Genomic DNA, 56,877 nt, shown 5'->3' on the forward strand with positions numbered 1-56,877 from the left:
TTACAGCGCAAGCACCCACACGAATTGCTTGATTCAGTTGTTAAAGAGCGGTGGGTTGATTCTTTCGTCTCAACCGAGGCGCGCATTCTACAGCGCCCTCTGTATCTGTCAAGCGGTTATTTTAAGAAGTTTTCAAAGTTTCCTTTGCAACTTCAACCACTTGCGCTTCGTTTGACTTGGCGTCTCACGTTAGCGGGAGGCGAATTCTACAGCGTTACAATCTGCTGTCAACCACCTTTTTCACCGCTTCCGAATCCACCTTGAAAACCGAAACCCTTCCTCACTGCTTACTTCGGTTAACTGCTTGATTATCAAGAAGTTTTCCGTTTCGTCTGCGCCGGAAGTGGGGCGAATTATAGATAGATTCTGAGGGGCGTCAAGAGGTTATTTCAGAAAGCTTCAAAAAGTTGCGAGCTGCAAGCTACGAACTGCAAGAAAGGCCGGGAACACCTGCTTGCAGCTGCTTCTATAACACCCCTGCCTCACGCAACCTCATGACATCCCCTTCCTCCAACCCCAGTACCCGCTGCAGCACCCCCTGGGTATGCTCCCCTAATAGAGGAGGAGCCATACGGTACTCGACGGGGGTCTCGGAAAGACGAATAGGGCTCGCCACCTGCGGCAAGCTCCCGGCTAGTGAATGAGGCATGGTCACGGCCAGGCCCCGCGCCAACACCTGTGGATCGGCGAATACCTGGGCCAGGTCATTGATCGGCCCGCAAGGCACACCGGCGCCCTCAAGCTCAGTGACCCACTGCGCCGTGGTCTTGAACACAGTCGCCTGGCGAATCAGCGGGATCAGCTGCGCACGATTGGCTACTCGCAGCTTATTAGTAAGGAAGCGCGGATCATCCGCCCACTGCGGCTGGCCGGCCACTTCGGCAAACCGCCTGAACTGGCTGTCGTTGCCCACCGTCAGGATGAAATCGCCATCTGCGGTCGGAAAGTCCTGATACGGCACTATATTAGGATGGGCATTACCCAAGCGACGCGGCGCCACACCCGTAGTGAGGTAGTTCATCGCCTGGTTGGCCAGGCAGGCCACCTGCACATCCAGCAATGCCATATCGATATGCTGCCCGGAGCCGCCTTGCTCGCGATGAGCCAGTGCGGCAAGAATGGCCGTGGTCGAATACAGCCCGGTAAGAATATCGGTCAGCGCCACGCCCACTTTCACCGGCCCCGCACCCTCTTCACCCTCCGGGCGACCGGTCAGGCTCATCAGCCCGCCCAGCCCCTGAATCATGAAGTCATAACCGGCGCGCTTGGCATAAGGCCCGAACTGGCCGAAGCCGGTGATCGAACAATATATAAGCTGCGGATTGATCGCCTTCAGTGACTCGTAGTCCAGGCCATAAGCCGCCAGCCCGCCAACCTTGAAGTTTTCTATAAGAATGTCGGACTTGGCCGCCAACTCCCGCACCAGCCTTTGCCCTTCAGGCTGAGTGAAGTCGATGGTCACCGATTGCTTGTTGCGATTGGCCGACAGGTAATAAGCCGCCTCGTTGGTGTCCTTGAGGAAGGGCGGCCCCCAGGCACGGGTGTCGTCACCATTACCCGGGCGCTCGATCTTGATCACGTCGGCGCCAAGGTCAGCAAGGATTTGCCCCGACCAAGGACCGGCCAGTACCCGGGACAAGTCCAGCACCCGTAGATGAGAAAGCGCGCCCATGACTCTCTCCTTAATAGAAGGCCTGAATACCGGTCTGCGCACGCCCAAGGATCAAGGCATGAACATCGTGGGTACCTTCATAGGTATTGACCACTTCAAGGTTGACCAGATGGCGGGCGATACCGAACTCGTCAGAGATGCCGTTACCCCCGAGCATGTCGCGGGCCATACGGGCGATATCCAGAGACTTACCGCAGGAATTGCGCTTCATGATCGAAGTGATCTCCACTGCCGCCGTGCCTTCATCCTTCATCCGCCCCAGACGCAGGCAACCTTGCAGGGCCAGGGTGATCTCGGTCTGCATATCGGCCAGCTTCTTCTGGATCAGCTGGTTGGCGGCCAGGGGGCGACCGAACTGCTGACGATCCAGGGTGTATTGCCGCGCGGTGTGCCAACAGAATTCCGCCGCACCCAGGGCGCCCCAGGAGATGCCATAGCGCGCCGAGTTCAGGCAGGTGAACGGGCCTTTCAGACCACGCACATCCGGGAATATGTTCTCTTCCGGCACAAAGACGTTATCCATGACGATCTCGCCGGTGATCGATGCCCGCAGGCCGACCTTGCCGTGGATAGCCGGAGCACTCAGACCCGCCCAGCCCTTTTCCAGAACGAAGCCGCGAATATCACCCGCATCATCCTTGCCCCAGACCACGAAGACGTCAGCGATCGGGCTGTTGGTGATCCACATCTTGCTGCCCGACAGGCGATAGCCGCCTTCGACTTTCTTCGCCCGAGTGATCATCGCGCCCGGATCGGAGCCGTGGTTAGGCTCAGTCAGGCCGAAACAGCCGATCCATTCACCGGAGGCCAGTTTGGGCAGGTACTTCTGCTTCTGCGCTTCAGTACCGAATTCGTTGATCGGCACCATGACCAGCGAGGACTGCACGCTCATCATGGAGCGATAGCCGGAGTCGACACGCTCGACCTCACGGGCGATCAGGCCATAGCAGACGTAGTTCAGGCCGCTGCCACCGTAGATTTCAGGAATGGTCGCGCCCAATAGGCCGATTTCACCCATCTCGCGGAAGATTGCCGGGTCGGTGCGCTCATGACGGAAGGCTTCAAGCACGCGCGGAGCCAGCTTGTCCTGGGCGAACTGTTCGGCGCTGTCGCGAACCATGCGCTCTTCTTCAGTGAGCTGTTGATCGAGCAACAGCGGGTCGATCCAGTTGAAGCTTGCCTTGGCAGCCATGAGTCACTCCTTGGTCAGGGAACGCAGTAAGGAAAAGTTGAGTGCCTTGATCCTAGACCCGCCATGTACCTTCGACAAACGAGGATTTCGCATAGTCTTGTGCTAATTTCTCACTCCGTGGACCTGTAATGACCCAAATGGCCACGTATTAGTGAGGTCCGCGTACATGCGCCGCAAAATCCCCAGTACCGCCGCCCTGATCAGCTTCGAAGCCGCCGCCCGCCACGAGAGTTTTACCAAGGCCGCCCAAGAGCTTTCCCTGACCCAGAGCGCCATTTGCCGGCAGATCGGCAGCCTTGAGGAGTTCCTCAATGTAGAACTGTTCCGACGCTCCAAGCGCGGGGTGAAGCTGACCGAAGCAGGGCTTTCCTACAGCCGCCGCGTGGCACAGCAGCTTGACGCCGTAGAACGCGACACCCTGTCAGTGATGGGCCAGCAGGGCGCCAATGTCATCGAACTCGCCCTGGTGCCGACCTTCGGCACGCAATGGCTACTGCCCCGGCTCAAGGACTTCCAACAGCGCCATCCGGAGGTGACGGTCAATCTGACTAACCGCACTCGCCCCTTCCTGTTCGCCGATACCAACTTTGATGCCGCCATTTACTTTGGCGATGCCGATTGGTCCGGTACAGCAGCCCATCGCCTGATGAGCGAGAACCCGCTGCCGGTATGCAGCCCGGCGCTGATCGGCAATCAACAACAATTGAGCGCCGAACAGATCGCCGAACTACCGTTGCTGCAACAGACCACCCGCCCTTATGCGTGGCGCCAGTGGTTCAACGACAGGAACTTGAACGTACCCAGGGACATGACCGGCCCGCGCTATGAGTTGTTCTCGATGCTGGCCCAGGCCGCCATGCACGAAATGGGCATCGCCCTGATCCCGCCCTTCCTGATTCAGCGCGAGCTGGCGGAGAAGCGCCTGGTGGTCGCCAACCCCCATGCCCTTTCCAGCCCCAAGGCTTACTACCTGATGATTCCGGAGCGCAAGGTCGAGTCCGCGTCGCTGCGGGCGTTTCGCGACTGGCTGATCGAGCAATCCCACGCCTACGAACTGCCGTCGCGCTAAAGACCCACGAATGTAGTGGATATAGCAAAACGCCTACAGATATAACTATTTGTCGCCTGTAGGACACTGTATAGACAAGCGTAAAAACCACTGGAAATCCCGCTGCAAGCCATATGATTCGACGCCTTCAGGATTCACGTGGCTTATTCGGCGCAGAAATTACAAAAAAACATGTTTCGCCTACCTATTCGCTGCAAGCCTTGAATATAAAGGCCTGTAGCGAACATGGGCGACAATCGGTCGCAGGGAAATATGTAGTTAAATTAAAACCTCCTTACAGAACCTATTGAAGCCCCCTGTTATCGCCTGCAAAATGCCGCGCCCCGCCCTGAATACGCGGGGTCGTGCTGATCGGCCGCCACGGACGCCCACTGCTTCGTGGCCATGGTCTATTCAATAAAGACAAGAAGATCGCGCAGGAGATTCAACGTGCACATCGGTGTCCCTCTCGAAACCCACATAGGTGAGTCGCGGGTTGCTGCAACCCCGGAAACCATTAAGAAACTGGTCGGCCAAGGCCATCGGGTCACGGTACAGAGCGGAGCCGGCATCGGCGCAAGCATTACCGATAGTGCCTATGAAGCCGCGGGCGCCAGTATCGGTGATGCGTTTCGCGCCGAGCTGATCCTCAAGGTCGCAGCCCCCAGCGACACCGAACTGGCACAGATCAACAACGGCACAGTTGTGATCGGCATGCTCAATCCATTCAATAACGAGGGGCTGGCAAAGATGGCCGAGCGCGGCATAACCGCATTCGCCCTTGAAGCCGCACCGCGCACATCCCGCGCGCAGAGCCTCGATGTACTGTCCTCGCAAGCCAACATCGCCGGATACAAGGCGGTCTTGCTGGGCGCTCATCATTACCCACGCTTCATGCCCATGCTGATGACCGCTGCCGGTACCGTTAAGGCTGCCCGCGTACTGGTACTCGGCGCCGGCGTTGCCGGTTTGCAGGCCATTGCCACAGCCAAGCGCCTGGGCGCCGTGGTCGAGGCGTCCGACGTCCGCCCGGCGGTCAAGGAGCAGATCGAGTCCCTCGGCGCCAAGTTCATCGACGTGCCTTACGAGACCGACGAAGAACGTGAATGCGCAGTGGGTGTCGGCGGCTATGCCCGGCCAATGCCTGCCAGCTGGATGCAGCGCCAGGCAGTGGCCGTACACGAGCGCGCCAAACAGTCGGACATCATCATCACCACCGCCCTGATTCCAGGCCGCAAGGCGCCGGTACTGCTGAGTGCCGAGACCGTTGCGCAGATGAAACCCGGCTCCGTGGTCATCGACCTGGCCGCCGCCCAAGGCGGCAACTGCCCGCTGACCGTGGCTGATCAGGTAGTGGTCGAGAATGGCGTGACCATCGTCGGACATACCAACCTGCCGGCAATGGTCGCGGCCGATGCTTCGGCGCTGTACGCCCGCAACCTGCTGGACTTCCTGAAGCTGGTCTTCACCAAGGAAGGCCAGTTCGAGATCAACCTCGAGGACGACATCGTCGCCGCGTGCCTGATGTGCCGCGACGGCCAAGTCATCCGCAAGAACGGCTGAGGATAAAAATAATGGAAGAGCTCATCTCCCCCGGGGTCTATAACCTGATCATCTTCGTGTTGGCCATTTATGTCGGCTACCACGTGGTCTGGAACGTTACGCCCGCCTTGCACACCCCACTGATGGCCGTGACCAACGCGATCTCCGCCATTGTCATCGTCGGCGCCATGCTGGCTGCGGCCCTGACCGTTACGCCTCTGGGCAAGACCATGGGCACCCTGGCCGTGGCCTTGGCAGCCGTTAACGTGTTCGGTGGCTTTTTGGTCACCCGGCGCATGTTGGAAATGTTCAAGAAGAAAGCCCCCAAAGCAAAAGAAGAGGCGGCCAAATAATGAGCATGAACCTCGTCACCCTGTTGTACCTGGTTTCGGCTATCTGCTTTATCCAGGCACTCAAGGGCCTGTCGCACCCGACGACGTCGCGGCGCGGCAACCTGTTCGGCATGCTCGGCATGGGCCTGGCCGTGGTCACCACCATCGGTCTGGTGTTCAAGCTGGCAGCGCTGTCGACTGTGGAAGGCACCAGTGCCGGCATCGGCTACATCCTCATCGGCTTGTTGGTCGGTGGTACGGCTGGCTCGATCATGGCCAAGCGTGTGGAAATGACCAAGATGCCGGAACTGGTCGCCTTCATGCACAGCATGATCGGTCTGGCAGCGGTGTTCATTGCCATTGCTGCCGTGGTCGAGCCGCAGTCGCTGAATATCGTCAAGAACCTCGGCGATGCCATTCCGGCCGGTAACCGTCTGGAATTGTTCCTTGGCGCGGCGATTGGCGCAGTGACCTTCTCCGGCTCCGTGATCGCATTCGGCAAACTGTCGGGCAAGTACAAATTCCGCCTGTTCCAGGGCGCACCAGTACAGTTCGCAGGGCAACACAAACTGAACCTGATCCTTGGTCTGGCTACCTTGTTTTTCGGCCTGACCTTCATGTTCACAGGCAGCCTCAACGCCTTCGCCATCATGCTGGCCCTGGCCTTCGTCATCGGTGTACTGCTGATCATCCCGATCGGCGGGGCCGACATGCCGGTGGTGGTGTCGATGCTCAACAGTTATTCGGGCTGGGCGGCGGCGGGTATCGGCTTCTCGCTGAACAACTCGATGCTGATCATCGCCGGTTCCCTGGTGGGCTCTTCGGGCGCGATCCTGTCCTACATCATGTGCAAGGCGATGAACCGCTCGTTCTTCAACGTGATCGGCGGCGGCTTTGGCGGTGCGACGGACGCGGCAGGGCCGGCTGGCTCGCAAGAAGCCCGCCCGGTCAAATCCGGTTCCGCTGACGACGCGACCTTCCTGCTGACCAACGCCGATACCGTGATCATCGTGCCGGGTTATGGCCTGGCGGTAGCACGGGCGCAGCATGCGCTTAAAGAGCTGACCGAGAAGCTGACCCATCACGGCGTCACCGTGAAGTACGCCATTCACCCGGTCGCCGGGCGTATGCCGGGGCACATGAACGTGCTGCTGGCCGAGGCCGAAGTACCCTACGACCAGGTGTTCGAGATGGAGGATATCAACTCCGAATTCGGTCAGGCCGACGTGGTGCTGGTATTGGGCGCCAACGACGTGGTCAACCCGGCGGCGAAGAACGATCCCAAGTCGCCGATTGCCGGGATGCCGATCCTCGAAGCCTTCAAGGCGAAGACCATCATCGTCAACAAGCGCTCCATGGCCAGTGGTTATGCCGGCCTGGATAACGAACTGTTCTACCTCGACAAGACCATGATGGTGTTCGGAGACGCCAAAAAGGTGATCGAGGACATGGTGAAGGCGGTCGATAACGCATAGTCTCCACACGCTTTGAAAGAAGCCCCAGCGCGGTGATCCGGCTGGGGCTTTTTACATTCCGCGCAATAGTGTTTTGCTCTGAAAGCCGCTAATTAGAGCCTCCAAATGCGACCTTGGTAGCGGGACGAAATAAATCCAAAACTCTAGACTGAGCCCTCGCTTTCACCTTCCGAGATATCCCCATGTACCGTGATCGTATTCGCTTGCCTTCGCTCATGAGCAAGATCATGAGTGCGGCCGACGCCGCCGCCCTGATCGAAGACGGCATGACCGTCGGCATGAGCGGCTTCACCCGCGCTGGCGAAGCCAAAGCAGTACCCCATGCATTGGCCGAAAGAGCCAGGCTGCATCCTCTGAAAATCAGCCTGATGACCGGCGCCAGCCTGGGCAACGACCTGGACAAGCAACTGACCGAATCGGGCGTACTGTCCCGGCGCATGCCGTTCCAGGTCGACAGCACCCTGCGCAAGGCCATCAACGATGGCAGCGTGATGTTCATTGACCAGCATCTGTCCGATACCGTTGAGCAGCTGCGCAATCGTCAGATCAAGGCTGTCGACCTGGCCGTGATCGAGTGCGTGGCGATCACGGACGAAGGCCATCTGGTACTGAGTACCTCGGTCGGTAACTCAGCCAGCTTCGCCATCCTCGCCAAGCAGGTGATTGTCGAGATCAACCTTGCACAGCCACTGGAGCTGGAAGGCCTGCACGACATCTATATCCCCAGCTACCGCCCGACCCGCCTGCCGATTCCGGTACTCAAGGCCGACTCGCGCATCGGCAGCACAGCGGTGAAGATCGACCCGGCAAAAATCGTCGGTATCGTCATCAGCAACCAACCGGACTCCAATTCGACGATCCTGCCGCCGGACGATGAAACCCAGGCCATTGCCAATCACCTGGTGGAGTTCTTCAAAAAGGAAGTGCGCGAGGATCGCCTGACCAACCAGTTGATGCCGCTGCAGGCCGGCATCGGCACCATCGCCAACGCGGTGATGCATGGCTTGCTCGACTCGCCGTTCCACGACATGACCATGTATTCGGAAGTGTTGCAGGACTCGACCTTCGACCTGTTCGACGCAGGCAAACTGAGCTTCGCCTCCGGCAGCTCCATGACCCTGTCGGCCGCCAAGCACGACGAGGTGTTCGCTGACTTCGGCCGCTACAAGTCGCGCCTGGTGCTGCGCCCGCAGGAAATCTCCAACCACCCGGAAGTGATCCGCCGTCTGGGTATCATCGGCATCAACACCGCGCTGGAATTCGACCTGTACGGCAACGTCAACTCTACTCACGTTTGCGGCACGCGGATGATGAATGGCATCGGCGGCTCCGGCGACTTCGCGCGCAACGCGCATCTGGCGATCTTCGTCACCAAGTCCATCGCCAAGGGCGGCGCCATCTCCAGCGTCGTGCCCATGGTCAGCCACGTGGACCATACCGAGCATGATGTCGACATCCTCGTCACCGAACAGGGCCTGGCCGACCTGCGCGGCCTGGCGCCCCGTGAGCGCGCCCGGGTGATTATCGACAACTGTGTGCACCCGGATTACCGCGAGGCGCTCAACGCCTACTTCACTGCTGCCTGCGCCAAGGGTGGACACACTCCGCACGTACTGCGCGACGCACTCAGTTGGCACTTCAACCTGGAAGAAACCGGCCAGATGCTGCCACGCTAAAAGCAACAGTTGGCTAAGGGCCACGATTTTCGTGGCCCTTTTTTTAATTGTGTTCTGGCTACTGGAGAAAACTGTACTTCTGTACCGGTGGTTTTTGGGGTCTAAATCGGAGTTTTCACTGTTTTCGAGCACAAAATGCACCAATTCAGTGCCTACCAGTACAGTTGCCCCATTTCCGAACAAAACAGTGCCGTTATACAGTTAACTGAACCCTCACAATACAGTTGAACTGTGTCTGTAGAGACTAGGCAAAGAGGAGGAATATGGGCACCAGTTAAATCACTATCTAATCCCGCCACAAGCGGAAGGAAGAAGCACCATGGAACGCACAATCAGTTCCGACATGTTCTACGACAACACCGCTCCACAAGCCCAGGCTGCATGGCCTCTGCGCGCTTTCGCTAACCTGATGCTCTGGCAGCGTCGTCTCTCCAGCCGCCATCAACTGGCTCGTCTGGATGCACGTCTGCTGGCTGACGCCGGTATCAGCGAATCGCAGCGTTACGAAGAGCTGAGCAAGCCGTTCTGGCGCTGATTTAGCGCTCGCTGGTTCTGACCCAAGGGTCACTCACCAGCAACCCGAATTGTGCAAACAAAACCCGTCGCAGGTGACTGCTGACGGGTTTTGTCGTTTTGGGAGCGGTTTTTTGCGGGATGGAGGCAACTGCGAGAAAACAGTACAGATCATTCAATTTGAATATATCGTAAGAACTGTTTTAACCGTGGGAGCGAGGCTTGCCCGCGAAGAACGACAACGCGGCATGAGCGAAAAACCCTGAAGTCCAATTCGCGGGCAAGCCTCGCTCCCACTGGCCCGTGTTAGGCTTGCAGCCGATCTGCCTATGCAATCTGTACAGATCGCCATTTTGTTCAACTGTACCTATCCTCATCTGATGGAGTTCACCCATGAACCGCCTCCGCCTGCTGGGCGCTGCAACCCTTCTGGTTCTCGCCACCAGCGCGAACGCCACCAGCTTCCTGGCCACCACCGATGCCCTGGTCGGCGCCTTTGACGCTTCGACCAACGCCACCTCTGACGTGTCCTCCTCGTTCCACGACGACAAGATCGTGCGCGCCGCCCGCGACGATGCCGCCAGCTTCGTTGCCAGCGCCGGTGAGATCCGTGGCGTACAGCTGGAAAATGCCTTCCAGCACATCCGCGCAACCCTGCCTCAGCTGCAAGCCAGCGATGCCCAACTGGCCCAGGCGATCCTGACGATCTGACGCCAGATGACAATTTGTGTCCGGGCTGGCTCTGGCCCGGGCATTGCGCTAGCCTTGCGGCTCGTTTCGCAGCGTTAGAAAGCCCATGCGTTTATTGCCTCTCTCGTTTCTCGCAAGCACCGCCGGCCTGCTGTTCAGCGCCCAGGCCTGGGCATTCGATGCAACGACACAAGGGCTGGTCATCATCGGCTATGCCACCAGCCAGGTGACGACCGGGCCTTTCGACAAGAAGCTCATACTTGCCGCCCAGGATGATGCAGCAGCGTTCGTCGCCACTGATGGCCAACTGCGAGGAGCACAGCTGGAGTCAGCCCTGACTCAGCTACGCCAAAGATTGCAAAATCTTCATGCCAGCGACCTTGAACTGGCGCAGGCAATCCTCGTCCAATAGTCACTTTTTGTATCTCGTGCATCCTGGAGACGTTTCATGCGCATTCCGTTGATCGCTGCCACCACCCTTGGCCTGCTGTTGCTGGCTGGCGTGGCAGAGGCCCAGACCGTCAAAGCCACCAGTAATATTGTTGTCAGGGCCTTTGGCCGCAGCATTGATTTCACCTCGGACACCACGACCTCGGTGCGCGACTCCAAGGTCGTCCTGCAGGCCAAGGACGATGCCGCCAGCTACGTCGCCAGTGGTGGTGATATCCATGGCGCACAACTGGATGCCGCCTTCGACACCTTGCGCACCCGCCTGCCGGAAGCCCGCACTGCCAGCGATCAGGATCTCGCAGAAGCCATCCTCGCTCTGTGAAGTATCTCGGCGTCTGGCTACTGGCTGCGGCCTTGTCGCTCTTTGGCGGCCAGGCCTGGGCCAGCCTGAGTCTGTCGCTCATGAGCGACGGGCTCAGCGTCGAAGAACAAAAAGCCAGCCAGATACTGCTCGACCAGGCGCTGCTCGCCCTGCCCCCCAGCTTCGTACAACAGCTGGACCGCAAGGTCGAGGTACGCTGGGACGCCGATATGCAGGCCAACGCCTATGGCGAGGCCGTCGGCCCTTACCGCCTGCAATTGAATCGTCGCCTGCTGCCCTCCCTGGTTGACGGCAGCGCGGCAACCACCCAGACCCATCGTCCCCACGGCACCGTGCGCGAAGAGTTGCTGGCCACCGTATTGCACGAGCTGACTCACATCTATGACCGCTCGCGCCTGTGGTCCGACGACGAGCGCTCGCTGATCCTGAAATGCCAGCGCCAGGGCAACACGCTAGGCAAGATCGGCCTGCCCCAGGATTGCCGGGGCCAGACCGATCGCCGCTTCACCCTCAGTGACGACCCGCGCCTGCTGGATCTGGCTGGCTGGCCGCAATACGTCGGCCGCCGCGGCGAGCGCGAGGAATTCAATCATCAGGTCGCCCGCAGCCCGGATATCTACGAAACCACCAGCCCGCTGGAGTTCGTCGCGGTCAATATGGAGTACTTCCTCCTCGACCCGGCCTACGCCTGCCGGCGCCCTGCTCTTTACGGCTATTACAAGGCGCACTTCGGCTGGGCTCCAGCGAAAAAGGACGAATGCCCGTCGTTCCTGCCTTACCTGAACGCCGGTAGCGACTTCGGCCGACAGCCCTTGGGCAAGCTTGATCCGGAACGCGTCTATGCCATCGACTACCTGCTGGCCGAAGCCAATCAGAACTGGGTCAGCCGCTGGGGCCACAGCATGCTGCGCCTGGTGATCTGCAAGCCGGGGCGACCGCGCGGCCCGGACTGCCGCCTGGATCTGGATCAGCATCTGGTGCTGTCCTACCGCGCCTTCGTCGGCGATGTGCAGCTATCCAGTTGGGATGGCCTGATGGGCGCTTATCCGTCACGGCTGTTCGTGCTGCCTCTGGCGCAAGTGATCGATGAATACACCAAGACCGAATTGCGCAGCCTGGCTTCGGTGCCGCTGAAGCTGTCGCGCACTGAAATCGAGGGGCTGGTCCAGCACGCGGCGGAGATGCACTGGAGCTACGACGGCAACTACTACTTCCTGTCGAACAACTGCGCGGTGGAAAACCTCAAGCTGCTGCGCAGCGGCACCCACAACCCGAAACTGGCCGATCTGGACAGCATCCTGCCCAACGGCCTGCTGGAAGTGCTCAAGGGCCGCGGCATGGCCGACACCAGCGTGTTGGACGACCCGCGCGAGGCGCTGCGCCTGGGTTACCGTTTCGACTCGTATCGCGACCGCTATCAGGCGATGTTCGAGGTCTTGAAGAAGTACATGCCGGTCAAGCAGACCACCGTCGAAGACTGGCTGTCGCTACCGGCCAGCGAGCGGGCGCCATGGTTTGCCAAGGCCGATCTGCGCACCAGTGCGGCGATGCTGCTGTTGGAACAGGCAGGCCTGCGCAGGCAGCTGTTGCTGGCTCAGGATGAGGTCAAACAGCGTTATCTCAGCGCCCGGGAACAGAAGGATGGCAGCGTTTCCAAGGCCACCGGCACGCTGCAACAGATTCTTGCCAGCAGCGGCTTTCTCAGTCGCCCGGCAGAACTGCTCGACAGCGGTGGCTACGGCCTGCCCCAGGCCGGGGAATGGCAACGCCTGGAACAGGAAAGCAGTCAGCGCCAGCAACAGCTGCAACGCTTGAGTGGCGACCTGGACAAGGAAGTGCGCGCCCTGCTTGAGCCTCAGCGCGCAGCGGAAATTGCCGCCAGTGAAGCCAACCTCAAGCAGATCGGCGAACACTTGCGGGCGCTGCATAAGGCTTCCGGGGGCTTGCAGCTTTAAGCCTCAGCTGGCCTTTTTCGGCTTGCGCGGCTTGAGGTACTTGGTCAGGCCCTGGAACCAGATCACCAGACCGGGGTTGCCCTTGATCTGGATATCCTTGTCCTGAATGCCCTGCATGAACGCCAGTTGCTTGTTTTTCGCCTGCAGGGTGGCAAAGCCGTAAGCGGCGTCTTTGAAGGCAATGGCAAAGCCCGGCTCCGCCACGACGCCCGCTGCGCTGCGAATACGCTGGCCACTGACGATGAAATGCCGCGCTACCTTGCCGTCGAGGGTCTGCAACTGAAAGGTCAGTTCCTTGCCAGCCAGCTGTTGCTGAAACGCCGGATTGTTGCGGCTGGCGCGCGCCATCAACAGGCCAAGCATCCAGAGTAAAAAACGAAACTTCATGCGTACGGCCTCAACGGGGATCATTATTTCGACGGCATCGAACTGCCCGGCAGTGTAGCGATTCAAGATTGAGGTTTCAGCAACAAAGTGGACATTTTCGCTGCAAATACCTGCATTTTAATGACTGATCAGTCACTAAAATGCGAAGACGCAACGAGTGTAAATCCTTTTTGAGCAAGGGTTTTCGTAATCCTTCCCCGTCCAATACGCTGCATTACCCAGGCCAACAAGAAGACCCAGAACGCGCTCAACGCTACGAGAAAATCTGGCGAATTCTGGCCAACTATTCCTACGCCAACCCCACCGCCCCCGAAATCAACGACATCGTCCCTCTCCCGCCCGCTCCACTGCCCGAATGGGACGGCAAGCTGCAATGGCTGGAAGCCCGGCTGGCCAATATCCCACCGGAAAAACTCGGCGAAGCGCTGATCAACCAGTTGGCCAAGGCGAAGGTGCTCGACCCAGCCACCGGCAAACCCATGCCCGGCTCGCCAGGGTTCAATCAGGCCCATCTCTCCACCCCTTACACTTACAGCGGCCAGGCCTGTCCGCAGACCGGTTACTGGACGGTCGTGCTGTATGGCTGGGAGTGCTCGATGGATCAGCAGAACGTTGTCCGCCATTTCAACCAGGGCGATATCCTGCCCACTCACTGCATAAGCCGCAGCCTGTCACGCATTTGGCCACTGCCCAAAAAAGTGACTCAGGGCGAGCAACACGTAACGTGGAGGCTGGCGTGATGACTCGTCATCCTGGCTTGGCATTAATGAGTGTGGCGAAACCGGATCCACCATGAATCGACTGTCGGGAATCCATTCAGGTGGCGGTTCAAGGAGGGTAAGCAGTACGTGTTGATGATAGTGCTGCAAGACAGTGAGGAAGATGCGAGGTTGTATTCAAACCTGCTCATTGAGGCAGGCGGCCCGAGAAAACACCGCCTCAATAAGAGGCGGTGCCCAAACCATTATCAGCGAATGCTGGTAATGCTGCCTTTGTTACCGGTAACTTTGACGTCGACTTTCTTGAAGATGAAATAGTTGTCAACGGTCACTTCATAACGCGGCGCCACGATCAGATCAGCGCCGGAGGACTTGACCGCCTTGTAAGCCGCTGCGGCCTTGGTGGTGGAAATCGGATCAGGCAAAAAAGCACCAAGACCGCCCGTTGCGCCACCGCTGTAGGCAACGCCGTCAGCGAACTGGTTATCACCACCAAAGGTCAGGAAGTTGAACAGGATATTGGTAGACGACTGCCCGGAGATGGCCTCACCGACCTTCACATCCGCTTTCAAATCGCTTTTGACGACGCCTTCCAGTGGTGCGGTCGGCTGGCTTACGTTGTAGCTGACGCAGCCGGTGGTGCTCGCAATCAAGGCGATAAGGGCAGCAGACATCCATAGTTTTTTCATTGGTCATTCCTAGAGTTCAAGTTCACTGGGGTAAAACAGCGACGGCACTCTAAGGAAATCGACCAAGTAATTCGTTAGGAAAGGTCCTACTTGGCGCGGGTATTTTCTTATTGTTCTGTATGAAATTTCCCAACTATCTGCAAACGCTAACAACATTTCCCCAGGCATAAAAAAACGGGCACCCAACCTTGTTGGTGTGCCCGTCGTTGTTGGCCATCCGCCCTCCGCAAGGCGTCCGGCAACGGTGTTACGGGTTAACGCTGTCTTTGAGTGACTTGCCTGGCTTGAATGCCACGGTGTTGCTTGCCTTGATCTTCACTGGCTCACCCGTTTGCGGGTTTTTGCCGGTGCGGGCACCGCGATGACGTTGCAGGAAAGTACCGAAGCCGACCAGCGTAACGCTGTCTTTGCGATGCAATGCGCCGGTGATCTCTTCGAGAACGGCATTGAGGACGCGATTGGCTTGTTCTTTAGTGAGGTCCGCCTTTTCAGCGATTGCAGCTGCGAGTTCTGGTTTACGCATATGAAGCCTCTTTACGGTTTTTTGTTGTTATGGTCGTACTGCTCGTCGCGAGCAGCGACTAATGTGCCGCAACAGCTCTACGTTGCGGCAGACGGGGATGAGGATGGCATGCCGCAAAGGCCCGCGCCAGTGCGTGCCGCGTGTTTGTGAGAACAAAAACGCGACTTATCCGACAGAATGACCCGTATTCACGCCAGCAAGGGCGGCAGGCTCTTGTTCAGGGCCAGCTTTTCCATGACAGCCGCACCGGTCAGGGCGTAACCGAGCAGATTGCCACCGGCATCGTGGCAAAGAGCCTTGATATCGGCGCCCTCTCCCTCGACGCTCCACACGCCCTCAGTCCCACGGGGCGGCGGCGATACCACCAACGGACAGACCGGGGTCTTCACGGTGATCGGCATCGGCCCGTATTTGACCGCCGTCGGCGTACCGGCCAACGTCTGCGCCAGCGCCCGGGCACTGCTCATCAGAGGCATCACGTACAGCAGGTTCAAGCCATCGACTTCGGCACAGTCGCCCAGGGCGTAGATGTGCGCGTGGGTGGTTTTCAGCTCCCGGTCGACAATCACCCCGCGACCGGTCTGCAGGCCCGCAGCCGCAGCCAGATCGACCCGTGGGCGCAGGCCAATGGCCGATACCACGACATCGCAGGCAATCACCTGGCCATCAGACAAGTGTGCTTCCAGGCCCTCGCCGTTGCGCAACAGGCGCGTCAACACCGGGCCGAGATGGAAACGTGCACCCAAGCCTTCAAGCCCGGCCTTCACCGCAGCGGCAGCCGCCGGATGCAGCAGGGTCGGCATGACTTGCTCGCACGGCGCCACCAGCTCGACCTCGTAACCGCCAAGGATCAGGTCATTGGCGAATTCACAGCCAATCAGGCCCGCACCGAGGATCAGTACACGCTTTTTACCCGCCGCTGCAGCGCGAAAGCGTGCGTAGTCTTCCAAATCATTGATCGGGAAGATCGCCTCAGGGGCGTCGCCTTCCACCGGCACCCGCACCGTCTCGGCGCCCCAGGCCAGCACCAGATCGCGGTAGTAGATCGCTTCTTCACCGATCCACAGGCGCTGGTGGCCCGGATCGATACCGCTGATACGCGTGTGCGTGCGGATCTCGGCCTTGAGCTGGTCGGCCATGGCGCCCGGTTCGGCCATAGTCAGGCCATCAGCCTCTTTGTTTTTGCCGAAGCCCGTCGAAAGCATCGGCTTGGAGTAGGAGCGACCATCGTCGGCGGTGATCAGCAACAGCGGCGTCTCGCTGTCGAGCTTGCGAAACTCGCGAGCCAGGTTATAGCCCGCCAGGCCGGTGCCGATGATGACGACAGGTGCACTCATGAAACTCTCCAGAATTGTTCAGTAAATCAGGCGATTTCGATCATTTCGAAATCCATCTTGCCGACGCCGCAGTCCGGGCACAGCCAGTCTTCGGGGACGTCTTCCCAGCGCGTACCGGGGACGATGCCGTCATCCGGCCAGCCGTCAGCTTCGTTGTAAATCAGGCCACAGACAATGCACTGCCACTTCTTCATCGCTCAATTCTCTCGGTTCAGGCTGTATGTTGTCCCGGCGGTCGATGGTGCTGCAATTGCCGCCAGGCTCAGGGGTCTTGTACTGACCGACACGCGCGGATGCAAGTGTGTTTGTCACAATAGGCAGGTCTGACCTGATAAGCTCGCCGCCTCAATGATCAGCCCTATTGCCTAACGTAATGCAGCCCACCTCCGCTCTCATTGCTCCTGACTGGCTCGACCGCGCCCAGATGCCCGCGACCTGCGAGCCAGCGATCCTGCACTGGTTGTTCCATCAGGATTCCCTGACCCGCCGCCTTAGCCGCCTGTCGGCCGACCACTTCAGCATCACCGTATTGTTCGAAGGCTGGCAGTTGCTGCGTGATGACGAATGCGTGGCGTTGAGCTTGCCCGCAGGCGCCGAAGGCTGGGTGCGTGAAGTGCATTTGCATGGCCACGGCCAGAACTGGGTGTTCGCCCGCAGCGTCGCCTCCCGGGATGCCCTGCTGGCCAGCGGCCTGAACATGGGTGAACTGGGTACGCGCTCCCTGGGCCTGTTGCTGTTCAGCGACCCGGCCTTCGATCGCGGCGAACTCCAGGCCTGTCGCTACCCCGCGCAATGGCTGCCCGCTGAGGATCGCGCCGAAGGCCTGTGGGGACGTCGCTCGTGCTTCAGTCGCGGCGGCCTCGGCGTGTTGGTAGCGGAAATCTTCCTGCCGGACCTGTTACGTGCAATCAAGAATGCGGAGCCCTTCTGATGTACCTGACCCTGCTCAAATCCCTCAACCGCCTGAGCCCAAGGGCCTGGGACTTCGTGCAACTGACGCGCATCGACAAGCCTATCGGTATTTACCTGTTGCTGTGGCCGACCCTGTGGGCGCTGTGGATCGCCGGTAAAGGCGCGCCGTCCCTGGGCAATTTCCTGATCTTTGTGCTGGGCGTATTCCTGATGCGCGCGGCAGGCTGCGTGATCAACGACTTCGCCGACCGCAAGGTGGACGGCCACGTCAAACGCACCGAGCAACGGCCACTGGCCAGCGGCAAAATCCGCTCCAAGGAAGCTCTGGTGTTGTTCGCCATTCTCGTCGGCCTGAGCTTCCTGTTGGTGCTGTTGACCAACAAGACCACCATCTGGCTGTCGTTCGGTGGCGTGGCCCTGGCGGCCTGCTACCCCTTCATGAAGCGCTACACCAATTATCCACAGGTAGTGCTGGGCGCTGCTTTCGCCTGGGGCATTCCAATGGCCTTCACGGCCGAGACCGGTTCGCTGCCTGCTGCTGCATGGCTGCTGTATGTCGCCAACCTGTTGTGGACCGTGGGCTATGACACCTACTACGCCATGGTCGACCGTGACGATGACCGGCGCATCGGGGTGAAATCCACCGCCATCGCCTTCGGCAACCATGACCGTCAGATCATCCTCGGCTTGCAGGTGCTGGCATTGGTGCTGCTGTTGCTGGCGGGCTGGAGCTTCGAACTGGGCGGGTATTTCAAACTGGGGCTGCTGGCCGCTGGTGCGTGCTTTGTCTGGCAGTACCAGACCACCTACAAGCGCGACCGCGACGCCTGTTTTAAGGCGTTCCTGCATAACCATTGGGCGGGTTTGGCGATTTTCGCCGGGATAGCCGTGGATTACGCGATGCGCTGACCGTCAGCAGTGCACTGACGGCCAGCCACAGGGTTACGGCTTGACGGTGTGCCAGACGTCGCCCTTGCCTTCGCCGGTCTTGTCGCCAGCGGCCTTGTCATTCTTGAAGAAGTACAGCGGCTTGCCTTTATAGACCCACTGCGAAGCACCGTCGTCACGCTTGATGATGGTCCAGTCGCCCGAAGCCTTGTCGGCGGCCGTGGCCGTCAATGGCGGCCAGTTGGTAGCGCAGGCGTCATTGCACACGGATTTGCCGGCAGAGGTGTCCTTGTCGAAGGTGTAGAGGGTCATGCCCTTGTGGTCCACCAGCACGCCGTCCTTGGTCATGGCAGGCTCGGCAGCGAAGGCCAGGCCCGAGGATGCCAACGCGGCAGCGGCCAGCAGGCCTATCAGCGTCGAAGAAAACTTAAGCATCGGATGAATCCTCTTGTTATGAAATTTCTTGTAGGACAAGCCACCAAGCTTAGACCGTTCTCGGCTATAACTGCCAGCACCCTCGCAAGTTGTCACACGACTGCAATAATTCCGTTATCTAATGCGCCCCAAGACAGTTAAATGACAAGAGGTTCAAGCATGGCCGGCAGGAGCATCCTGATCGTTGACGACGAAGCGCCCATCCGCGAAATGATCGCCGTCGCGCTGGAAATGGCCGGCTATGACTGCATGGAAGCCGAAAACTCCCAGCAGGCACATGCCATCATCGTCGACCGCAAACCCGACCTGATCCTGCTCGACTGGATGCTGCCCGGCACCTCTGGCATCGAGCTGGCCCGTCGTCTCAAGCGTGACGAGCTGACCGGAGACATCCCGATCATCATGCTCACCGCCAAGGGCGAAGAGGACAACAAGATCCAGGGCCTGGAAGTCGGTGCCGACGACTACATCACCAAGCCGTTCTCGCCTCGCGAACTGGTCGCCCGCCTCAAGGCCGTACTGCGCCGTGCCGGGCCGACTGATGGCGAATCTCCGATCGAAGTTGGCGGCCTGCTGCTCGACCCGATCAGCCACCGCGTGACCATCGATGGCAAGCCTGCGGAAATGGGCCCCACCGAATACCGCCTGTTGCAGTTCTTCATGACCCACCAAGAACGCGCCTATACCCGTGGCCAGTTGCTGGATCAGGTCTGGGGCGGCAACGTCTACGTCGAAGAGCGCACCGTGGACGTACACATCCGCCGTCTGCGCAAAGCCCTCGGCGACGCCTACGAAAATCTGGTACAAACCGTTCGCGGCACGGGCTATCGCTTTTCCACAAAAAGCTGACAGCCCCGCGTGAACAGACAGCGTGTACGGCTCGCCGGACACCGGACAAGGATGCGTTCCTAATTGAATCAGAACTGGCATGGCACCCTGATCCGCCATATGTTGCTGCTGATCACTGGCTGCCTCGTGGTCGGGCTGATCAGCGGCCACTATGGCTGGAGCCTGGCCATCGGCCTCGGTCTGTATCTGGCCTGGACCCTCAAGCAGTTGCTGCGCCTTCATGCCTGGCTGAGCAAGCACAAAGCCGACGAGCCGCCTCCGGATGGTTATGGCCTGTGGGGCGAAGTCTTCGACAGCATCTATCACTTGCAACGCCGTGACCAACGAGTGCGTGGGCGTCTGCAAGCCGTTATCGACCGTGTACAGGAATCCACCGCCGCCCTGCGCGACGCGGTGATCATGCTCGATAGCGAAGGCAACCTGGAGTGGTGGAACCGCGCCGCCGAGACCCTCATGGGCCTCAAGACGCCCCAGGACAGCGGCCAGCCGGTGACCAACCTGGTTCGTCACCCGCGCTTCAAGGAATACTTCGCCCAGGAAAACTATCAGGAACCCCTGGAAATTCCGTCGCCGACCAACGACCGCATGCGCATCCAGATGCTCATCACCCGCTACGGCAACAACGAGCACTTGATGCTGGTTCGGGATGTCACGCGCATCCATCAGCTGGAACAGATGCGTAAAGACTTCGTCGCCAACGTTTCTCACGAACTGCGCACGCCGCTGACGGTGATTTTCGGCTACCTGGAAACCCTGCTCGACAATGTCGAAGAGGTCAATCCACGCTGGGTGCGGGCACTGCAACAGATGCATCAGCAGGGCGGACGCATGCAGACGCTGCTCAATGACCTGTTATTGCTGGCCAAACTCGAGGCCACCGACTATCCATCGGACAATCAGCCGGTGGTCGTCAGCACTTTGTTGCAAACCATTACCAGCGACGCCCAGGCCCTGTCTGGCAACAAGAATCAGCAAATCAACCTGGATATCGAAGGTAGTGCACGCCTCAAAGGCAGTGAAACCGAGCTGCGCAGTGCCTTCTCCAACCTGATCTTCAACGCCGTGAAATACACCCCGGCCGAAGGCAAGATCCATATCCGCTGGTGGACCGACGCCAAGGGCGCGCACCTGAGCGTGAAGGATTCCGGGATCGGCATCGAGACCAAGCACCTGCCTCGCCTGACCGAGCGCTTCTACCGCGTAGACTCCAGTCGCGCCTCGAACACCGGTGGCACCGGCCTTGGCCTGGCCATCGTCAAGCACGTACTGCTGCGTCATCGCGGCACGCTGGAGATCAGCAGCGTAATGGGCAAAGGCAGCGTTTTTACCTGCCATTTCGCCGCTGTTCAGTTGAGTAACGTTTAAAGCGCGACCCTTGCGCCTCTAGGCAAGCTGGCTTTCAGCCGCTACATTGGCCCACTTGTGCCCTGGAATTTGGGCGCCTCATTCGACTCCTTGATCAAAACGGAACCTGTAAAACCCCACCATGGACCCTTCCCCTAGTCTTAGTATCGCCGCTATTTTCGCCGACTTCGGCATGATTCTTTTTGCACTTGTCCTGGTCCTGCTCAACGGTTTCTTCGTTGCCGCAGAGTTCGCCATGGTTAAGCTGCGCTCTACCCGTGTTGAAGCCATCGCCGAGAAAAACGGCTGGCGCGGACACATCCTGCGCACCGTACACAGCCAGCTGGACGCCTATCTGTCGGCCTGCCAGTTGGGTATCACCCTCGCCTCTCTCGGCCTTGGCTGGGTCGGTGAGCCGGCCTTCGCCCACCTGCTTGAGCCCGTGCTCGCCGCCGTGGGTGTGACTTCGCCGGAAATCATCAAAGGCGCGTCGTTCTTCACTGCCTTCTTCGTGATCTCCTACCTGCACATCGTGGTTGGCGAACTGGCACCGAAATCCTGGGCCATCCGTAAACCCGAACTGCTGTCCCTGTGGACGGCCGTGCCGCTGTACCTGTTCTACTGGGCCATGTACCCGGCCATTTACCTGCTCAACGCCAGCGCCAACGGCATCCTGCGTATCGCTGGCCAGGGCGAACCCGGCCCCCATCACGAGCACAGCTACAGCCGTGAAGAACTGAAACTGATCCTGCACTCCAGCCGCGGCCAGGACCCCAGCGACCAGGGCATGCGTGTACTGGCTTCGGCCGTGGAAATGGGCGAGCTGGAAGTGGTCGACTGGGCCAACTCCCGCGAAGACCTGATCACCCTGGACTGCAACGCGCCGCTCAAGGAAATCCTCGCCTTGTTCCGTCGCCACAAGTACAGCCGCTACCCGGTGTACGACGCGCAAAAGAACGAGTTCATCGGCCTGCTGCACATCAAGGATCTGTTGCTGGAACTGGCGGCGCTGGATCACATCCCCGAGTCGTTCAACCTGCTGGAGCTGATCCGCCCGCTGGAGCGCGTCTCCAAGCACATGCCGCTGTCGCGTCTGCTGGAGCAATTCCGCCAGGGCGCCGCGCACTTTGCTGTGGTCGAAGAAGCCGACGGCAAGGTCGTGGGCTACCTGACCATGGAAGACGTACTGGAAGTGCTGGTCGGCGACATTCAGGACGAACACCGCAAGGCCGAACGCGGCATCCTCGCCTATCAGCCGGGCAAGCTGCTGGTACGTGGCGACACGCCGCTGTTCAAGATCGAACGCCTGTTGGGCATCGATCTGGACCACGTCGAAGCCGAGACACTGGCAGGCCTGATCTACGAAACCCTCAAGCGGGTACCGGAAGAAGAGGAAGTCATGGAAGTCGAAGGCCTGCGCATCATCATCAAGAAGATGAAAGGGCCGAAAATCGTGTTGGCCAAGGTGCTTAAGATCGATTGATCGCCAGAGCGATCCGTGGGAGCGAGGCTTGCCCGCGAAAGCGATCTTCTTGGCTAAGAGTCTGTATCGGCTGTACCGGCCCCTTCGCGGGCAAGCCGCGCTCCCACAGGAGCAATGTTTGCCGCGCGATCACAAACCGTTCAATTCCCGCCCACGGCAAAATTGGGCAGGCTCTGCACCGGCTGGTTGAATTCGTAGGGAATCGATTCCAGCGCCAGGCCAGTGTTGCGCTGCACGACAAAGTGCAGGTGCGGTCCGCTGCTGTTGCCAGTGTTGCCTGACAGCGCCAGGGCGCTGCCCACGCCCACACGGTCGCCCTCCTTGACCTTCACCGAGCCTTGCTTGAGGTGCAGGTAGACACCCATGGTGCCGTCGTCATGCAGGATGCGCACAAAATTGCCTGACGGTTCAGAGCCGCGCCCGCTCTGGCCATTCTCGATCTTCATCACCACCCCGCCCCGCGCGGCAATGATCGGCGTGCCCTCGGGCATGGCGATATCCATGGCATAGCGACTCTTGACCCCAAAATGGCTGTAGCGGCCATTAGGCCCCTGGCTCAGGCGGAACGGGCCGCCCACCCAGGGCAGCGGGTAGCGATAGGCCAGGGAAGAGCCATGGGGGTCGCCAGGCACGTAGGTCAGGTTGGACTTGTAGCTCATCGCCTTGCCCGGCACCTTGGGGCTGAGCACCATCAGCCGCTCGTTGCTGCGTGCAGGCAGGACACGACGCAGGGTGCCCTCGGTGGCGCCCAGCACGTTCTGCAGGCCGGACAGCTTCAGCTCGACCTCAACCGGCGCATACAGATCGTTGCGCACGTACAGGCTGTCGATGCCGTTGGCCTTCTTTACATCCAGATGCACCTGACGCTCGAAGTGCTCGACCATGCGATCGCGAAACACCACCACGGCAGAACCGGGCGTTGGACGATCAGTGAAGGAAACCACGCCATTGGCGTCGGTGAACTTGTAGATGGTCAGCGCCGCAGCGGATTGCGCAGTCAGCAGCAAAACACAGAGGGTTGTCAGGCGCTGGAGCATAGGGAGACTGGCCTGTAAGAGAAGTGAGGCAAGCCTACCAGTGATCTGTAAGGATTGGGATGCAGCGGTTTCAATCGGCAACAGAAGGAGCGTCAAGGAAACCGCGTCAGCTGATCACCGCAGGGCGAATTGTGGGAGCCGGCTTGCTGGCGATTGCGGCGGATCAATCACTGCTGCTATTGCGAGCGCTCCGCACTCGATCGCCACCAAGGCGGCTCCCACACCCTGCAAACGCACTACAGAATCGATCAGGCCCCAGGCACGAAGTGCTTCTGCGCCGTACCACGGGCGATCAGGCGCGACAGGTAGTCGAGCTTCTGCGCATCCTGGTCGACAAAGCGGAAGGTGATCTGCAGCCAGTCGCTGTCCGGTTTCTGCTCGAAGGCAACGATGCCATGCAAGTAACCGTTCAGGCGGGCAATCTCGGCGTTGTCACCCTGCTCCAGATCGAGCACGGCGCTTTCGAGGATCTGCGGCAGCTTGTCGTTGCGCTTGACCAACAGCGACGCCTCTTTGAGGGTCAGTGCCTTGATGATGCACGGCTGATTGCCGCTTGGCAGGCGCAACTGGCCCTGGCCACGTCCGGCAGGGGCGGCAGTCTTGACCTCAGGGCTTGGCACCGGCGGCGGGTTGGCAATGCCACCACCGGCCGGCTTGAGCACTTCGGCCTTGCCACCGGTCAGGGCGTTGAGCGAATCGTTCAATGGCGAACTCATGCGCTGCGGCGCGGTGCTCATCACGGCATCGAGCTTGCCGACCTTGGCCAGGGCTTTCTTGACCTTGGTCAGCAGTTGTTCGTTGGTGAACGGTTTGCCCACGAAATCGCTGACGCCGGCCTGGATGGCCTGCACCACGTTCTCTTTATCGCCACGGCTGGTGACCATGATGAAGGGTACGGTCTTGAGGTGGTTGTCTTGCTGGCGGCACCAGGTCAACAACTCCATACCGGACATCTCCGGCATTTCCCAGTCGCACAGAATCAGGTCGTAGACCTCGCGGGTCAGCAGAACCTGAGCCTTGCGGCCGTTGACGGCGTCATCGGTATGAATACCGGGGAAATAATTACGCAGACCTTTTTTGACCAGATCGCGAATGAAAGTCGCGTCATCCACAATCAATACACTGACTTTACTCATCGACGCTCCTGCGGGCGTGTTAACCACAACTTGGTTGATACGACGCACGCCCTTTAATTCGGCAAGCATAACGCTGGCGCAAAGCCAGCGTCCAAACTGAATGAGCCGCCGACGCATTTAAATGCCCGGCGACTGAAATTAGGGGACCTTTATAACGAAAAAAGCCCAGCAATGCGCTGGGCTTTTTTGTGCAAAAGGCCGCAGGCAATATTACTTATCGTCAGCGTCGCCCGGAACATTAGCGCTTTCGTCGCTGCTGATACCGTGCACTTCTTCCTTCATGCGCTTGAGGCCCAGGTGACGCACGTCGGTGCCGCGTACCAGGTAGATGACCAGCGCCGAGATGTTGCGGGCGTGGTCGCCGATACGCTCCAGCGAACGCAGGACCCAGATCACGTTGAGTACGCGGGAGATCGAACGCGGATCTTCCATCATGTAGGTCGCCAGCTCACGCAGGGCGGTCTTGTACTCGCGGTCGATGACCTTGTCGTACTGAGCGACCGACAGCGCCAGCTCGGCGTCAAAGCGGGCGAACGAGTCCAGCGCATCACGAACCATGTTGCGCACCTGATCGCCGATATGACGCACTTCCACGTAACCACGCGGCGACTCGCCTTCTTCGCACAGCTGGATGGCACGACGGGCGATCTTGGTGGACTCGTCACCGATGCGCTCCAGGTCGATCACCGACTTGGAAATGCTGATGATCAAACGCAGGTCCGAAGCCGCAGGCTGACGGCGGGCGAGAATGCGCAGGCACTCTTCGTCGATGTTGCGCTCCATCTGGTTGATGCGGTCGTCGACTTCACGAACCCGCTGGGCCAGGCCCGAGTCGGCTTCGATCAACGCCGTCACGGCATCGTTGACCTGCTTCTCGACCAAACCACCCATTTCGAGCAGATGGCTGCGAACGTCTTCGAGCTCGGCGTTGAATTGTTGAGAGATGTGATGGGTATGGCTGTCTTTATGGATCATGCTCGGTGTCCTTGGAACGTCCGGTTAAGTGCGAAAACGCCGCGGTGGTTCAGGGCTGACGAAGCACGTCCTAGCCGTAACGACCGGTAATGTAGTCTTCAGTCTGTTTTTTCGCCGGGTTGGTGAACAACGTATCCGTGTCACCGAACTCGACCAACTTGCCCATGTACATGAAAGCTGTGTAATCAGAGACCCGTGCCGCCTGCTGCATGTTGTGGGTAACGATCACAATGGTGTATTTGGATTTCAGTTCGTAGATCAGCTCTTCGACTTTTAGCGTCGAAATCGGATCAAGAGCCGAACAGGGTTCGTCGAGCAGCAGGACTTCCGGCTCCACGGCGATAGTCCGGGCGATCACCAGACGCTGCTGCTGGCCACCGGACAAACCCAGCGCCGACTCGTGCAGGCGGTCCTTGACCTCCTCCCACAAGGCCGCGCCCTTCAAAGCCCACTCGACAGCCTCATCGAGTACGCGCTTTTTGTTGATGCCCTGGATGCGCAAGCCGTAGACCACGTTTTCGTAGATGGTCTTGGGGAACGGGTTGGGCTTCTGGAACACCATGCCGACGCGACGCCGCAATTCAGCGACGTCCTCGCCCTTGCGATAGATATTGTGGCCGTAGAGGTTGATGGCACCCTCTACGCGGCAGCCGTCGACCAGATCGTTCATACGATTGAAGGTGCGCAGCAGAGTAGATTTGCCACAGCCGGACGGGCCGATGAACGACGTCACCCGCTGCTTGGGAATATTCAGGCCGATATCGAACAATGCCTGCTTGCCACCGTAGAACAGGTTCAGGCCGGGCACTTCAATGGCGATGGTTTCCTCGGCCATGCCCAGCTCTGCCTTGTGGCGCCCCAGGGCCGACATATTGATGCCTGGGGTGTGAGTGTCTTGCGGCATCGAGTCCTCCCTCTGCCAAACCTTCATTGGGTTTGACCGCGCAGCCGCGGCCACTACGATCAGCTGTCCAGCGCCTTGTACTTCTCACGCAAATGATTGCGGATCGCTACGGCCGACAGGTTAAGCAGGGCAATCACCAGCACCAGCAACAGCGCGGTGGCGTACACCAGCGGCCGTGCGGCTTCGACGTTGGGACTCTGGAAGCCGACGTCATAAATATGGAACCCCAGGTGCATGATCTTCTGATCCAGATGCAGATAAGGGTAGTTGCCATCCACCGGCAGCGATGGCGCCAGCTTAACCACCCCCACCAGCATCAGCGGCGCCACTTCACCGGCAGCGCGGGCCACGGCGAGGATCAGCCCCGTCATCATCGCCGGGGTAGCCATGGGCAGGACGATCTTCCACAGCGTTTCGGCCTTGGTGGCGCCCAGGGCCAGCGAACCTTCGCGGATGGTCAGGGGGATACGCGCCAGGCCTTCCTCAGTGGCAACGATGACCACCGGCACGGCGAGCAGCGCCAAAGTCAGCGAGGCCCATAAGAGGCCCGGCGTACCGAAAGTCGGCGCGGGCAAGGACTCGGCAAAGAACAACCGGTCAATCGAGCCGCCCAGCACATAGACGAAAAACCCCAGGCCGAACACGCCGTAGACAATGGCCGGAACCCCGGCCAAGTTGTTCACGGCAATGCGGATCAAGCGGGTCACCGGGCCTTGCCGGGCGTACTCACGCAGGTAGATCGCGGCCAGTACACCAAATGGCGTGACGATGATCGCCATGATCAGCGTCATCATCACCGTGCCGAAAATCGCCGGGAAGATGCCGCCTTCGGTGTTGGCCTCACGGGGGTCTTCACTGAGGAATTCCCACAGCTTGCTGAAGTAGAAACCCGTCTTGGCCGCCGTGCCCATGGCATTGGGCTGATAAGCGTGCACCACCTTGCCCAGATTGATCTCGACTTCCCGGCCATCGGCTTCACGGGCGGTCAGGCTGTCGCGGTTGACCGCTTCATGCAGGCCGCCCAGTTGCGCCTCGATGACTTTGTAGCGGGCATCCAGCTCGCCACGCTCGGCGTCCAGGTCCGCCTGTGCGGCGGCGTCGAGCGTACCTTTCAACTCCAGTTTGCGCCGCTCAAGACGCAGCTGTTCGATGCTGTGGTTGATGGCACCTATGTCTTTCTTTTCCAGCTTGTTCAACTGCTCGGCCAGATCAGCCACGCGCTTGATCCGCTCTTGCAGGATCGGCCATGCGGCCTGCCCTTCGGCGATGACTTTGCCACCTTCCTTGATATTCACCAGATAGCCGTAGAAGTTGCCCCACTCGCGGCGCTCAAGGGTCATCAACTCGGCAGGATGTTGCTGATCGCTCAGCCACTCGCCCACCGCCCAGGTGAAGTCGCTGGGATTGCTGTCGCGATTGCCGACCTTCAGTAGCTCACGGGTCATCAACTCCGGGCCCTGCTCGGACACCGGCATGCCCGCCGCCTTGAGCCGCGCCCGCGGCACCAGTTCCTGCTGCACCACTTCGCCGATCACCGGCTGCGCCTGCAGGCCCGGCACCGTGTATTGCGCAGACAGCAGATCAGCCGGCCAGAAGTGCCCCAGGCCGCGCACGGCAATGATCAGCAGCAGGCCCAGGGTCATGATCACGGCGATGGAAACAGCGCCCGCACTCATCCACACGCCAGGGGCGCCGCTTTTGATCCAGCTCTTGAGGGAGTCCTGTTTCACTGACGCTTAGCTTCCTTAGAGAGACGAGTATTTTTTGCGCAGGCGCTGACGAATCAGCTCTGCCAGGGTGTTCATCACAAAGGTGAAGACCAGCAACACCAACGCGGCGAGGAACAGCACGCGATAGTGGCTGCCACCCACTTCCGATTCCGGCATTTCCACGGCGACGTTGGCGGCCAGGGTACGCATGCCTTCGAACAGGTTCATATCCATGATCGGCGTATTGCCCGTAGCCATGAGCACGATCATGGTTTCGCCGACGGCACGGCCCATGCCGATCATCAGCGCCGAGAAGATGCCAGGGCTGGCGGTGAGGATCACCACCCGGGTCAGGGTCTGCCACGGTGTGGCACCCAGAGCCAGGGAGCCCAGTGTCAGGCCGCGCGGCACACTGAAAATGGCGTCTTCGGCAATGGAATAGATATTCGGGATTACCGCAAAGCCCATGGCCAGGCCCACTACCAGGGCGTTGCGCTGGTCGTAGGTGATGCGCAGGTCATCGGTGATCCACTGACGCATGTCGCCGCCGAAGAACCAGTTCTCCAGATGCGAGCTCATGCCCAGTGACACCCAGCCCACCAGCAGCACCACTGGAATCAGAATCGCGCTCTCCCAGCCATCAGGCACTCGCAGGCGAATGGAGTCCGGCAGGCGGCTCCAGGCAAAGCCCGCCAGCAGAATGCCCAGCGGCGTAAACAACAGCAGGCTGAAGACACCCGGCAGGTGCGCTTCCAGGTAAGGCGCCAGGAACAGCCCGGCAAAGAAGCCAAGGATGACCGTAGGCATGGCTTCCATCAGCTCGATCACCGGCTTGACCTTGCGGCGCATGCCGGGCGCCATGAAGTAGGCGGTGTAAATCGCAGCGGCAATCGCCAGGGGCGCGGCGAGGAACATGGCGTAGAACGCAGCTTTCAACGTGCCGTAAGTCAGGGGCGCCAGGCTCAGCTTGGGTTCGAAATCACTGTTGGAAGCCGTCGACTGCCAGACGTACTGCGGCGAGTCGTAGTTTTCGTACCAGACCTTGCCCCACAGCGCGCTCCAGGACACTTCCGGGTGCGGATTCTTCAACGTCATCGGCTGCAACTTGCCTGCAGCTTCGAGGACAACCCGGTCGGCACGCGGCGACATGGCCAGCACGCCAGCACCGTTCGCCACCTGCTCGGTCAGCAGGGTGCGGTGGGCGGTACTGTGGAACACACCGAGCGCACCGCTGACATCCAGAGCAATAAAGCCCTTGCGTCGCTGCTCGGCGGTAATCTGCGCGATGGGCGTGGTACCCAGCTGGAAGTCACGGATATGCATCAGGCGCTGTTCGCCGTCGGTATCGCGGGCCATGAACCACTGGGCCAGGCCACCCCGGGAGTTACCCAGCAGCAACGAAACGCCGCCGACCAGTTGAGCACTGGCGGTGATTTCCGTATTGGCATCCTCGACCAGCTTGTAACGGCCATTGAGAGTGCGGTCGCGCAGATTGAAGACATCGGCCTGGGCACGACCATTGATCACGTAGAGCCATTGCTGACGCGGGTCGATATAGACAGCTTTGACGATGGCCGAGACTTGCGGCAAGTCGATGCTGACCTGCTGGACCGCCGTATCACCGGTCAGCAGGTTTTCTTTCTGTTCCAGCGCCAGCACATGCAGCTGCGAACCGGTGGTGCCCGCCAACAGCAAGGAATTCACTCCCGCGTTGAGACTGATGTGCTCCACGGGCCGACCTTCGTCATCCAGCACCAAAGGCGCAAGGCCATAGGGCCAGGCGATGGTCGGCGTGATGGTTTTCTTGTTGTCCGGGTAGGAAATCGGATAGGTGTGCTTGAGCACCAGCACCTGGCCATTGGACAAACCCAGCGCGACCAGCGGCGAGCCGGGCTGATCCTGGGCGATGGAGCTGACGTAGGTGCCTGCGGGCAGCGGCAGGCTGACGCGTTTGAGCAGCGCACCATCGTCCAGATTGAAGAAAATCGCCTCGCCCTTGTCGGAGATGCGCATGCCAACCTGATTCTGCTCCTCAAGGGAGAGCATCAGCGGTTTGCCACTGTCCTGCAGCCAACCGGGGGTGAGTTCGTTGGCGCTGCTGAGCCTGGCGCCCTGGAACAGCGGTGCCACCACGTAGGCCAGATAGAAGAAAATCAGAGTAATTGCGGCGAGCACAGCAAGGCCACCGATGGCGACATACCAACGGGTCAGGCGATCTTTCAAGGCACGAACACGACGCTTGCGTTTTAGCTCCGGGGTATTGAAGTCGATGCGCTGCGGTGACGAATCCTGAGTCATTGTGGAGTTGGCCAGCTCATTCATCCGCACACCCTAGAGATCCCTTGTTACAAAAACATTACTGGTTGATGACATCAAAGGCTTCGGTGGGAGCGAGGCTTGCCCGCGAATGGCTCGACGCGATATGCCTGACACTATGCGCTGCCAATTTCGCGGGCAAGCCGCGCTCCCACAGATAATGTGTTTGCTGCGACATCGCAGCGCGTTCTACAACCCCAGATCAGCCAGCGCCTTGCTGACAACCTTGGCTGGTAGCGGAATATAACCGTCTTTGGTCACCACTTCCTGACCCTGGCGCGACAACACCAGTTTGACGAACTCCGCTTCCAGTGGCGCCAGGGGCTTGTTCGGCGCCTTGTTCACGTAGAGATAAAGGAAACGCGCCAGTGGATAGCTGCCATTGAGCGCGTTGACCTCGTTGTCCTCGATAAACTCCCCGCCTTCCTGCCGGGCCAGAGGCACCGTGCGCACGCTGGAGGTCTTGTAACCGATGCCGGAATAACCGATACCGTTGAGCGAACTGCTGATGGAGCTCACCACCGAGGCCGATCCTGGCTGTTCATTGACATTGGCTTTGAAGTCACCCTTGCACAGCGCTTCTTCCTTGAAATAACCGTAGGTGCCCGATACCGAATTGCGCCCGAACAGCTGCACCGGTTTGATCGCCAAGGCGCCGGTCACACCCAGATCGCCCCAGGTCTTGACCTCGTTCCTGGCACCGCACAGACGGGTCGCGGAAAAGATCGCGTCGACCTGGCGCATGGTCAGGCCCTTGATGGGGTTGTCCTTGTGCACGAAGATCGCCAGGGCATCAACCGCCACCGGAATCGCCGTCGGTTTGTACCCGTGCTTCTGCTCGAATGCCGACAGCTCGCCGTCTTTCATCTTGCGGCTCATCGGGCCGAGGTTGGCAGTGCCTTCGGTCAGTGCCGGGGGCGCAGTAGAAGAACCGGCCGCCTGAATCTGAATGTTGACGCTCGGGTATTCCTTTTTATAGGCCTCGGCCCACAGGGTCATGAGATTGGCGAGCGTATCCGAACCAACGCTGGACAGGTTGCCCGAGACACCCGGCGTTTTCACGTAGGACGCAATGGCAGGGTCGACAGCAGCGACTGCGTTGGTGGCGATAACCCCGGCAATGCTGAAAGCCAGTGCGGTTATCAAACTCTTGAGTGTCATGCCAATCTCCTGGCAACAAAAATGAATAGTCCGGCCGCGGGTCTTGGTTTGCCGGATGAACACTCTATGAATAGTTTGTGACAGTTAAATGAAAGGCCATCCAACGATGGGCGCTGGATGGCCTTATTTTGCAGCGAGAGTGAAACGCGATGTGTCAGCGACGCTCTTTCGCCAGCAGATACAGGCCGATTCCTACACCCATACCGCACAGAATCGCGACATACCAGGCAGGGCCCATAGGGCTGGTCTTGAGCATCAGCGTCACTACCATCGGCGTCAGCCCGCCGAAAATCGCGTAGGCCAGGTTGTAGGAGAACGACAGCCCGGTGAAGCGCACCTTCGGCGGGAACGCCTTGACCATCACGTAAGGCACTGCACCGATGGTGCCGACAAACAGACCGGTCACGGCATACAGCGGGAACAGCAGATCAGGGCTGGCTGCGACGGTGTGATAGAAGGTCCAGGAGCTGAGCAGCAGCCCCAGACCACCGAACAGGAACACCCGTCCGGCGCCGAAACGGTCCGCCAGGGCTCCGGCACCGATGCAACCCAGGCTCAGGAACACGATGGCCAGGCTGTTGGCCTTGAGGGCCGTGGCCGCCGAGAAGCCGTATACCGGCGTCTGCAGCAGGGTCGGGGTCATCAGGATCACCACCACCACACCCGCCGACAGCAGCCAGGTCAGCAGCATCGAGAGCACCACCGCACCGCGATGGTCACGCAACACGGCCTTGAGCGGCACTTCTTCAGCCAGTTGCTTGCGCAGCTGCAGTTCGGCGAATACCGGGGTCTCGTGCAGCCAGCGGCGCAGGTAAACCGACAGCAGGCCAAACACACCGCCAAGCAGGAAAGGAATCCGCCAGGCGTAGTCCGATACTTCGGCCGGGCTGTAGAGGCTGTTGATCAGGGTCGCGACCAGCGAACCAAGGAGGATCCCCGCCGTCAGGCCACTGGTCAGGGTGCCGCAGGCGTAGCCGATGTGCCGCGCCGGAACGTGCTCGGAGACGAACACCCAGGCGCCCGGCACTTCGCCACCGATGGCCGCGCCCTGGATGATGCGCATCAACAGCAGCAACACCGGAGCCCACAGGCCGATCTGCGCGTAGGTCGGCAGCAGGCCCATGATCAGCGTCGGCACGGCCATGAGGAAAATGCTCAGGGTGAACATTTTCTTGCGGCCCAGCAGGTCGCCGAAGTGCGCCATGACAATGCCGCCCAGGGGACGGGCCAGGTAGCCGGCGGCGAAGATGCCGAAGGTCTGCATCATGCGCAGCCAATCGGGCATATCCACCGGGAAGAACAGCTTGCCGACCACTGCCGCGAAGAACACGAAAATGATGAAGTCGTAGAACTCAAGGGCGCCGCCCAGCGCGGACAGCGACAGCGTCTTGTAGTCATTACGGGTCAATGGACGCGACTGCTGCGCGTTACTTGAAGGCACGGAAGACATGAAAATGGTTTCTCTGTGAGGCACTTTTGAGTTTGCTGGCCATCAGCAGCGTCGGGGATAACCGAACGGTTTGCGGGCAAGATTATTTCGGCCAATGGGTGTATCGGCACCAAAATTGCGTACAAAAGAAGCGCTGTAGCCTTGAACAGGTCCGGCACGATAGCAAATTGTTTCAAAAAGCACACAGGCATAAGCGGCCGATGGGCCGAAAACCCTACCCGACAGTCGTCCTGTGACGTCTGCCCCGATATACTCGGCAACCGCCGGGCTAGACAGGGTTGGGTGAAAACGTAGCGAATCCTGTTTCCGTAGATGCTGTGCCAAGGCCACTTCCAGAGCCGTCTTGGCAGAGTTTCTCCCTTAAGCGCGGCCATCAGTAGTGAACGCATCACGTTCACATGAATCGTATTGACTGGCGCCTTTCAACCGCAGCAAGAACACCAAGAGTCATGGGTCAGAGGCACCCTAGGCATGATCGAGCTCGAACAAGAAGATCCCATCCCGCAAGGCGACCTTGCCCTGCAAATCACCGCATTGCCCCGTGAAACCAACGGTTTCGGCGATATTTTCGGCGGCTGGCTGGTATCCCAGATGGACCTGGCTGGCACCGCAATGGCCAGCCGTGTCGCCGGCGGTCGCGTGGCCACCGTTGCAATTGACCGCATGGCCTTCCTGGTCCCGGTTGCAGTAGGCGCGCAGCTGTCCTTCTATACCCAGACCCTGGAAATCGGCCGCAGCTCGATCCAGATGATGGTCGAAGTCTGGAGCGACGACCCCCTGTCCAGCGAATGGCGCAAAGTGACCGAAGCCGTCTTCGTCTTCGTCGCCATCGATGGCAGCGGTCGCACCCGCTCGGTCCCGGCCCGTCGATAAAGAAAGAGAGAAGGTTCCATGTCCATAGCCCAACCTGAAGTCGAATCCATCCAGCTGGGTGAACTGAACGCCTGGCGCATTCGCCACGACGACGCCGAGCTGGTGATTGCCCAACAGGGCGCGCACATCGTCAGCTACCAACGCGACGGCCATGAGCCATTGATCTGGTCCAACCCTGCCGCTGAATTCAAGCAGGGCAAGGCCATTCGCGGCGGCATGCCGGTGTGCTGGCCCTGGTTCGGCAACCTGGAGCGCAACCCGGACAGCGTCCAGGCCATGCGCCAGAGCGAAGAACCGGCCAAGGCCCATGGCGAAGTACGGGCGCTGAACTGGGAATTGATGGGCATGGGCCTGGACGGCGATGCCCTGCTGATCGACTTCATTGCGCCCCAGGCTGAAGGCAAGCTACCGGGCTGGCCGCACAATGTGGCGCTGAAGCTGAGCATCCGCATGGATCAGGCGTTGCACGTCAGCCTGGTCAGCTATAACGCGGGCGAACAAGCCGTAACTCTGAGTCAGGCATTGCATACCTACTTCGCGGTGAGCGATGTGCGCGAGATCAGCGTCGAAGGCCTCGACGGTCTCGACTACCTCGACACCCTGCAAAGCTGGGAAGAAGAACGTCAACAGACCGGTGCGCTGACGTTTACCGGCGAGACCGACCGTATCTACCTCGATACGCCGGAGCACCTGGCGATCAACGACCCGACCTGGAACCGGCGCATCTTCATTCGCGCCACCGGCTCGCAGTCGGCAGTGATCTGGAACCCCTGGACCGCCAAGACCGCCACTTTCAGCGACATGGCGGCCGACGGCTGGCAGGGCATGGTCTGCATCGAGACCGCTAACGTGCTGGAAGACGTAGCGGTCATCGAGCCGGGCGCCATGCAGGTCATGGGCGTGAGTATCTGGTCCGAATCGCTGTAAGCGGCGGTGCTTAAAGGTCCGCCTCGGTGACGACGCGGACCTTGCCCGCATCCAGCGCATAGGCCGCATCGGCCAGATCATTGCTGACTTTCTCGACCTTCAGCGTGCCGACCACCCACAGCGGTGTATAGATATCGTCCAGCTTCAAACCTTTCGGATAGCGCACCAGCACCATCTGATTGGGCGGCGGTGGCGGTACGTGAATGCAGGCGCCAGGGTAAGGTACAAGGAAGAACAGTGTGCTACGGCCCTTGGCATCAGTCTCCAGCGGCACCGGATAGCCGCCCAGACGAATATTCTTGCCGTCCATTGCCGCCACGGTCTTGGTCGAGTACATCACCGCAGGCAGGCCCTTGGCCTGTTTCAAGCCACCCTTGCTGTCAAAGCGCCCCTGCGCCTCGGGCGAGTTATGATCGATTTCGGGCATGGCTTCGAGGGCTTTCTGATCCGACTTGGGCATCAGTTCCAGCCAGTCGGTTTCCGGCAGTTCGGCATGCACCAGCCCGGACACCAGCAACAGGGAAACAAAGAGAAGACGACGCATGAGGAGCTCGGCAAAAGGGGAGTTGAAATTGCCGGCTATCTTAACGCCCTGCGCGGGTCTACGCAGAGCGCCAGATGAGGGGAATCAGTTCTTTTTGATCATGCCGTAGATGACCAGCAGGATAATCGCGCCGACCAGCGCGCCGAGAAAGCCCGCGCCCTGCCCTGCCTGATAGATACCCAGTGCCTGACCGCCATAAGTAGCCGCCAGCGAACCGCCGATGCCCAGCAGGATAGTCATGATCCAGCCCATGCTGTCATCGCCCGGTTTCAGGAACCGCGCCAGCAGGCCAACGATCAAGCCAATGAAAATGGTTCCGATGATACCCATGCGATGTTCCTCTGAAAGATGTGATCAAGCCCAAGCTTGGCCAGCCAATGGCTGCACGCTATCAGAGGGGCTTGGGAACAAAATGGTTCAATGGTGGGCCACCTACTATAGGACCGGCTTCAGTTGGGAGGGCGATCTCCCGGCTAAAGCAGGTCCTACCGGAAGATGATCAGCGAGGCTCAACCCTTGATCAACGCCTCAACCAGCTTCACCTGACGATCCAGAGTCGCGCGATCGGCGCTGCGTACGGTGGCATGACCCACCTTGCGGCCAACCTTGAACGCCTTGCCGTAGTGATGCAGGTGGCAGTCGTCAATGGCAATGACCTTCTCCACCGCAGGCACTTCACCGATAAAGTTGAGCATGGCGCTCTCGCCGACCTTGGCCGTGGAGCCCAGTGGCAGGCCCGCGACCGCCCGCAAGTGGTTTTCGAACTGGCTGCACTCGGCGCCTTCGGTGGTCCAGTGCCCGGAGTTGTGTACTCGCGGGGCGATTTCGTTGGCCTTGAGGCCGCCGTCGACTTCAAAGAATTCGAAAGCCATCACACCAACGTAATCGAGCTTTTGCAGCACACGACCGACATAGTCTTCGGCCAGGCCCTGCAACGGGTGATCGGTGCTGGCGATGGACAGGCGCAGAATGCCGTTGTCGTGGGTGTTGTGCACCAACGGGTAGAAACGGGTCTCGCCATCGCGGGCACGTACAGCGATCAGCGACACTTCGCCAGTGAACGGCACGAAGCCTTCCAGCAGGCAAGGCACACTGCCCAGTTCGGCGAAGGTATCGACCACATCAGCGGCCGTGCGCAGGACTTTCTGGCCTTTGCCGTCGTAACCGAGGGTGCGGGTTTTCAATACCGCAGGCAGGCCGATGCGGGCGACCGCAGCGTCCAGGTCGGCCTGGGACTGGATATCGGCGAATTCCGGCGTAGGAATGCCCAAGTCCTTGAACATGCTCTTCTCGAACCAGCGGTCACGGGCGATACGCAAGGCATCGGCGCTCGGATAGACCGGCACGAACTGCGAAAGGAAGGCGACGGTTTCCGCTGGCACGCTTTCGAATTCGAAGGTCACCAGATCGACTTCATCGGCCAACTGACGCAGATGATCCTGATCGCCGTAATCGGCACGCAGATGCTCGCCCAGGGCAGCGGCGCAAGCGTCCGGCGCGGGGTCGAGAAAAGCGAAATTCATCCCCAGCGGCGTACCTGCCAGGGCCAACATGCGACCCAACTGGCCGCCACCGATTACACCGATCTTCATGGAAAAACCTCAGGCGTCGCGCGGGTCTGGATTGTCCAGGACGTTGTCTGTCTGCTCAGTGCGGAATTTCTTCAGCACGGCGTGAAATTGCGGATGCTTGGCGCCCAGGATGCTGGCCGACAGCAGCGCGGCGTTGATCGCACCGGCCTTGCCGATGGCCAGGGTGGCAACCGGAATGCCCGCTGGCATCTGTACGATGGACAGCAGCGAATCGACGCCCGACAGCATCGACGACTGGACTGGCACACCCAGCACCGGCAAATGGGTCTTGGCTGCGCACATGCCCGGCAAGTGAGCGGCACCGCCGGCACCGGCGATGATCACCTCAATCCCGCGTTCCTCGGCCTGTTCGGCGTACTGGAACAGCAGGTCCGGCGTACGGTGGGCCGAAACCACTTTGACTTCGTACGGAATGCCGAGCTTTTCCAGCATATCGGCGGTGTGGCTAAGGGTGGACCAATCGGACTTGGAGCCCATGATCACGCCAACCAGTGCGCTCATCGTCGTGCCTCTCATCGGGCGCCCGCAGGCGCATCAAAAAACAAACAAGCCACGCGGGAGGACCGGCGTGGCTTGCTGTACGAATAATGACCGGTCGAGCCGGCCAAAGGCCGCGCAGTATACCGTAAAGCGGCGCGAAGACAGCCCCTTTGGCGACCATTAGTCAGCGGGAAACGTCAGCGTCCGCTCGAGCCCAATGAGACGGGGGCGATCTCAGTCCACCGCTCCCAGAAAGGCAGCAATATTCTGGCGATTCTTGAGGCTGTACTGGTAACAGTTGGCCCTGGATACCTGCCGATCAGGGAAGACATAGGTTTCACAGACAAGCCCGAACGCGTTGTACTGCAACTCGGCATCCTCGTGGGTCGCGCCGAAGCTGTGACCCAGTTCATGGGCGATGACCTGATAGGAATACAGGGACGCAATCACCGCGTAATGCCCTGCGTAAGTAACCCCCAGAATCGACTCGCTCAACTTGTCGCCGGTCACCAGCAAATAACGATGAGTCCGGTCCAATGACAATCCGCGCTGCCCCGCGAACGCCCTGACGCGACGAATCCAGTCTTTGAGCACGATTTCTTCGCCGCCCTTGTAATCGATATCGGTCATCCCTGGAACGGAACTCAGATATTCAATGACGAACTCACGGTCGCAGACTTTTTCCAGCTCTATAACGCAGCTTTGCAGGTAATTGCGCGGGACGATCCGGCGTGTCCCGGTATCGACATCATCGTGATAAAAAACAAACAGCTTCACAGGCTTCCTTGCCACGTTTCATTTCCTTATAGACGGTTGACTCTGCGCGCCCGCCACCATGGCAGGTTGCTCGAATCAAAAGCTACAAGACGGTCCGGGCAAAAACATCCGGACCGCAGAAGCAAGAAATGTAGTCCCCTCCATTTGAATATGTAGGAAACCACGCACCTTATTCACTCGCTGGCCTGCTCCAACTTGCGCCACAGCAGGCGCACATTGGCCTTGCGCACCAAGGCGCAGCGATACAGGCGGATCTCCAGCGGCACATGCCACTGCAAGCCGCCGCAGACCACTAGTTCACCGCGTGCCAGTTCGGCCGAAATGCTCAGCCGCGGCACCCAGGCAATCCCCAACCCTTCCAGCGCCATGCCTTTGAGGCTGTCGGCCATGGCGGTTTCATAGACAGTGGTAAAACGCAGGTTGCGCTGGCGCAGCAGCAGATTCACCGAGCGCCCGAGAAAGGCACCGGCGCTGTAGGCCAGCAAGGGCACGCTGGCATCGTTTTCCAGATCGAACAGCGGTCGGCCATTGGCGTCCGCCGCGCAGACCGGCAGCATTTCGGTGTGGCCCAAGTGCAGCGACGGGAAAATCTCGCTATCCATCTGCAAGGCCGCATCCGGATCGTAGAACGCCAGCATCAGGTCGCAGCCGCCTTCGCGCAGGGCATGCACCGCTTCACCGACGTTGGTGGCCACCAGGCGCGTGGCGATGTTCAGGCCATCATTACGAAGTTGGGCGATCCAGCGCGGGAAGAAACCCAGCGCCAGGGAATGCGCCGCCGCTACTTGAATGACTTCCCCCTGGCCGCCTTCCAGATGATGCAAATGCCTGAGCACTTCGCCCAGTTGCTCGACCACTGTGCGCGCTGTCACCAGAAACAGCTGGCCCGCTGCCGTCAGCTCGATAGGGGTGCGCGAGCGATTGACCAGGGTCAGGCCCAGCGCCGCCTCCAGGCTGCGGATGCGTCGGCTGAAGGCCGGCTGAGTAACGAAGCGCCGCTCCGCCGCCTGGGAAAAGCTGCGGGTGGCGGCCAGGGCGCTGAAGTCCTCCAGCCATTTGCTTTCCAGATTCATGGTGTCCTCGATGCTCACCTTGTAGGTACGAACCCTGTGGGAGCAAATTCATTCGCGAAGGGGCCAGCAATGTCAAAATCATTGGCACCTGACACACCGCTTTCGCGAATGAATTCGCTCCCACAGTCCGCTCCCAATAGAAAGAATGAAGTGTCAGGTTTGTTACGGTACCTGCATACGCCCATTACAACCAGATCGTCACACCAACATTATGCCGTTCCGGCATGGGGCAGCGTTTAACAGCATTGGTCAATATTACTCGCAAAGCCCAGTATCAGCGGCGTTCCGACACTTTCCGTGTCCATTCTGAGATTATCTCTATCATGTCCTCGCCTGCATCATCGCGCATCGAAAAAGACCTGCTCGGTGTTCTCGAAGTACCTTCCCATGCGTATTACGGTATCCAGACCCTGCGCGCAGTGAATAACTTCCATCTTTCCGGTGTGCCGATCTCGCACTACCCGAAACTGGTCGTGGCCCTGGCCATGGTCAAGCAGGCGGCGGCTGACGCGAACCACCAGCTGGGTCACCTCAACGCGACCAAGCACGCTGCCATCAGCGAAGCCTGTGCCCGTGTGATCCGTGGCGACTTCCACGAACAGTTCGTCGTCGACATGATTCAGGGCGGCGCCGGTACGTCGACCAACATGAATGCCAACGAGGTCATCGCCAACATTGCCCTGGAAGCCATGGGCCTGGAAAAAGGCGATTACAAACAGCTGCACCCGAACAACGACGTGAACATGGCGCAGTCCACCAACGACGCCTATCCGACCGCGATCCGCCTGGGTCTGCTGCTCGGCCACGACGCCCTGCTGGCCAGCCTGGACAGCCTGATTCAGGCGTTCTCGGCCAAGAGCCTGGAATTCAACCACGTCCTGAAAATGGGTCGTACCCAGCTGCAAGACGCCGTGCCGATGACCCTCGGCCAGGAATTCCACGCCTTCGCCACCACCCTGAACGAAGACCTCAATCGCCTGCGTAGCCTGGCGCCGGAGCTGCTGACTGAAGTCAACCTGGGCGGCACCGCCATCGGCACCGGCATCAACGCCGACCCTGGCTACCAGCAACTGGCGGTGGATCGTCTGGCCGTCATCAGCGGTCAGCCACTGGTTCCGGCGGCTGACTTGATCGAAGCCACTTCCGACATGGGCGCCTTCGTACTGTTCTCCGGCATGCTCAAGCGTACTGCGGTCAAGCTGTCGAAGATCTGCAACGACCTGCGCCTGCTGTCCAGCGGCCCACGTACCGGCATCAATGAAATCAACCTGCCAGCGCGTCAGCCCGGCAGCTCGATCATGCCCGGCAAGGTCAACCCGGTTATCCCGGAAGCGGTCAACCAGGTAGCGTTCGAAATCATCGGTAACGACCTGGCCCTGACCATGGCGGCCGAAGGCGGCCAACTGCAACTGAACGTGATGGAGCCGTTGATCGCCTACAAGATCTTCGACTCGATCCGCCTGCTGCAACGCGCCATGGACATGCTGCGCGAGCACTGCATCGTCGGCATCACCGCCAACGAAGATCGTTGCCGCGAGCTGGTCGAACACTCCATCGGCCTGGTCACCGCGCTGAACCCGTATATCGGCTATGAAAACGCCACCCGTATCGCCCGCATCGCCCTGGAAAGTGGCCGTGGCGTACTGGAGCTGGTGCGCGAAGAAGGCCTGCTGGACGACGCCATGCTCGCCGACATCCTGCGCCCGGAAAACATGATCGCCCCGCGTCTGGTGCCCCTCAAGGCCTGACCGACGCAGCAAACGACTCACCAGGCTGAGGGACTAGACACCTCTCACCTTTTCGAGGGCCAGGAGCGCATGCTCCCGGCCCTTTTTTTATGCAGTGATGGACGCCGTGTACGTTGGAGCAAGGCTTGCCCGCGAAGGCCTCCGCGCGGAGTGCCTGAATTACCGCGTTGTTCGGTTCGCGGGCAAGCCTCGCTCCAACGGAAGAGAAGCTGTTCCTGCTCAGGCAATCTGAAACAACCCATCAACCATCTGCGTCTGGGCCAGACGCTCGCGCAGATCGTCATCGAGCTCCGGATCATCCGGCAGGTACAGGCGCACCTTGCGGTAGGCGCTGACGCGGTTGATCTGGGTGCCGAGAAACTCCCAGACCACCCGGGAACAGGCCGGCGCACGGTGATCGGCCGAGGACACGCCGATCTTCAGGCCATTGAGCCGGGTGATGCGGCTCTTGTAGCTGGGAATCAAAACGGTCTGACAGATTTCATTGGAGGTCAGCGACTCGTAATCAACAAAAAACAGACGGTTTTGCAGGTAATAGGCCACGCCCAAGTAGCGATAGCGCTCGTAGTCCTCACCGCGAGCGGCGCGAGTTTGCAGACGTTCGGTGCGCTCATAGGTATAGTGCCCGCCCTCTTCGCGCAGGTGGACCAGCGAACACAGGATATGACCGGGCATCGACATCGAGTGGTAGTACTCGTGGTAGTAGCCCACATGCACCTGTAACTCGTTGGAAGAGCGTTGGCGCAGGTGCTCGAGCATCTGCTGCGGCGCACTCATCTCTGCGGCATCGCTGCTCGGCTTGGCCTTGGCGCCGATCAACCGGGCGAACTGCTCGGTCGGCAGGCCGATCTCGTACTCCTCTACGCCAAAGAAGTCGCAGATACGCTTGAGGTTATAGGGCGTCGGCAGGCTTTGCCCGCTGAGGTATTTGTTGAACTGGGCGCGGTTGATACCCAGCTGGCGACAGACCTCGGCAATGGAGCGGTAATGACGACACAGCAACTGCAAATTGGCGGGGAAGTATTCACGCATGGCACAGCTCGTCGGAATGGCGCTAGAAGACGCGAAGATAGCATCAACACGCATCACTTTCACTCAACCAGCGAAATTGCTCTGATCGCGGCGATCGCCAACCATTTGCACCCTGGAAAACGGGGTCGTGGCGCAACGTCTCGAACCGTTCACATTCGCCCAAAAAAGAAAAACAGCGAGGAATCATCCATGCTCGAAGTCATCAACGACTTCCTCTCCGGAAAAGTACTGATCGTGCTCATTGTAGGGCTCGGCAGTTACTTCACCATCCGCTCGCGCTTCGTGCAATTGCGCCACTTCTTCCATATGTTCGCGGTATTCCGTGACAGCCTGCGCAGCAGCTCCGGCCAGCTCAGCTCGTTCCAGGCCCTGATGCTCAGCCTTGCCGGTCGCGTCGGTGCAGGCAACATTGCCGGTGTCGGCATCGCCGTGACCCTGGGTGGCCCTGGCGCCGTATTCTGGATGTGGGTGACCGCTCTGGTCGGCATGTCCAGCAGCTTCTTCGAATGCTCCCTGGGCCAGCTCTACAAGCGCTGCGACTCCGAAGGGCAGTTCCGTGGCGGCCCGTCCTACTACATCCAGCATGGCCTGGGCCATCGCGGCTGGGGCATGGTCATGGCGGTCCTGCTGTTGGTGACCTTCGGTTTCGCCTTCAACGGCCTGCAATCCCACGCCGTGACCCACTCGCTGAACAACGCCTTCGGCATCGACGCGACCTACAGCGGTATCGGCCTGGCCGTGCTGCTGGGCCTGGTGTTCATCGGCGGGATCAAGCGCATCGCGGCAGTCGCCGACCTGCTGGTGCCGGTCAAGACCCTGATCTACATCGCCGTGACCATCTACGTGATCGTCCTGCAGTTCGACCATGTTCCGGCCATGCTGGCGACCATCGTCAAGAGCGCCTTCGGCCTTGACCAGGCGTTCGGCGGCCTGATCGGCAGCGCCATCGTCATGGGTGTGAAGCGCGGCGTATTCGCCAACGAAGCAGGCCTGGGCAGTGCGCCCAACGTGGCCGCCGTCGCACAGGTCGAACACCCGGTTGCACAGGGCGTGGTCCAGGCGTTCAGCGTGTTCCTCGATACCTTCGTGATCTGCACCTGTACTGCCCTGCTGATCCTGCTGTCGGGCTTCTACACCCCCGGTTTCGAAGGCGACGGCATTGCCCTGACCCAGAACTCCCTGGCCGCCGTGGTCGGTGAATGGGGCCGGATGTTCATCAGTGTGGCCCTGGCCCTGTTCGTGTTCACCTCGATCCTCTACAACTACTATCTGGGCGAAAACAGCCTGCGCTTTATCCTCGGTGAAAACCGCAAGGCGCTGATCGGCTACCGCGCACTGGTACTGGCCCTGATCCTCTGGGGTGCGGTCGAGAACCTGAGCACCGTGTTCGCCTTCGCCGACATCACCATGACCTTGCTGGCGTTCGTCAACCTGATCGCCCTGGCGCTGCTGTTCAAGGTCGGCATGCGCATCCTGCGTGACTACGATGACCAGCGCAAAGCCGGGATCAAGACGCCGGTGTTCGACTCCAGCAAGTTCGCCGACCTGGATATCGACCTGAAAGCCTGGCCTGCCAACCCGAGCGCACCCGCTCCGACCACTCAGCCCGAGTCGCAGCCTCATGGCGCCGCGCAAACCCAACGCTGAGTCCACTGACCTGAGCCGTTGCGACTATGTCGCACGGCCAAGGCTGGGCATCATCACCGGCTCCGGCCCCGAAGCCGGTATGGATATGTGGGCCAAGCTGCTGCAAGAGAACCGCCGGCGCCTCGGCCCGGCGTTTCGCGGTGATATCGACGCCCCGGCAGTGACCATCGTTTCAGACCCTGAACTGGGTCTGTCGATGGAGCTGGAAAAAACCGCCGAGACCGTCTGGCGTGCCCTGCACGCCGACATTCTCGCGCTGGACGGCCAGGTCGCCGCCTTCAGCATTGCCTGCAACACCCTCAACCTGTTTGCCGGACGCATTCGCGATCTGCCGCTGCACAGTGAATTCATCTCCTTCCGCGATGTGCTGCACGAATATCTGCAACGCAGTGGGGTGGAGCGTGTCTGCCTGCTCGGCGCCCGCCCGGTGGCAGAACTGGGCGAATGGTCGCCCTACAGCGACTTGCGCGAAGCGGTCGAGTTCGAGCCCGTTGTGCAGGGTGAGCCGTTGCATCAGTTGATCTACGACATCAAGGTATTCGGCGCGGCGGATCCGGGCGTGCGCTCGCGTTTCGCCGAACTGCTGGCCTCCATCGAATCCGCTACAGTGCTGCTGGCCTGTACGGAACTGCCGCTGGTGGCCGATATCGTGACCGACAAGACGCTGGTGGATGTCACCCAACTGGTGGCCGAGGCGATGTTGGATCGGTGTATATGACGAGCTGGACCGTGGGAGCGAGGCTTGCCCGCGAGAGGCCGGTACATCCGACACATATTTAGAGATCGAAAGACCGTATTCGCGGGCAAGTCGGAACGCCGCCCGCTCGCTCCCACAGGGCCGAGGCTTATCGCTCAACTTTCCAGGAGACACCCATGAACCCAGTCACACCCGCCCGCCAGGTCATGGTGCTCTATACCGGCGGCACCATCGGCATGCAGGCCAGTGCCAATGGCCTGGCCCCGGCCTCGGGTTTCGAGGCGCGCATGGCCGAGCAACTGGCCGCGCAGCCTGAGCTGATCGTGCCACAGTGGCGCTTTCGCGAAATGGCGCCACTGATCGACAGCGCCAACATGACCCCCACCTACTGGCAGCGCCTGCGTGAAGCGGTGATCGAAGCCGTGGATGCAGGTTGCGATGCCGTACTGATCCTGCATGGCACCGACACCCTGGCCTACAGCGCGGCCGCCATGAGCTTCCAGTTGCTGGGGCTGAGCGCGCCGGTGCTGTTCACCGGCTCCATGCTGCCTGCCGGTGTGGCGGACAGCGATGCCTGGGAAAACGTCAACGGCTCGCTGCTGGCCCTGAGCAAAGGCCTGGCCTCGGGTGTGCATCTGTATTTCCATGGCGAACTGCTGGCGCCGACCCGTTGCGCGAAAATCCGCAGCTTCGGCCGTCACCCCTTCGCCGCGCTGCAACGCTCGCGCAATGGCCAACCGGTCAATGCCCGCCCGGCAGCGCTGGACTATCGCCAACCGAAATGCCTGGCCAGTGTCGGCGTACTGCCACTGGTGCCGGGCATCGCTGCGGCACAAGTCGATGGCCTGATCGACAGCGGCATCCACGCGCTGATCCTCGAATGCTTCGGCAGCGGCACCGGCCCCAGCGACAACCCGGACTTCCTCGCCAGCCTCAAGCGCGCGCAGGACAAGGGGCTGGCGGTGGTCGCCATCACCCAATGCCATGAAGGCGGCGTCGAACTGGACGTCTACGAAGCTGGCAGCCGCCTGCGTGGCGTCGGCGTACTGTCCGGTGGCGGCATGACACGCGAAGCAGCGTTCGGCAAACTGCATGCGTTGTTGGGCGCAGGCTTGCCGACCGAAGAAGTCCGGCGGTTGGTTGAGCTGGATCTGTGCGGCGAACTGCGCTGAATTTCGTTTTATTGCTATCTATGTGGGAGATCCAGCCCTGTCTACGACGCCGCGCTGTGACGCAGTAAACACTAAGCGGGGCAGGTGGCAAACCGTGTGGGAGCGAATTCATTCGCGAAGAGGCCGGTACATTCGACGCACCTTCAGCGTCTGGAACAACGCTTTCGCGAATAAATTCGCTCCCACTGAATCCGTCCCCATAGAATTCACCGCTACAGAATTTGACCCGGTAGAACCACCCGGTTTCCCCGGCACAAGATTTGCTCCCCCTATCCGGCCAATCGCGCCGGATAACCCCCATGCTGCACTCCCACCTGACCACCCTCAACGCCGTCTCCCTGGTCCTGGAAACCTTCGCCGCCGAAGGCCGACCCCGCGAAGCCCTGCTTGAAGGCAGCGGCATCAGCCTGGCCGAGCTGGACCGGGCCGATATCCGCATCGCCACCCATCAGGAAATGCAGGTCTGCGCCAACGCAGTGGCCCTGCGCCGGGACATCGGCCTGGATCTTGGGCGGCGCATGCATGTGTCGTCCTACGGGATTCTCGGTTACGCCCTGCTGACCAGTGCCACTTTCGGTGACGCCCTGCGCCTGGCCCTGACCTACCCGGCGCTGCTCGGCACCCTGTTCGAACTGTGTCTGATCGAAGATGGCGACAAGATCTGGCTCAGCGCCAGCGACTACCGCGACAACGAAGCCCTGACCGCCTTCAACAGCGAACTGTGCATGACCTCCCTGAAAGTCATCTGCGACGACCTGCTCGGCCACGCCCTGCCCCTGCTCGGCGCGCGCTTCGCTTATCCGGCCCCGGACTACCGACAGCGCTACGCCGAAAACTTCCCCTGTGCCGTGCAATTCGAGCAGGCCGACAACGCCTTTGCCTTTTCCCGCCACTGGCTCGACCAACCCCTGCCACTGGCCGACCGCATCACCCATCGCGACATGCATGAGCGCTGCCGTCGGCAGAACATCGAGTTCACCGGGCGTCAGGCCTGGCTAGGGCGTATCCGTCAGTTGATCGCCAGTCAGTTGCACTCAGCCCCCGGTCTCGGCGCCCTGGCCACGCAAATGAATTGCTCCGAACGCACCCTGCGCAGGCATCTGCAGGCCAACGGCAGCAGCTATCAGGAACTGCTCGACGAGCTGCGTTTCGAGCGCGCCAAGCAGATGTTGCAAGAGGACGAACTGCCCATCTACCGCATCGCCGAAGAGCTGGGCTTCAGCGAGACCGCGAGCTTTCGTCATGCCTTCAGCCGCTGGAGCGGCGTGGCGCCGAGCCAGTTCAGGCCCTGAAACGGGGCATGGATGCCTCATTAAGAGGCGATATGCGGCCAGTCTTTATGGCCGAAAAAATCCCCTTTTGGCCGTTCCCGTCGTTCCCGCCAGCGTCCTTGCACGCCAAAAATGGAACACCGACAGCCAAGAGGAAAACAACAAATGCTGACGATCTATTCGGACGATCATCGCCTGCACCATGGCCGCTGCGAGCTCATCGACGGGCAACTCAAGCCCTGCTTCGAGATGCCGTCCCGCGCCGACCATGTGCTGCAGCGGGTCAAGGCGCGCAATCTCGGCCCGGTGCTGGCGCCTGATGACTTCGGCTTGGCCCCTGTACAACGGGTGCACAGCGCCGACTACCTGGAGTTCTTCAAGGGCGCCTGGCAGCGCTGGGCCGCCACGGGCAGCGAGGGCGATCTGCTGCCCTTCACCTGGCCGGCCCGCACCCTGCGCTCAATCAAACCCACCAGTTTGCACGGCGAGTTCGGCTACTACAGTTTCGACGCCGGGGCACCGATCACTGCGGGTACTTGGCAGGCCGCCTACAGCGCCGCACAGGTCGCCCTGACCGCGCAAAATGCGATTCAACAGGACGGCCTGCCCAGCGCCTTCGCCCTGTGCCGTCCACCGGGCCATCACGCGGCTGGCGATTTGATGGGTGGTTACTGCTACCTGAATAACATCGCCATCGCCGCCCAGGCTTTCCTCGATCAGGGCCGTAAGAAAGTGGCGATCCTCGACGTCGATTACCACCACGGCAACGGTACGCAGTCGATCTTCTACGAGCGCAGCGACGTGCTGTTCACCTCGATCCACGGCGACCCTGCCATCGAATTCCCGTTCTTCCTCGGTTACGCCGACGAACTCGGTGAAGGTCCGGGCACGGGCTACAACTTCAACTATCCATTGCCTGCAGGCAGTGATTGGGCCGCCTGGAGCCAGGCGCTGGAACAGGCCTGCGCACAGATCCAGGCCTACGACCCGGACGTGGTGCTGGTTTCCCTGGGTGTCGATACGTTCAAGGACGACCCCATCTCCCAGTTCAAACTGGACAGCCCCGATTACCTGAGCATGGGCGCACGCATTGCCCGGCTCGGCAAACCGACGCTGTTCGTGATGGAAGGCGGCTATGCCGTCGAGGAAATCGGCATCAATGCCGTGAATGTGCTGGAAGGCTTCGAAACCGTCTGATCCGACCTTATTACAAGAGCGAACACGATGAATCCATTCAAGCGTCTTATGGCTCCCGTACTCTGCGCCTCGCTGTTCTGCGCCGCGACCCAGGCCGATGAACAGCGCACGCTGCGCGTCTACAACTGGTTCGACTACATCACCCCGCAAACCCTGGTGGACTTCAAGCAAGACGCCAAGGTCAACCTGATCTACGACATCTTCGACACCAACGAAGCGCTGGAAGCCAAGCTGCTGACCGGCAACTCCGGCTATGACGTGGTGGTGCCGTCCAACGTGTTCCTGGCCAAGCAGATCGAAGCCGGGGTGTTCCAGCCCCTGGATCGCAGCAAGCTGAGCAACTACTCGCACCTGGACCCCAAGCTGATGAAGCTGTTGGAGGCCAACGATCCGGGCAACAAATACGCCGTGCCCTACATGTACGGCACCATCCTGATCGGCTTCAACCCGGAAAAGGTCAAGGCGGTGCTGGGTGACAAGGCACCGGTGGACAGTTGGGACCTGATCTTCAAGGAAGAGAACATCAGCAAGCTCAAGCAGTGCGGCGTCGCCCTGCTCGACTCGCCTTCGGAAATCATGCCCCTGGCCTTGCAGCACCTGGGCCTGCCACCCAACAGCACCAAGCCAGCGGACTACGCCAAGGCTGAAGCGCTGATGCTGAAGATCCGGCCGTACATCAGCTACTTCCACTCGTCCAAGTACATGGCCGATATCGCCAACGGTGACATCTGCGTGGCCGTCGGTTACTCCGGCAGCTTCTCCCAGGCCGCCAACCGCGCCAAGGAAGCCAAGAACGGCGTAGTCGTGGACATGCGCCTGCCCAAGGAAGGCGCACCGATCTGGTTCGACATGCTCGCCATCCCCAAAGGCGCCAAAAACACCGAAGACGCCCACGCCTTTATCAACTACCTGCTGCAACCCAAGGTGATCGCACCGATCAGTGACTTCGTCGGCTACCCCAACCCGAACAAGGACGCCACCGACCTGGTCGACCCGGCGATCCGCAGCAACCCCAACCTGTACCCCACCGAAGAAGCGATGAAAACCCTCTACACCCTGCAACCCCTGCCCCACGACGCCGAGCGCGCACGGACCCGGGCGTGGACCAAGATCAAGTCGGGGACCTGATTAAAAGGCAAGCATAGATACTGTGGGAGCGCGGCTTGCCCGCGAAGGCGATCTTTAAGGTTCAAAGAATCTGGAGGCTGTACGGGCCTCTTCGCGGGCAAGCCGCGCTCCCACAGATTTGGTCTCATCAGAAACTCAGCGACTATTTCCCCGGAACCAACCCCGTCTGCCTGTGCTCAACTCTTATCTGGATGCTCACCGCCACGCCACCGAGGGTTAATTCAATGGGTTCGTCTTCTTCCATCGAACAGCACAGCGCACGCGACCAACTTTGCATCAACACCATCCGCACCCTGGCCATGGATGCCGTGCAGAAGGCCAATTCCGGTCATCCCGGCACGCCTATGGCCCTGGCTCCGGTGGGTTATACGCTGTGGAACCGCTTCCTGCGCTATCACCCCGAGCACCCGGACTGGCCTAACCGCGACCGTTTTGTCCTGTCGGTCGGGCATGCCTCGATGCTGCTGTATTCGCTGCTGCACCTGGCCGGCGTGGTCGAGATCGACGAGCACGGCAAGCCTTCGGGCAAGCCGGCGGTCGCCCTGGAAGACATCAAACAGTTCCGCCAACTGGACTCCAAGACGCCCGGTCACCCGGAATACCGCATGACCACGGGCGTGGAAACCACCACCGGGCCGCTGGGCCAGGGCTGCGCCAACAGTGTCGGCATGGCCATGGCCGAACGCTGGCTGGGTGAGCGCTTCAACGGCCCGCAGCGCACGCTGTTCGACTACAACGTCTACGTGCTCTGCGGTGATGGCGACATGATGGAAGGGGTCACCAGCGAGGCGGCCTCGATTGCCGGGCACCTCAAGCTGGCCAACCTGTGCTGGATCTACGACAACAACACCATCAGCATCGAAGGCCACACCAACCTGGCCTTCAGCGAAGACGTACAGACCCGTTTCGAGGGCTACGGCTGGAACACCCTGCATGTGGCCGACGCCAACGACACCGAGGCTCTGGCCAAGGCCATCGAGGTGTTCAAGCACACTAATGACGCGCCGACCCTGATCGTGGTCGACAGCGTGATCGGCTATGGCTCGCCCCATAAGCACAACACCTCCGCCGCCCACGGCGAACCCTTGGGCGAAGATGAAATCAAGCTGACCAAGCAATTCTATGGCTGGGACGAAAACTCTAGTTTCCTGGTGCCCGACGATGCCCGCACCTGCCTGCGCGACAGCCTGCTGCAACGCAACAGCGAGGCCTACGACAGCTGGCAGCAAACCCTGAAGGCGCTTGAAAGCAGCGAACCGAAGCTGGCCGACGAATTGCGCCGTATGCGTGCCGGGGAAATGCCGGAGCAATGGCAGGATTCGATGCAGTCCTTCGAAGCCGACCCCAAGGGCCTCGCCACCCGTGCTTCCGGCGGCAAGGTGCTGAATGCCTTCGCCGAGCAAATCCCGTGGCTGCTGGGCGGTTCGGCGGACTTGTCGCCGTCCACCAAAACCAACCTGACCTTCGACGGCGCGGGCAGTTTTGCCGCCGATAACTACAGCGGCCGCAACCTGCACTTCGGCATCCGCGAACACGCCATGGGCTCCATCGCCAACGGCATGGCGCTGTGCTACGTGCGGCCCTATGCCTCGACCTTTCTGGTGTTCAGCGACTATATGAAGCCGCCGATCCGCCTCGCGTCGATCATGGAATTACCGGTGATCTTCGTCTTCACCCACGACTCCATCGGCGTCGGCGAAGACGGCCCGACCCACCAGCCCATCGAACAACTGACACAACTGCGCTCGACACCCGGCCTGCTGACCCTGCGCCCAGGCGATGCCAATGAAACCGCTCAGGCGTGGAAAGTGGCCCTGGCCCAGACCAATCGGCCGTCGTGCATCATCCTTTCGCGCCAACCCATGCCAACCCTGGACCGCAAGCAATACGCCGCGGCACAAGGGCTGGCAAAAGGCGCTTACGTGTTGGCCGACGCGAAAGCAGGCGAACCGGCGGTGATCCTCATCGCTACCGGCAGCGAAGTCGGCATGACGGTGCAGGCCTACGAGCAGCTCAAGGCCGAAGGTATCGCTGCGCGCGTGGTGTCGATGCCGAGTTGGGAACTGTTCGAGCAACAGGACCAGGCCTACCGCGACAGCGTTTTCCCACCTGCCGTGACCGCACGGGTCGCTGTGGAACAGGCCGGACCGCTGGGCTGGGATCGCTATGTCGGCAACACCGGAGCCAAAGTGGTGATGAACACCTTCGGTGCCTCGGCGCCCATCGATAAGCTGCAGGCCAAATTTGGCTTTACCGTGGAGAACATTGTGAAGGTAGCTAAGGCACAGTTGGCGCTCTGATCTCATGGTAAGCACACGCCTGTAAGAGCTGCCGCAGGCTGCGAAAGCGGTGGTTCATGTAGAACCCATTCGCAGCCTTCGGCAGCTCCTACAGAGGCAGATCAATCGCGCCAGGCCTCTTTCAGCCTGGCCAACGCCAGGGCAATCTCCGCTTCGGGCACCGCCGCAAACCCCAGCACCAGCCCGGCGCGGTTATCCACAGGCTCGCTGGAATCGGGCAGCCAATAATCGCTCAGGGCACTGATCTCTACTCCCACATCCCTCGCCTTGGCCACCAGCTCCTGTTCCCTCGCCAGGCTCTCGACCCGCATCGCGCAGTGCAGCCCCGCCACCACCTTGGGCATCACTTCACAACCGCGAATATCCGCAGGCCATCCGGCCAGCAAGGCATTGCGGCGGCTCAACGCGGCCCGCCGCATGCGACGGATATGCCGCTGGAAATGGCCCTTGGCAATGAACTCGGCCATCACTCGTTGCGTACCGATTTCGGAATGGCGCATGTCGACGGCGCGACGCTGACTGAACGGCTTGACCAACCTCTCAGGTAAAACCAGATAACCCAGGCGCAGCGCCGGAAAGGCGATCTTGCCGAAAGTGCCGACATACAGCACTCGACCGTGCCGATCCAGCGCCGCCAAAGGTGCCAATGGCGCGCCGCTATAGCGGTATTCGCCGTCGTAATCGTCTTCGACGATCCAGCCCTTGGTGCGTTCGGCCCAGGCCAGCAGGTCGAGGCGCCGGGCCAGGCTCATGACCACGCCGGTGGGGTACTGATGCGAAGGCGTCACGTAGGCCATTTTGCAGTCGCTGCGTGCCAGTTCCGCGCTCTGCATGCCCTCTTCATCCACCGTGATGCCCTGCAGCCTGGCCCCGGCGATGGCGAACGCATGACCCGCTGCCCTGTAGCCTGGGTTTTCCACAGCCACCCCGTCTCCGGCCTGCACCAGCAACTGTGCACAAAGGCTGATGGCCTGCTGCGCACCACTGGTGATCACAATTTGCTCAGCCGTGCAGGTCAGCCCGCGCGAACTGCGCAAATAAACGGCAATCAGCTCGCGCAGACGTGCATCTCCTGCCGCCTCACCATACCCCAGCAGATGCAGGTCCGGTTTTCGCCAGAAAGCCGCGTGCAGCTTGCCCCACACGGCAAATGGGAATAGATCGAATGCAGGCACACCCACCCGAAACGCCTTGGGCGGCCCACCCAGTGGAGGGTTCAGATGGTGCTTGTGCAGCAATTCCAGCGCCGGACTGTGGATAACTTCACTGGATGAAATGCCAGGTATTTCCGGCGATTTTGTGGATAACCCTGTGGGTAAGCCTGGTGATAACCCTGTGGACACTTTTGTGGATAGTTTTTTCGGCGAAGCTTTTTCCAACGCCATCTGCCGACTCGGTAATTGCGCGACATAGGTGCCATCACCGATGCGACCATCGGTAAAACCCTCGGCGTACAACTGGTCATAGGCGCGCATCACGCTGTTGCGCGAGATCGACAGCGACTCGGCCAGGTCGCGACTCGCGGGCAGGCGCGTGCCGCTGCTCAAGCGTCCATCGAGAATACGCAGGCGCAGCGCCTGATACAGCTGGCGGCTCAGGCCCTGGCGGCGGTCCAGCTCGATCCCGGCCAGGTTGAAAGGAAATGACGGCGGCTGTTCAGGCATGAAATTGGCCCTATCAAATTGGCTCTTAATGGTTCTTACATCGAACCAATAGGCTGCCTAGGATTCACTCATTCGCCAAGGAATAATTTCATGTACACACCCAGTGCCTTCAACGATGAAGAACTTGCCAGCCTGCACGGCCTGATCGAACAGACGCGCCTGGCAATTCTGGTCACCCATGACGAAAACGGCATACAGGCCTCGCATCTACCGCTGTTGTTCAGCCCCGAACAAGGGCCGTTCGGCACGCTCTACGGCCACATGGCCAAGGCCAATCCGCAATGGCAAACCTTGCAGACCCGCGCCGAAGCCATGGTGATCTTTGCCGGTGCCGACGCCTACGTCAGCCCGGGGTTTTATCCGAGCAAGGCCGAGCATGGCAAAGTGGTGCCAACCTGGAATTACCAGGCGGTGCACGCCTATGGCCGCGCCGATGTTTTCACCGACGCCGGGCGCCTGCTCAATCTGGTCAGCGCCCTGACCGACAAACACGAAGGCAGCCGCGCGCAGCCTTGGGCGGTAGCGGATGCGCCAGCCGAGTACATCGACAAGATGCTCAGTGCCATCGTCGGCTTCGCCTTGCCGATCAGCAGCCTGGAAGGCAAGCGCAAGTTCAGCCAGAACCGCAGCGCTGAGGACATTGCCGGTGTGCGCGCAGGCCTGATCGCCACGGCCGATGCCCGCGACCTTGAACTCGCCAAATTGATGAACACATAGGAAGGAGAATCACTGTGTCCGATGTTCAGATTCGCCCCGTTACCGAACAGGATCACGCTGCCTGGCTGCCGCTGTGGCAGGCGTACCTGCGATTCTACAAGACCGAGCTGAGCGACGAAGTCTGCGCCAGCACCTGGCAGCGTTTGCTCGACCCGAGCGAAACCACCAACGGTGCCCTGGCCTGGCAGGACGGCAAGGCCATCGGCATGGTGCACTTCATCTATCATCGCTCCAACTGGAGCATCAAGAATGCCTGCTATCTTCAGGACCTGATTGTCGCCCCGGACCAGCGCGGCACCGGCGTCGGCCGCCTGCTGATCGAACACGTCTACGTGACGGCCAAGGCCAACAACTGCGACAAGGTGCACTGGCTGACCCACGAGACCAACGCCACGGCCATCCAGTTGTACGAACGCATCGCCGAGCGCCCCGGCTATATCCAATTCCGCAAAATGCTCTAGGAAATCCACCGATGTCGAATACCGAATTGCATTGGCAGCCCGCCCAACTCCCCGACAGCCAGACCCTGCAAGGGCGCTTTATCCGCCTGGAAAAACTCGACCCGGCGCGTCACGGCGATGACTTGTGGCAGGCACTGGAAGGCCCGGACTCGGATCGCAAGCTCTGGGACTACCTGCCTTACGGGCCTTTCCCACAGCGCAGCGACTTCGATGCCTGGCTGGCCAGGCATGCGGTGGACACCGACCCGTGGTTCTACAGCGTGATCGATCAGGTCAGCGGCAAGTGCGAAGGCATCATCAGCCTGATGTCCATCGTCCCGGCACACGGCCGTATCGAAATCGGCCACGTCACCTTCGGCGCTGCCATGCAGCGCACCCCCAAGGGCACCGAGGCGATCTACCTGCTGGGCAAGGCCTCGTTCGCCTTGGGCAACCGTCGCCTGGAGTGGAAATGCAACGGCAACAACGCCCGCTCCAAGCGCGCTGCGGAGCGTTTCGGCTTTAGCTTCGAAGGCATTTTCCGCCAGCACATGGTGGTCAAGGGCGTGAACCGCGACACGGCCTGGTATTCGATCCTGGACAGCGAATGGCCGACGATTGCCGCTGGTTTCGAACGCTGGCTGGCGGCGGACAACCAACAGCCGGATGGCCAAGTGAGAACTCTGGAAGAGTGCCGCGAGTCGGCTTGATGCTAACCCTGTGGGAGCCGGCTTGCTGGCGATAGCGGTGTGACAGGCGACATTTTCATTGCCTGACCTGACGCCATCGCCAGCAAGCCGGCTCCCACAAATCTCATTCCAATTCATACACGTGCAACGGTCAGTTGATCTGCCGCTGCCGCCTCACCACCCCCATCTGCAAACCAAAGGGCCGGAACACCGCATTCAACGACTTCAATGTCGGGTTGCCCTCGCCCTGCTCGATCTGGATCAGCGTGCGTACCGAGATTTTGCACATCCGCGCGTATTGGCTCTGATGCAGCTTCGCACCCTCGACCCGCAGGCGCTTGACCGCCTCGCCGATCTCCAGGCTACCCTCGGCAATGCCTTGCTGCACGCCTTCGATCAACAGGGCGCGGGCGTCGATGGAGAGTGTCATTGCAGCCCCCAGGCAGTCAGCCGTTGCGCAAGCTTGCCCAGAGCGATGGCTGGATGATTGAAGGTGACCAGTGGCAAGCCGTAGTCGCTCAACAGGTCAGGCAAGGCCCGCAACTGCTGGGCGTCCTGGCGCAGGCGATCGAAAGCATCCTGCGGATCAACAATATCAGCCAGCGCCTCGCAGGCAGCACGCCAATCGACATGCCCTGCCCGCTCGACCGCACTTGGCCACTTGGTAGTACGAGTCACACCTTCGTCATCCATGACCATTGGCGCGAGGTCATAGATCGGCGCCAGCCGATAGGCGTTGGAGGTACGGATAATGGCGGTATTACGCCCGTGATTGTCCGAGTTGCCCAGTATCAGGTTGATCAGGTCACGTCGCAGGTATTCGGCCACCAGCCCAGGAATTTCCACCCGTTGACCGGCCTCAATCCATAGCCGGGTCAACAGGTTGATGACCTCCACGTGATCCATGCGGCTACCCGGCACCGTTACACCGGCCAATGAGTAGATCGACTCCACCGCCAAGCGCTCGACACCTTGTGCCGACACCTGGCGATCAAAGCGTTTCATCCACAGGCTCGGCTTGTTGGCTTCTTCCAGGGCCAGATCAGCGCTAGCGACTGTCTCGATACCCAGCTGTTGCAGTGCCTTGTAGTACAGATGCTCGCTGCGCAGGATGTCCTGATCGTTGCTCAGTGCCTGGTTGCGGGCAAACTTGATAAACCAGTGCTGGCGGGCTTGCTCATCGGGCAATATCGCATCCGGGTACAACAGACCGTCGACGCCTTGGGTCATCAACAGCTTGGGCGCCTCACCGCCAGCGCCCGTTGCCCCGCCAATGGCGGCGCCTTGTTCGTAAGCATATTCAAGAAAGTGCTGATCGCGACTGACCACGTCCTGACGCGTGAACCCCAGGGGCTCATCCTGATTCAGCGCCTCTACCGATTCCTTGATCCGCAGATTGCCGATGGGGGCCGGTGTACTGCGCCCCAGCAAATACAGGTCATCGCTCAAGCCCTCGGGTTTTTCCCGACCGATATGGGCAATCAGAAAACGCCTTGCAGCGCCCGACGGTGCAATATCCTGCAGAAAAGCCGGCGCCTCGCGCGACGATAACGAGTCGAAATCCACGGGCAGGCGAGCGCTCACCGCCTGAGCGAACGAGCTTTGATAGGCGTCCACATTGGCGTGGACATAAGCTGATTTATAGGCGAGCCGGCAAGGGCTGAGCAAGCCTTGCAAAGGCTCGGTAAAAGCCAGGGTCATAGCATCTTGCCAGATCCCCGCCCCATACACTTGAAGCGTCAGGTTATGCATGTTCGACCTGCAATATATTGCAATTTACAGTCGGCG

General features: G+C 60.3%; 54 protein-coding genes and 2 pseudogenes. 30 read left to right on the top strand and 26 right to left on the bottom strand.

Annotation, left to right across the window (positions count from 1 at the left end; translation table 11 throughout):
- Positions 1-264 (top strand): annotated as a pseudogene (locus tag M2401_RS06490) (hypothetical protein); the annotation flags it as partial.
- A gap of 202 nt (positions 265-466) precedes the next feature.
- Here the strand turns inward: M2401_RS06490 and M2401_RS06495 are convergent.
- Positions 467-1,672: a CaiB/BaiF CoA-transferase family protein gene (locus M2401_RS06495; protein WP_259100852.1), complete on the bottom strand. Its 1,206-nt coding sequence runs from the start codon at positions 1,670-1,672 to the stop codon at positions 467-469.
- Between the two features lie 10 nt (positions 1,673-1,682).
- Positions 1,683-2,864: an acyl-CoA dehydrogenase gene (locus M2401_RS06500; protein WP_259100854.1), complete on the bottom strand. Its 1,182-nt coding sequence runs from the start codon at positions 2,862-2,864 to the stop codon at positions 1,683-1,685.
- Between the two features lie 166 nt (positions 2,865-3,030).
- On the opposite strand from M2401_RS06500, the gene M2401_RS06505 reads away from it, so the two are divergent.
- The 10 genes from M2401_RS06505 (at position 3,031) to M2401_RS06550 (ending at position 12,867) form a co-directional block, all read left to right on the top strand.
- Positions 3,031-3,933: a LysR family transcriptional regulator gene (locus M2401_RS06505; RefSeq protein ID WP_259100855.1), complete on the top strand. Its 903-nt coding sequence runs from the start codon at positions 3,031-3,033 to the stop codon at positions 3,931-3,933.
- 429 nt (positions 3,934-4,362) lie between these two features.
- The gene (locus M2401_RS06510; protein ID WP_259100857.1) at positions 4,363-5,475 is read left to right on the top strand and encodes a Re/Si-specific NAD(P)(+) transhydrogenase subunit alpha; all 1,113 of its coding nucleotides are present in this window, start codon (positions 4,363-4,365) and stop codon (positions 5,473-5,475) included.
- A gap of 11 nt (positions 5,476-5,486) precedes the next feature.
- The gene (locus M2401_RS06515; RefSeq protein WP_259100859.1) at positions 5,487-5,807 is read left to right on the top strand and encodes an NAD(P) transhydrogenase subunit alpha; all 321 of its coding nucleotides are present in this window, start codon (positions 5,487-5,489) and stop codon (positions 5,805-5,807) included.
- On the top strand, positions 5,807-7,261 hold the full coding sequence (locus M2401_RS06520; RefSeq protein ID WP_259100861.1) for an NAD(P)(+) transhydrogenase (Re/Si-specific) subunit beta: 1,455 nt from the start codon (positions 5,807-5,809) through the stop codon (positions 7,259-7,261). The genes M2401_RS06515 and M2401_RS06520 overlap by 1 nt, the downstream gene beginning before the upstream one ends.
- Positions 7,262-7,443: 182 nt before the next feature.
- Entirely contained in the window at positions 7,444-8,937 is a 1,494-nt protein-coding gene (locus M2401_RS06525) for an acetyl-CoA hydrolase/transferase family protein (RefSeq protein ID WP_259100863.1), read from the top strand.
- A 319-nt stretch (positions 8,938-9,256) separates the two neighbouring features.
- Positions 9,257-9,472: a DUF1127 domain-containing protein gene (locus M2401_RS06530; protein WP_259100865.1), complete on the top strand. Its 216-nt coding sequence runs from the start codon at positions 9,257-9,259 to the stop codon at positions 9,470-9,472.
- A 371-nt stretch (positions 9,473-9,843) separates the two neighbouring features.
- The gene (locus tag M2401_RS06535; protein WP_259100867.1) at positions 9,844-10,161 is read left to right on the top strand and encodes a DUF2388 domain-containing protein; all 318 of its coding nucleotides are present in this window, start codon (positions 9,844-9,846) and stop codon (positions 10,159-10,161) included.
- Positions 10,162-10,246: 85 nt separating this feature from the next.
- On the top strand, positions 10,247-10,552 hold the full coding sequence (locus M2401_RS06540; RefSeq protein ID WP_259100869.1) for a DUF2388 domain-containing protein: 306 nt from the start codon (positions 10,247-10,249) through the stop codon (positions 10,550-10,552).
- 36 nt (positions 10,553-10,588) lie between these two features.
- Positions 10,589-10,912: a DUF2388 domain-containing protein gene (locus M2401_RS06545; RefSeq protein ID WP_259100871.1), complete on the top strand. Its 324-nt coding sequence runs from the start codon at positions 10,589-10,591 to the stop codon at positions 10,910-10,912.
- Positions 10,909-12,867, top strand: coding sequence for a DUF4105 domain-containing protein (locus tag M2401_RS06550; protein WP_259100874.1), 1,959 nt, complete (start codon positions 10,909-10,911; stop codon positions 12,865-12,867). The genes M2401_RS06545 and M2401_RS06550 overlap by 4 nt, the downstream gene beginning before the upstream one ends.
- A 3-nt stretch (positions 12,868-12,870) precedes the next feature.
- On the opposite strand, the gene M2401_RS06555 is transcribed toward M2401_RS06550, so the two are convergent.
- Positions 12,871-13,254 carry a helicase gene (locus M2401_RS06555; protein WP_259101661.1) on the bottom strand — a complete coding sequence of 128 codons (384 nt, stop codon included), beginning with the start codon at positions 13,252-13,254 and terminating at the stop codon, positions 12,871-12,873.
- A 164-nt stretch (positions 13,255-13,418) separates the two neighbouring features.
- Between M2401_RS06555 and M2401_RS06560 the strand changes: the two are divergent.
- A pseudogene (locus M2401_RS06560) lies at positions 13,419-13,994 on the top strand (DUF6396 domain-containing protein); the annotation flags it as partial.
- Positions 13,995-14,221: 227 nt separating this feature from the next.
- Here the strand turns inward: M2401_RS06560 and M2401_RS06565 are convergent.
- From M2401_RS06565 to M2401_RS06580, 4 genes are all read right to left on the bottom strand, one after another.
- Positions 14,222-14,662 (bottom strand): hypothetical protein, encoded by a 441-nt coding sequence (locus M2401_RS06565; RefSeq protein ID WP_259100876.1) that lies wholly within the window; start codon positions 14,660-14,662, stop codon positions 14,222-14,224.
- A gap of 247 nt (positions 14,663-14,909) precedes the next feature.
- Entirely contained in the window at positions 14,910-15,185 is a 276-nt protein-coding gene (locus M2401_RS06570; RefSeq protein ID WP_003213368.1) for an HU family DNA-binding protein, read from the bottom strand.
- A gap of 188 nt (positions 15,186-15,373) precedes the next feature.
- Positions 15,374-16,522, bottom strand: a complete 1,149-nt coding sequence (locus tag M2401_RS06575) for an NAD(P)/FAD-dependent oxidoreductase (protein WP_259100886.1) — start codon at positions 16,520-16,522, stop codon at positions 15,374-15,376.
- A 26-nt stretch (positions 16,523-16,548) separates the two neighbouring features.
- Positions 16,549-16,716: a rubredoxin gene (locus M2401_RS06580; RefSeq protein WP_081564703.1), complete on the bottom strand. Its 168-nt coding sequence runs from the start codon at positions 16,714-16,716 to the stop codon at positions 16,549-16,551.
- A gap of 179 nt (positions 16,717-16,895) precedes the next feature.
- Here M2401_RS06580 and M2401_RS06585 point away from each other — a divergent pair, with 179 nt between their 5' ends.
- Positions 16,896-17,453 carry a chorismate lyase gene (locus M2401_RS06585; protein WP_259100888.1) on the top strand — a complete coding sequence of 186 codons (558 nt, stop codon included), beginning with the start codon at positions 16,896-16,898 and terminating at the stop codon, positions 17,451-17,453.
- Positions 17,453-18,343, top strand: a complete 891-nt coding sequence (gene ubiA, locus M2401_RS06590; RefSeq protein ID WP_259100889.1) for a 4-hydroxybenzoate octaprenyltransferase — start codon at positions 17,453-17,455, stop codon at positions 18,341-18,343. The genes M2401_RS06585 and ubiA overlap by 1 nt, the downstream gene beginning before the upstream one ends.
- Positions 18,344-18,376: 33 nt before the next feature.
- Here the strand turns inward: ubiA and M2401_RS06595 are convergent, their stop codons facing one another.
- Positions 18,377-18,757: a hypothetical protein gene (locus M2401_RS06595; protein WP_259100890.1), complete on the bottom strand. Its 381-nt coding sequence runs from the start codon at positions 18,755-18,757 to the stop codon at positions 18,377-18,379.
- Positions 18,758-18,916: 159 nt separating this feature from the next.
- Between M2401_RS06595 and phoB the strand changes: the two genes are divergently transcribed.
- The 3 genes from phoB to M2401_RS06610 all read left to right on the top strand — a co-directional run bounded on the left by phoB (position 18,917) and on the right by M2401_RS06610 (position 22,433).
- Complete coding sequence (gene phoB, locus M2401_RS06600) at positions 18,917-19,606, top strand: phosphate regulon transcriptional regulator PhoB (RefSeq protein ID WP_259100891.1); 690 nt, start codon at positions 18,917-18,919, stop codon at positions 19,604-19,606.
- Between the two features lie 99 nt (positions 19,607-19,705).
- Entirely contained in the window at positions 19,706-20,971 is a 1,266-nt protein-coding gene (gene phoR / locus M2401_RS06605; RefSeq protein ID WP_259101663.1) for a phosphate regulon sensor histidine kinase PhoR, read from the top strand.
- Between the two features lie 121 nt (positions 20,972-21,092).
- Positions 21,093-22,433 carry a hemolysin family protein gene (locus M2401_RS06610; protein WP_259100892.1) on the top strand — a complete coding sequence of 447 codons (1,341 nt, stop codon included), beginning with the start codon at positions 21,093-21,095 and terminating at the stop codon, positions 22,431-22,433.
- A gap of 140 nt (positions 22,434-22,573) precedes the next feature.
- Here M2401_RS06610 and M2401_RS06615 read toward each other — a convergent pair whose 3' ends face one another.
- From M2401_RS06615 to M2401_RS06650, 8 genes are all read right to left on the bottom strand, one after another.
- Positions 22,574-23,470, bottom strand: coding sequence for a M23 family metallopeptidase (locus tag M2401_RS06615; RefSeq protein ID WP_259100893.1), 897 nt, complete (start codon positions 23,468-23,470; stop codon positions 22,574-22,576).
- A gap of 248 nt (positions 23,471-23,718) precedes the next feature.
- Positions 23,719-24,606, bottom strand: coding sequence for a response regulator (locus M2401_RS06620; RefSeq protein ID WP_259100894.1), 888 nt, complete (start codon positions 24,604-24,606; stop codon positions 23,719-23,721).
- 210 nt (positions 24,607-24,816) lie between these two features.
- Positions 24,817-25,581: a phosphate signaling complex protein PhoU gene (gene phoU / locus M2401_RS06625; RefSeq protein WP_259100895.1), complete on the bottom strand. Its 765-nt coding sequence runs from the start codon at positions 25,579-25,581 to the stop codon at positions 24,817-24,819.
- 70 nt (positions 25,582-25,651) lie between these two features.
- Positions 25,652-26,485, bottom strand: a complete 834-nt coding sequence (gene pstB, locus M2401_RS06630; RefSeq protein WP_259100896.1) for a phosphate ABC transporter ATP-binding protein PstB — start codon at positions 26,483-26,485, stop codon at positions 25,652-25,654.
- A gap of 59 nt (positions 26,486-26,544) precedes the next feature.
- The gene (gene pstA, locus M2401_RS06635) at positions 26,545-28,161 is read right to left on the bottom strand and encodes a phosphate ABC transporter permease PstA (protein WP_259101665.1); all 1,617 of its coding nucleotides are present in this window, start codon (positions 28,159-28,161) and stop codon (positions 26,545-26,547) included.
- Positions 28,162-28,230: 69 nt separating this feature from the next.
- Complete coding sequence (locus M2401_RS06640; protein ID WP_409033892.1) at positions 28,231-30,264, bottom strand: ABC transporter permease subunit; 2,034 nt, start codon at positions 30,262-30,264, stop codon at positions 28,231-28,233.
- Between the two features lie 435 nt (positions 30,265-30,699).
- Positions 30,700-31,671 carry a phosphate ABC transporter substrate-binding protein PstS family protein gene (locus M2401_RS06645; RefSeq protein WP_259100898.1) on the bottom strand — a complete coding sequence of 324 codons (972 nt, stop codon included), beginning with the start codon at positions 31,669-31,671 and terminating at the stop codon, positions 30,700-30,702.
- A 154-nt stretch (positions 31,672-31,825) separates the two neighbouring features.
- A complete protein-coding gene (locus M2401_RS06650) occupies positions 31,826-33,112 on the bottom strand; it encodes an MFS transporter (RefSeq protein ID WP_259101667.1) in 1,287 nt (428 codons plus the stop codon).
- 480 nt (positions 33,113-33,592) lie between these two features.
- On the opposite strand from M2401_RS06650, the gene M2401_RS06655 reads away from it, so the two are divergent.
- Positions 33,593-33,994, top strand: a complete 402-nt coding sequence (locus tag M2401_RS06655; protein ID WP_259100899.1) for an acyl-CoA thioesterase — start codon at positions 33,593-33,595, stop codon at positions 33,992-33,994.
- 18 nt (positions 33,995-34,012) lie between these two features.
- The gene (locus M2401_RS06660) at positions 34,013-34,921 is read left to right on the top strand and encodes a D-hexose-6-phosphate mutarotase (RefSeq protein ID WP_259100900.1); all 909 of its coding nucleotides are present in this window, start codon (positions 34,013-34,015) and stop codon (positions 34,919-34,921) included.
- A gap of 10 nt (positions 34,922-34,931) precedes the next feature.
- Here M2401_RS06660 and M2401_RS06665 read toward each other — a convergent pair whose 3' ends face one another.
- The 6 genes from M2401_RS06665 to M2401_RS06690 all read right to left on the bottom strand — a co-directional run bounded on the left by M2401_RS06665 (position 34,932) and on the right by M2401_RS06690 (position 39,387).
- On the bottom strand, positions 34,932-35,465 hold the full coding sequence (locus M2401_RS06665) for a DUF3299 domain-containing protein (RefSeq protein ID WP_259100901.1): 534 nt from the start codon (positions 35,463-35,465) through the stop codon (positions 34,932-34,934).
- Between the two features lie 84 nt (positions 35,466-35,549).
- Positions 35,550-35,795 carry a GlsB/YeaQ/YmgE family stress response membrane protein gene (locus M2401_RS06670; RefSeq protein WP_259100902.1) on the bottom strand — a complete coding sequence of 82 codons (246 nt, stop codon included), beginning with the start codon at positions 35,793-35,795 and terminating at the stop codon, positions 35,550-35,552.
- A gap of 179 nt (positions 35,796-35,974) precedes the next feature.
- Positions 35,975-37,057 (bottom strand): 5-(carboxyamino)imidazole ribonucleotide synthase, encoded by a 1,083-nt coding sequence (locus tag M2401_RS06675; RefSeq protein WP_259100903.1) that lies wholly within the window; start codon positions 37,055-37,057, stop codon positions 35,975-35,977.
- A gap of 9 nt (positions 37,058-37,066) precedes the next feature.
- Complete coding sequence (purE, locus tag M2401_RS06680; RefSeq protein WP_259100904.1) at positions 37,067-37,558, bottom strand: 5-(carboxyamino)imidazole ribonucleotide mutase; 492 nt, start codon at positions 37,556-37,558, stop codon at positions 37,067-37,069.
- Positions 37,559-37,771: 213 nt separating this feature from the next.
- Complete coding sequence (locus tag M2401_RS06685; protein WP_259100905.1) at positions 37,772-38,329, bottom strand: zinc-dependent metalloprotease; 558 nt, start codon at positions 38,327-38,329, stop codon at positions 37,772-37,774.
- A 158-nt stretch (positions 38,330-38,487) separates the two neighbouring features.
- On the bottom strand, positions 38,488-39,387 hold the full coding sequence (locus tag M2401_RS06690; RefSeq protein ID WP_259100906.1) for a LysR substrate-binding domain-containing protein: 900 nt from the start codon (positions 39,385-39,387) through the stop codon (positions 38,488-38,490).
- 323 nt (positions 39,388-39,710) lie between these two features.
- Between M2401_RS06690 and M2401_RS06695 the strand changes: the two genes are divergently transcribed.
- Positions 39,711-41,135, top strand: a complete 1,425-nt coding sequence (locus M2401_RS06695) for an aspartate ammonia-lyase (protein ID WP_259100907.1) — start codon at positions 39,711-39,713, stop codon at positions 41,133-41,135.
- Positions 41,136-41,354: 219 nt separating this feature from the next.
- On the opposite strand, the gene M2401_RS06700 is transcribed toward M2401_RS06695, so the two are convergent.
- Positions 41,355-42,167: a helix-turn-helix transcriptional regulator gene (locus M2401_RS06700; protein WP_259100909.1), complete on the bottom strand. Its 813-nt coding sequence runs from the start codon at positions 42,165-42,167 to the stop codon at positions 41,355-41,357.
- 189 nt (positions 42,168-42,356) lie between these two features.
- Here M2401_RS06700 and M2401_RS06705 point away from each other — a divergent pair, with 189 nt between their 5' ends.
- The 7 genes from M2401_RS06705 (at position 42,357) to tkt (ending at position 51,579) form a co-directional block, all read left to right on the top strand.
- The gene (locus tag M2401_RS06705; RefSeq protein WP_259100911.1) at positions 42,357-43,814 is read left to right on the top strand and encodes a sodium:alanine symporter family protein; all 1,458 of its coding nucleotides are present in this window, start codon (positions 42,357-42,359) and stop codon (positions 43,812-43,814) included.
- The gene (locus M2401_RS06710) at positions 43,789-44,532 is read left to right on the top strand and encodes an aspartate/glutamate racemase family protein (RefSeq protein ID WP_259100913.1); all 744 of its coding nucleotides are present in this window, start codon (positions 43,789-43,791) and stop codon (positions 44,530-44,532) included. The genes M2401_RS06705 and M2401_RS06710 overlap by 26 nt, the downstream gene beginning before the upstream one ends.
- A 155-nt stretch (positions 44,533-44,687) precedes the next feature.
- Positions 44,688-45,683 carry an asparaginase gene (locus M2401_RS06715; RefSeq protein ID WP_259100915.1) on the top strand — a complete coding sequence of 332 codons (996 nt, stop codon included), beginning with the start codon at positions 44,688-44,690 and terminating at the stop codon, positions 45,681-45,683.
- Positions 45,684-45,982: 299 nt separating this feature from the next.
- A complete protein-coding gene (locus M2401_RS06720; protein WP_259100917.1) occupies positions 45,983-46,975 on the top strand; it encodes an AraC family transcriptional regulator in 993 nt (330 codons plus the stop codon).
- Between the two features lie 144 nt (positions 46,976-47,119).
- Positions 47,120-48,151: a histone deacetylase family protein gene (locus M2401_RS06725; protein ID WP_259100918.1), complete on the top strand. Its 1,032-nt coding sequence runs from the start codon at positions 47,120-47,122 to the stop codon at positions 48,149-48,151.
- A 27-nt stretch (positions 48,152-48,178) separates the two neighbouring features.
- Complete coding sequence (locus M2401_RS06730; RefSeq protein WP_259100919.1) at positions 48,179-49,279, top strand: polyamine ABC transporter substrate-binding protein; 1,101 nt, start codon at positions 48,179-48,181, stop codon at positions 49,277-49,279.
- Positions 49,280-49,503: 224 nt separating this feature from the next.
- Positions 49,504-51,579, top strand: a complete 2,076-nt coding sequence (tkt, locus tag M2401_RS06735; RefSeq protein ID WP_259100920.1) for a transketolase — start codon at positions 49,504-49,506, stop codon at positions 51,577-51,579.
- A 101-nt stretch (positions 51,580-51,680) separates the two neighbouring features.
- On the opposite strand, the gene M2401_RS06740 is transcribed toward tkt, so the two are convergent.
- The gene (locus M2401_RS06740; RefSeq protein ID WP_259100921.1) at positions 51,681-53,243 is read right to left on the bottom strand and encodes a PLP-dependent aminotransferase family protein; all 1,563 of its coding nucleotides are present in this window, start codon (positions 53,241-53,243) and stop codon (positions 51,681-51,683) included.
- 90 nt (positions 53,244-53,333) lie between these two features.
- On the opposite strand from M2401_RS06740, the gene M2401_RS06745 reads away from it, so the two are divergent.
- The 3 genes from M2401_RS06745 to M2401_RS06755 are packed head-to-tail and all read left to right on the top strand — an operon-like array spanning position 53,334 to position 55,110.
- Positions 53,334-53,960, top strand: a complete 627-nt coding sequence (locus M2401_RS06745) for an FMN-binding negative transcriptional regulator (RefSeq protein ID WP_259100922.1) — start codon at positions 53,334-53,336, stop codon at positions 53,958-53,960.
- A gap of 14 nt (positions 53,961-53,974) precedes the next feature.
- Positions 53,975-54,421 carry a GNAT family N-acetyltransferase gene (locus M2401_RS06750; RefSeq protein ID WP_259100923.1) on the top strand — a complete coding sequence of 149 codons (447 nt, stop codon included), beginning with the start codon at positions 53,975-53,977 and terminating at the stop codon, positions 54,419-54,421.
- 11 nt (positions 54,422-54,432) lie between these two features.
- Positions 54,433-55,110, top strand: coding sequence for a GNAT family N-acetyltransferase (locus M2401_RS06755; RefSeq protein WP_259100924.1), 678 nt, complete (start codon positions 54,433-54,435; stop codon positions 55,108-55,110).
- A 130-nt stretch (positions 55,111-55,240) separates the two neighbouring features.
- On the opposite strand, the gene M2401_RS06760 is transcribed toward M2401_RS06755, so the two are convergent.
- Complete coding sequence (locus tag M2401_RS06760; RefSeq protein ID WP_259100925.1) at positions 55,241-55,519, bottom strand: helix-turn-helix transcriptional regulator; 279 nt, start codon at positions 55,517-55,519, stop codon at positions 55,241-55,243.
- On the bottom strand, positions 55,516-56,841 hold the full coding sequence (locus tag M2401_RS06765; protein WP_259100926.1) for a type II toxin-antitoxin system HipA family toxin: 1,326 nt from the start codon (positions 56,839-56,841) through the stop codon (positions 55,516-55,518). The genes M2401_RS06760 and M2401_RS06765 overlap by 4 nt, the downstream gene beginning before the upstream one ends.
- Between the last annotated feature and the right edge of the window lie 36 nt (positions 56,842-56,877).

The sequence above is a fragment of the Pseudomonas sp. JUb42 genome (assembly GCF_024807945.1).
Classification (GTDB): domain Bacteria; phylum Pseudomonadota; class Gammaproteobacteria; order Pseudomonadales; family Pseudomonadaceae; genus Aquipseudomonas.

Excerpts from the sequence above, each read along its gene's own strand:
- M2401_RS06740 (WP_259100921.1), bottom strand. The coding sequence starts at position 53,243 with ATGCCTGAACAGCCGCCGTCATTTCCTTTCAACCTGGCCGGGATCGAG.
- M2401_RS06540 (WP_259100869.1), top strand. The coding sequence starts at position 10,247 with ATGCGTTTATTGCCTCTCTCGTTTCTCGCAAGCACCGCCGGCCTGCTG.
- M2401_RS06515 (WP_259100859.1), top strand. The coding sequence starts at position 5,487 with ATGGAAGAGCTCATCTCCCCCGGGGTCTATAACCTGATCATCTTCGTG.
- phoU (WP_259100895.1), bottom strand. The coding sequence starts at position 25,581 with ATGATCCATAAAGACAGCCATACCCATCACATCTCTCAACAATTCAAC.
- M2401_RS06615 (WP_259100893.1), bottom strand. The coding sequence starts at position 23,470 with ATGCTCCAGCGCCTGACAACCCTCTGTGTTTTGCTGCTGACTGCGCAA.
- pstB (WP_259100896.1), bottom strand. The coding sequence starts at position 26,485 with ATGCCGCAAGACACTCACACCCCAGGCATCAATATGTCGGCCCTGGGG.
- M2401_RS06730 (WP_259100919.1), top strand. The coding sequence starts at position 48,179 with ATGAATCCATTCAAGCGTCTTATGGCTCCCGTACTCTGCGCCTCGCTG.
- M2401_RS06495 (WP_259100852.1), bottom strand. The coding sequence starts at position 1,672 with ATGGGCGCGCTTTCTCATCTACGGGTGCTGGACTTGTCCCGGGTACTG.
- M2401_RS06700 (WP_259100909.1), bottom strand. The coding sequence starts at position 42,167 with ATGCGTGAATACTTCCCCGCCAATTTGCAGTTGCTGTGTCGTCATTAC.
- M2401_RS06705 (WP_259100911.1), top strand. The coding sequence starts at position 42,357 with ATGCTCGAAGTCATCAACGACTTCCTCTCCGGAAAAGTACTGATCGTG.
- M2401_RS06535 (WP_259100867.1), top strand. The coding sequence starts at position 9,844 with ATGAACCGCCTCCGCCTGCTGGGCGCTGCAACCCTTCTGGTTCTCGCC.
- M2401_RS06585 (WP_259100888.1), top strand. The coding sequence starts at position 16,896 with ATGCAGCCCACCTCCGCTCTCATTGCTCCTGACTGGCTCGACCGCGCC.
- M2401_RS06610 (WP_259100892.1), top strand. The coding sequence starts at position 21,093 with ATGGACCCTTCCCCTAGTCTTAGTATCGCCGCTATTTTCGCCGACTTC.
- M2401_RS06690 (WP_259100906.1), bottom strand. The coding sequence starts at position 39,387 with ATGAATCTGGAAAGCAAATGGCTGGAGGACTTCAGCGCCCTGGCCGCC.
- M2401_RS06620 (WP_259100894.1), bottom strand. The coding sequence starts at position 24,606 with ATGAGTAAAGTCAGTGTATTGATTGTGGATGACGCGACTTTCATTCGC.
- M2401_RS06670 (WP_259100902.1), bottom strand. The coding sequence starts at position 35,795 with ATGGGTATCATCGGAACCATTTTCATTGGCTTGATCGTTGGCCTGCTG.
- M2401_RS06500 (WP_259100854.1), bottom strand. The coding sequence starts at position 2,864 with ATGGCTGCCAAGGCAAGCTTCAACTGGATCGACCCGCTGTTGCTCGAT.
- M2401_RS06565 (WP_259100876.1), bottom strand. The coding sequence starts at position 14,662 with ATGAAAAAACTATGGATGTCTGCTGCCCTTATCGCCTTGATTGCGAGC.
- ubiA (WP_259100889.1), top strand. The coding sequence starts at position 17,453 with ATGTACCTGACCCTGCTCAAATCCCTCAACCGCCTGAGCCCAAGGGCC.
- M2401_RS06765 (WP_259100926.1), bottom strand. The coding sequence starts at position 56,841 with ATGCATAACCTGACGCTTCAAGTGTATGGGGCGGGGATCTGGCAAGAT.
- M2401_RS06595 (WP_259100890.1), bottom strand. The coding sequence starts at position 18,757 with ATGCTTAAGTTTTCTTCGACGCTGATAGGCCTGCTGGCCGCTGCCGCG.
- M2401_RS06715 (WP_259100915.1), top strand. The coding sequence starts at position 44,688 with ATGAACCCAGTCACACCCGCCCGCCAGGTCATGGTGCTCTATACCGGC.
- M2401_RS06720 (WP_259100917.1), top strand. The coding sequence starts at position 45,983 with ATGCTGCACTCCCACCTGACCACCCTCAACGCCGTCTCCCTGGTCCTG.
- M2401_RS06725 (WP_259100918.1), top strand. The coding sequence starts at position 47,120 with ATGCTGACGATCTATTCGGACGATCATCGCCTGCACCATGGCCGCTGC.
- M2401_RS06745 (WP_259100922.1), top strand. The coding sequence starts at position 53,334 with ATGTACACACCCAGTGCCTTCAACGATGAAGAACTTGCCAGCCTGCAC.
- M2401_RS06665 (WP_259100901.1), bottom strand. The coding sequence starts at position 35,465 with ATGCGTCGTCTTCTCTTTGTTTCCCTGTTGCTGGTGTCCGGGCTGGTG.
- M2401_RS06520 (WP_259100861.1), top strand. The coding sequence starts at position 5,807 with ATGAGCATGAACCTCGTCACCCTGTTGTACCTGGTTTCGGCTATCTGC.
- M2401_RS06525 (WP_259100863.1), top strand. The coding sequence starts at position 7,444 with ATGTACCGTGATCGTATTCGCTTGCCTTCGCTCATGAGCAAGATCATG.
- M2401_RS06555 (WP_259101661.1), bottom strand. The coding sequence starts at position 13,254 with ATGAAGTTTCGTTTTTTACTCTGGATGCTTGGCCTGTTGATGGCGCGC.
- M2401_RS06710 (WP_259100913.1), top strand. The coding sequence starts at position 43,789 with ATGGCGCCGCGCAAACCCAACGCTGAGTCCACTGACCTGAGCCGTTGC.
- tkt (WP_259100920.1), top strand. The coding sequence starts at position 49,504 with ATGGGTTCGTCTTCTTCCATCGAACAGCACAGCGCACGCGACCAACTT.
- phoR (WP_259101663.1), top strand. The coding sequence starts at position 19,706 with ATGTTGCTGCTGATCACTGGCTGCCTCGTGGTCGGGCTGATCAGCGGC.
- pstA (WP_259101665.1), bottom strand. The coding sequence starts at position 28,161 with ATGAGTGCGGGCGCTGTTTCCATCGCCGTGATCATGACCCTGGGCCTG.
- M2401_RS06645 (WP_259100898.1), bottom strand. The coding sequence starts at position 31,671 with ATGACACTCAAGAGTTTGATAACCGCACTGGCTTTCAGCATTGCCGGG.
- M2401_RS06575 (WP_259100886.1), bottom strand. The coding sequence starts at position 16,522 with ATGAGTGCACCTGTCGTCATCATCGGCACCGGCCTGGCGGGCTATAAC.
- M2401_RS06760 (WP_259100925.1), bottom strand. The coding sequence starts at position 55,519 with ATGACACTCTCCATCGACGCCCGCGCCCTGTTGATCGAAGGCGTGCAG.
- M2401_RS06695 (WP_259100907.1), top strand. The coding sequence starts at position 39,711 with ATGTCCTCGCCTGCATCATCGCGCATCGAAAAAGACCTGCTCGGTGTT.
- phoB (WP_259100891.1), top strand. The coding sequence starts at position 18,917 with ATGGCCGGCAGGAGCATCCTGATCGTTGACGACGAAGCGCCCATCCGC.
- M2401_RS06570 (WP_003213368.1), bottom strand. The coding sequence starts at position 15,185 with ATGCGTAAACCAGAACTCGCAGCTGCAATCGCTGAAAAGGCGGACCTC.
- purE (WP_259100904.1), bottom strand. The coding sequence starts at position 37,558 with ATGAGCGCACTGGTTGGCGTGATCATGGGCTCCAAGTCCGATTGGTCC.
- M2401_RS06505 (WP_259100855.1), top strand. The coding sequence starts at position 3,031 with ATGCGCCGCAAAATCCCCAGTACCGCCGCCCTGATCAGCTTCGAAGCC.
- M2401_RS06545 (WP_259100871.1), top strand. The coding sequence starts at position 10,589 with ATGCGCATTCCGTTGATCGCTGCCACCACCCTTGGCCTGCTGTTGCTG.
- M2401_RS06675 (WP_259100903.1), bottom strand. The coding sequence starts at position 37,057 with ATGAAGATCGGTGTAATCGGTGGCGGCCAGTTGGGTCGCATGTTGGCC.
- M2401_RS06655 (WP_259100899.1), top strand. The coding sequence starts at position 33,593 with ATGATCGAGCTCGAACAAGAAGATCCCATCCCGCAAGGCGACCTTGCC.
- M2401_RS06755 (WP_259100924.1), top strand. The coding sequence starts at position 54,433 with ATGTCGAATACCGAATTGCATTGGCAGCCCGCCCAACTCCCCGACAGC.
- M2401_RS06530 (WP_259100865.1), top strand. The coding sequence starts at position 9,257 with ATGGAACGCACAATCAGTTCCGACATGTTCTACGACAACACCGCTCCA.
- M2401_RS06660 (WP_259100900.1), top strand. The coding sequence starts at position 34,013 with ATGTCCATAGCCCAACCTGAAGTCGAATCCATCCAGCTGGGTGAACTG.
- M2401_RS06580 (WP_081564703.1), bottom strand. The coding sequence starts at position 16,716 with ATGAAGAAGTGGCAGTGCATTGTCTGTGGCCTGATTTACAACGAAGCT.